Raw genomic sequence first — 54416 nt, forward strand, 5'->3', positions numbered from 1 at the left:
AATGAACTACCCCGCCGCAAGCGGACGGGGTATCAGAATCAAAAGAGAGATAATTGCTCATCTCGATGCAATTTGAGATAGTCATTCCCCTGTTTTTTCACATACCTGGCAATCATCCCTTCATCACCATGTTTTCCAACTGTACTCGCAAAATACCCATCACTCCAAAACTCGCCGCCCCACAGCTGTTGTTTCACTTGCGGACAGCGTTTAAATACTTCTCTGGCTGTGAGACTTTTGAGCATTGTTACCAGCTTGGTCACACTATAAGTTGGCACTGACTGTACTAAGAAATGCACATGGTCTTTGTCCACACCAATTTCGACAAACTTGATTTCATAGCGTTTCTCAATCTCTAAACACACCTCCCTCAAAACTGCATCTACCTGTTCGTCGAACACAGCTCGTCTATACTTTGCGGGAAACACCAAATGGTAAAGCAACACCGTAACGTTATGACTTTTATGAATATATTCGCTCATTCCTCACATTTTACGCCGCAGAGCGGCGGGGAATTTGACCCGCAGAGATTAAAAGATGGGGCGGCTGTAAAGGTTAACAGTTGACGGCTGACAGTTGACGGTTAGCGTTTCGATTGTCTATTGAAGGAGTTGAGACAGGCGTTTAGTTTTGGAGATAAGTCTTTCACTATCGGTGTAAGTTTACTTACCTGTTCGGAAGTCAGCAAATTTCTTCTATATGCCAATCTCAACCAATGTCTTGTTTCATTTAAAGATCCCCTGGCGATTTTGACAAAACGCTGATTGTCCTGCAAATTATAGCGACCATTTCCCTCAGCAATATTTGCGCCAATACTATCAGCCGAACGGACAATTTGCTTACCAATCGTATCTTTAGCAAACCAATCCCATCCAGTTACAACATGCCACACTTCATTCGCCAACTTTTCTGACAACTGATAAACCTGCAAATTCTCAAAATTTTCCACATTAATTTTCCATATTTATTGATAGATATCAGTTAGATAGTTGATAAATATTAACTAAAATTTAACGCTCGCCAATACATGAACTACCCGGCACATTTATTATTCCCAGTTCTATTCAAAGAACAACCAATATTCAGTCAACCGTCAACCGTCAACTGTCAACTGTCAACCGTCAACCGTCAACCATCAACCATCAACCATCAACCATGAATTTGATTGAAACAGCCGTCCGCTGGCGGCACGGTACTTTCGTGTTGTTTTGCCTGCTAGCTGTATTTGGGATCTTCTCATTGTTGAGTTTGCCTTTGGAACTGCAACCAGGAGGCGATCGCCCTGAAATTACTATCACTACCACATACCCTGGTGCGGCTCCTACAGAGGTAGAAGATCTCGTCACTCGTCCGATTGAAGAACGGATGGAGGAAGTCTTAGGAGTACAGGAGATTACCAGCAACTCCCGTCCTGGTATTAGTGCTATTACGCTTGAGTTTACTTGGAACAGCGATGTGAACGAGCGGATGGTGGATGTGTTGAATAAGTTACAGCAGGTGGAAGAACTCCCCGCAGAAGTTGAAGAGTCTGATGTGGAGATGGTTGGAGGGAACAACTCGCCGATGATGTGGGTTGTCCTGACTCCAAGACAAGGTTTCCAGAGCAATCCCGATCGCTACCGCGACTTAGCCGAAGAAGTTATCGTCCCGAGATTGCGCCGAGTTGAAGGCGTGGGACAGTTTCTCATTCCTGGGGGTAGGGAACGAGAAGTTGAGGTGAGGGTTGACCCCAAAGCTTTGTTTGACCGCAACCTGACCATAGGCGATGTCGTGCGCGTGTTACGGGAAAACAATCGCGACATTCGCGGCGGTCCCCTAACGTTAGGCAGGCGAGAATACCGCGTGCGTACCCTCAGCCGCTCGCAAGATATCGAGCAAATTGCTGGATTTGTGCTGCGGCGCGATTCGTCGGGTACAGTCTACATGCGGGATGTGGCAACCGTGCAAATGGGGCGCAAACCTCTAGAGAGTGCTTTAATTTTTAACAATACTCCTGCCGTGGCAATTGGGATTATCCGGCGGGTTGGGGCAAACGTACCGGAGACATCTAGGGGAGTGAGGGCAACTCTGGCAGAGTTGGAAGCTCAATTCGATCGCCAAGGAGAAGGTATTCGCTTCGTCTACAACTACGATGAAAACGACTACATCGGACAATCAATTGCCTTGGTACAAGGCAACTTAGTCAGTGGGGCGCTGCTAGCAACAGCCGTATTAATTCTGTTTTTGGGTTCGATGCGGACAGTGGCAGTCGTTGCCTTGACGATTCCTACCACCTTAATAACAGTATTCATCGTCATGGCATTTTTGGGGCGATCGCTCAACATCATCAGTTTGGCGGGATTAGCGTTTGCCGTGGGAATGGTGGTAGACAACGCGATCGTCGTGATTGAAAATGTCTTTACCCACATGCAGCAGGGAAAAGGAGCAGTTCGCGCCGCGATCGATGGAACTCAAGAAGTTTGGGGCGCAATGTTAGGTTCTACCCTGACTAACGTTGTGGTGTTCGTTCCCTTAATTATGGTGCAGGGGGAAGCAGGACAGTTATTTGCAGATATGGCGATCGCTCTTTCTTGTGCTTCCCTATTTTCTCTATTTGCTGCATTAACTTTAGTACCGATGCTCTCTGGTTTGTTTCTCAAACAGCATGAAGCAATGCAAATGCTAGAAGTCGAGAGCCGGGAGTCGGGAGTCAGGAGTCGGGGGCAAGGGGGACAAGGAGGACAAGGGGAACAAGGAAGAAAAATTACTGTCAACTGTCAACCGTCAACCGTCAACCGTCAACCGTCAGCCATTCTACAAAAAATAGAACGAGCTATTTTTCGCACTTCCGCCGTCTTTCGCCTGTTTCAGGGCAAATTAGAATCATTTCTAGCATCTACCGTACTTTGGTCGCTGGGTGCGGGTCGTGTTGGACGTAGGCTAATTCTTGTTGCTATTCCCGTCATTCTGCTATTTACAAGTATCTTTCTACTACCTCCTGCTGATTATCTGCCTGAAGGCAACCGCAACTTAGTCTTTTGGGTGGCAGAACCATTACCAGGAACCAGCATTCCCGAAGCTATTCGCCTATCTCAACCTGCGAGAGATTTCTTGAGCCAGCAACCGGAAGTCGAGCGCGTCATGTTTATCGAACGTCCTGGTAGGCGCGGGATTGCAGCAATCCTCAAACCTGAATTTGCCACTACCAACGGACTAGCGAATATGGTCGAGCGAATGCGACAGCAGAGCAATAACTTTCCTGGCTATCGCTTCCTGATTCCGACACGCTTCTCGATTTTTCAAGACCCAGGTAAGGAGTTTGAAATTCAAATCGTGGGTGCAGATTTGCAGCAATTGAGCCAGTTAGAAACGCAGATAACCGATCGCCTGCGGTCATTTCCTGGCGTGCGCAACGTCCGGTCAGATTATGTCTTTGGTGCTGGGGAATTGCAGGTGATTCCCAACCGCGAACGTTTAGCTGAAGTTGGGTTATCGGAGGCGGAAGTCGGGGCGATGGTGGAAGCAGCGTTAGGTGGTCGGATCGCTTCTGATTTTATCGATGGCAAAGAAGAACTGGATGTTTCGGTGGAGTTACAAAATCTCTTTGTCGAAACTCCAGAACAATTGCGCCAACTGCCTTTGTATACTAGTCGCGGACAGCAAGTACAGCTAGCGGATGTTGCTGAGGTGCGGGAGACGACTGGACCCGATGTCATCAACCACGTTAACCTAGAGCGATCGATTACTCTGACAACTTCCCTCGAACCTACAGCACCTTTAGGATCGTTAGTCAATAGCGCAGAAACTCAAGTCTTAGCTCCACTCAGAGCCAATCTTCCCGCCGGATATCGGTTGGATTTATCTGGCTCTGCCGATCGCTTGGCTGAAACCTTATCGCAATTATCCTCCGCTTTTATCCTGTCTGTTCTGATTATTTACTTGCTACTAGTAGCACTGTATCGCTCCTTTCTCTACCCAGTTGTCATCATGGCAACAGTACCGATGGGGATGAGTGGCGGATTGTTGAGTCTGGCGATCGCCAACCGAATTCCCGGTGTTATCATCCCCTTGGATATGATTACGGCACTAGGATTTATCATCTTGACTGGGGTAGTGGTAAACAACGCGATCTTATTGGTAGACCGCGCTTTACAACTCCAAGCAGAAGGTGAAGACTACGATAAGTCTCTTTACAATGCCACCCGCGATCGCCTCCGTGCTATTTTCATGTCAGCTGGGACGAGCGTATTGGGGATGTTACCTTTAGCAGTTGTTCCAGGGCAAGGAGCGGAATTGTATCAAGGTTTAGGCATCGTCCTCACCGGTGGCTTAGCTTTCTCAACCATCCTCACCCCTACAGTCGTTCCCGCCATTATGGGGTTGCTACGTGATTTGTCTGGACGCAAACAGTTATCAGTTGTCAGTTATCAGTTGTTAGGGAGCAGGGAGTAGGGAGCAGGGAGCAGTTATCAGTGACCAGCGACCAGTTATCCGCAACCAATGAGCAGAGGAGCAGGGGAGCTGAGGGAGAATTACTTCTGACTCCTGACTCCTAATTTTTGACTTTTGACTTTTAACTTTTGACTTGTTTGTCACCCTGACTTAGCATCGGGAATCGTAATATCAATCGGAATGACTTCTGAAGCGCTCGCGCTCAGTGGTGGTTGAATCGCGTTAGCATTACCAACAACTAGGGTGACGAGTTTTTCTGGCTGGAGATATTTTTTGGCAACTCGTTGGACATCAGCCGCAGTCGTGACTTGTACGCCGCGCTGGTAGCGAAACAAGAAATCAGATGGATAACCGAAATATTCGTACCGCATTAAACGAGACAGAGTTTGGCTGGGGTTTTCAAAATTGAAGACAAACGAATTCAACACCGATTCTTTAGCGCGTTGTAACTCGTCTGGTTGAACTCTGTCGGTTTGCAGTTTTTCAATTTCAGTCCGAATAGCACGCAGAAAAGGGACAGTCGCAGCCGAACGAGTTTGTCCCCCCGCCACAAATAACCCAGGATAATCAAAGCGGGGACTCCAGACACCATAGACAGAATAAGCCAAACCCTGACGCGATCGCACGGAATTAAACAACCGTCCGCCAAATCCGTTTAAGACTTGATTCATCACGTCTAAAGCGGGATAATCAGGACTGTTGAGCTGTCCGCCTAAATGTCCAACTTGAATGTAGCTTTGAGTTAGCTGGGGGCGATCGACAAAAAACAATCCCCCCAACTTAGACTGAGAGGCTGTGGGAATTTGGGGTTGGGATAGATTTGGTTGAGATTTCCAATTGCCGAAATATTTTTGAATCAGCGATCGCATTTTCTGCGAGTCGAAATCTCCAACAATGCCCAAAATCAGATTATTGGGATGAAAATATTGACGATAAAATTTCACTAAATCCTGGCGGGAAATATTATCTAACGTGGCATATTCCACCGTTCGCGCATAAGGGCTATCACTGCCATAAACTAATTTTTGAAACTCCCGCCCGACGATTCCATTCGGATCGTCATTACGGCGAGCGATTCCGCCTCTAACTTGAGTTTTTGCCAAATCTAACTTTTCTTGAGCAAATATTGGTTGTTGTAAAACTTCTGCGAATAGCCCAAACACCATTTCTAAATCTTCACTCAAGGCGCTAAAACTAGTAGAACCAGAAGCATCATTAATTCCAACTTCTACCGCTGCTGCTCGTTGTTCCAATAACAGATTTAACTCATCTGCGGAATGTTTCTGCGTCCCACCAGTTCGTAATACAACTCCAGTTAAATTTGCCAATCCTACTTTATCTGCTGGTTCCCAGCGATCGCCCGTCCGAATTATTGCCGTTCCTCCCACTAAAGGTAAATCCCGATCCGGCATCAAATACACCACCATACCATTTGGCATTTCGTAGCGATCGTATTTGGGAATTTGTACTGGTTTGAGGGGGGGGAATTCTAATTCTGTATAATGCTTGGCTGTAGCTGCGGTGGCTGGTGGATGGTAGACAAGTATTAATAAAAGCGTTGTGACAATTAAACTAATTCTGTAAAAATTACGGATAAGGTGTTTGTCCCGCGTCATAGTGATTTTGGATCTGGGCAATTTGAATTATTGTGTCATGTAGACTGTAGGGGCGCACAGCTGTGCGCCCCTACGATGATGCTTTCACGCAGCAAAATTAAATTACACCAAAGAGCGATCGGTGAGGATTTCGTAACCGCTTTCTGTAACTAACACGGTATGCTCGAACTGGGCAGAAAGACCATTATCTACCGTTACAGCCGTCCAGCGATCGGCAAGAATGCGCGTAAATCTCGATCCGGCATTCAAAATTGGCTCAATTGCTAGCGTCATTCCCGCACGGAGTTTAACGTTAGGCATTTCCCGGGTACGGAAGTTGAAAACCGAGGGTTCTTCGTGTAAATTGCGACCAACACCATGTCCGGTAAAGTCTTCGACAATTGTAAAACCGTTTGCCTCTACGTGGTCTTGGATTGCCCCTGCAATATCCATGAGATAATTTCCAGCCTTAACTTGCTCGATCCCTTTATACAGAGATTCTTCGGCAACGCGGATCAGTTTAGCTGCTGTTGGACTAACTTCACCAATAGCGATCGTAATGCAAGAATCACCGTGAAAACCTTGATGGAAAGCTCCTGTATCAACTTTTAAGACATCTCCTGTCTTCAAAACTTTTTTTGGATTGGGAATTCCATGTACGACTTCATTGTTAACACTGGCACAAATTGAAGCGGGAAAACCGTGATAACCCTTAAAACTAGGAGTTGCATCCATTTCGCGAATGCGCTTTTCAGCATAGGCATCGAGATCGGCAGTCGTCATCCCAGGCTGCACCATCTCAGAAATCTCTTTTAATACCGTTGCCACAATCTTAGCTGACTGCCGCATAATTTCGATTTCACGGGGAGATTTAATTTCAATACCCCGCCGTTGCTTTTTTTGGCGCTGAGATTGAGCAGGTTGTTGAGGAAGAAGATTACTGAGAATATTCATGGAGTTTTATGGGAACAGATGGGGTGACTGTGGAAAAACCAAGTTGGCTCTGAATTTGTTATCCAGGCTAACGATTCAAACACCTTTTCTATTTTAATTTACACTCCTTCACTTTGAGTCGATTGTGGTTTGACTTATGCGGCGATCGCGATATTCCCCTTCATTCCTGCTTCTGTATGCCCGGGAATCGGACAGCGCAAAGCGTACTTGCCTGATTTCAAAGGTACAAATACCCATTCTGCCTTGGCTCCTGGTTTGAGTTCTAATTCGTGGATCGCCCCTTTAATCTCTACATTGCCAGCTTCTACTTTTTGCGTCCAAATACCATCAGCAAAGTCTTTTGCCGTAAAATAGTGTTTTTGCGGACTGGGATTGGTCAGTATGAGTTTGTAACGTTTAAAGGCAGATAAATCTAAAGAGTCTGGCACAAACTTCAGCTCGTTACTAGCAGTTCCCAAGCTGACGGAAATTTCCGTTGCTGGCTGACGCAACAAATCTACAGATGGGGTTGTACTCGTCGCCGCTTGAGCTAAATTTGGCATAGCGATCGCCGTACAGATTATCAACCCTGCCACAAAAAAGAATTTTTTTAAATAGCGCATCATAAAATCTACCTGTGATGGTAAATATCTAACTCGTTAAGGGCGGGAGTCGGTAGGGGCGCATAGCTGTGCGCCCGTACAAGGGAGCCGGGAGTTGGGAAAGTGGCTAAAATTGCTACCTCTGCTCCCCTGCTCCTCACTCCTCACTCCTCACTTCCCTTGTGCCGTAGCACTACCAGGACCAGCGGTCACGATCGCCAGCTTATCTGGTTGCAACAATTCTTTTGCTGTCAGATTGACTTTTTCTAAAGTGACAGCTTGAATTTTTTGTGGGAAGTCACGTAATTCCTCTTCACCCAGCCCGAAAACAGCATTCATTAAGATCGTACTAGCAAGAGCGTCAGGACTAGCAAGGGAAACAGTATAACTACTGGTAAGAGAGCGCTTAGCTGCCTCTACTTCCTCTGCTTTTACGCCTTGAGTTTGAATTTGTTGCATTAATTTGCGGGCGCTGGCGATCGCTTTTTGGGCATCAGTTGGGTCGGTTTGCATTCTAATTGCAAATGGTCCGGCGTGTCTGCCAGCTTGGAATGCACTATAGATGCCATATGTCAACCCTTGGCGATCGCGAATTTCCGTGCCTAAACGACTAGAAAGCGTATCGCCACCCAAAATTTGATTCAACACTAAAGAGCTATAGTAGCGCGGGTCTTGGCGATCGATTCCCCGATATCCCAAAATCGTGACCGATTGCGTTTTTCCCGGCATAATCGGGTTAAACTGCTCGACTTTCGGTGGAAGAGATACGGTTGGGTAGGCGATCGTTGGTGGTTTACCCGTCCCTTGCCACTTTGCTAATTGTTGCGTCAACAGCGATCGCACTGCTTTTGGATCGAAGTCTCCTAATAAAGTCAAAATCGTTTGGTCGGGACGGTAATGAGTTCGATAAAACTCCAACACCTGCTGACGGTCAAGACTCTGTAAGCTTTCCTTGGTCGGGAAGGTATGGAAAGGATGATTCGCAGGATAAATTGTCTGTTGAAACTTCCGTTGCGCTACCCGTGCGGGGTTATCCAAGTCTAGCTTGAGTTGAGTCAAGGCGCGTTGGCGCGATAGCTCTAATTCGCGATCGGGGAATGTGGCATTTTGTACCACATCTGCCATCGTTTGAATGACTACAGGCAGATCTGTTTTTAAACTATAACCAGCAATTTCTACGCCTTCGCGATTCGCAGAAAAACCCAAACTCGCTCCTCTATCTTCTAGCGTCTTGGCAAGTTGTAAAGCATTCTGACTCTTCGTCCCATTCATCAGGTTGTCTGCGGTCATGCTTGCCAAACCACCCGACCGATCTGGATCGAATTCCGTCCCTGCTTGGATGTATCCGCTAAGAGTTACAGTTGGCGTACTGGAATCGGGTAAGAGCAATACTTGTAAACCATTGTCCAGAATAAATTCTTCCGGTAGCCGCCGCGCTTTCGGTGTAGCCGCAACATTTACAGGTGGTAGGTATTTAGCTACCTCTGCCGGATCGACAGGTGAACCCAAGTTAAAGCTTTCTGTCGTTTGACCAGTACCCGCTCCCCCAGCACCACCGGGTTGTCCGGCGATTTGGGTGGGTTCAAACTTCCCTACAGTGCGTTTCTCGCTAGCTAAGTAAGTATTTGCTACTCGCTTCACATCGTCTACCGTTACCTTATCCAAAGCGGCTAGGTAGCGATCGATATAGCGATAATCGCCAGCCGTAGTTTGGCTATAACCTAACTGCGTTGCCTGGGAACTGATATCGCGATTGCTCAGAATTATCGTTGCTTTGAGTTGGGCTTTGGCGCGGTTGAGTTCTTCCGGCGTGACTCCTTTCGTCCGCAAATTCGCGATCGCCTGCTCCTGCGCTGCTTCAATTTTATCTAACTGTTGCCCTGGAGCTGCTGTCGCTGAAAGTTCGTACCAACCCCCTGCCATCATATTCGCCGTGCCACCACCCGCCGCACTCGCTAAACCCGATTCCACCAAAGTTTGATACAGCCGAGAACTTCGCCCTTCTGTCAAAATATAATCCATTGCATCCAGTGCGGGAACATCAGGGTGATTCGCATCCGGCAAGGGATACACGACTTGCAACGTCGCCGCCGCCCCTGGCTCTTTGAGAACGATCGGCTTATTGTTAGGACGAGTTGAGGGAGCTGAGGAAGCTGAGAAGGCAGGGGAAGAGTTTATTCTTCCTTGTCCTCCTTGTCTCCCTTGTCCTCCTTGTCCCCCGACTCCCGACTCCCGTACGGACGGGTTTAGAAACCCGCCCCTACGGTCTCCCGCTCCCTTCACCCGATCCGGTACTTTGCCAAAAACCTCTTTCACTGCTTTTAGCGTCGGTGCAGTATCAAAATCACCTACCACAATCAGCGTGGCGTTGTCGGGGCTGTAAAACCTGTTGTAATAATCTCTGACTTTTTCAGCAGTAAACTTTTCTACGTCAGCTTTAGTACCACCTACAGGCAATCCATAAGGAGAGTCAGGAAACGCAGCACGCCTCACGGCGCGATCGAGGCGATAAGTAGGACTGTTCTCATAACCCTGTAGCTCAGAAATGACAACTCGCTTTTCACTCGCTAGTTGTTCGTCATTGATTAGTGCATTCTGCATCCGGTCTGCTTCAAGTTCCAGCAGCGCCTTCAATTTATTTCGTTCTACCGTGCCAAAATATGCTGTTTGGTCGAAGCTAGTAAAAGCATTGGACTCACTGCCTAAAGCACTAAACAGGCGACCAAATTGAATTGGACGGGTCGTTGTACCTTTGAATAGCATATGCTCCAATTGGTGGGCAATACCGTTTACCCCTGGAGCTTCATTGCGCGATCCAACTTTGTACCATACCTGGACGCTAACGACTGGTGCAGTATGGACTTCTTTAGTTAAAACCGTTAGACCGTTTTCCAGTATTGTTTTACGGACATCTTCCGTGACGGATAGAGGCGATCGCGTGACTGTAGCAGCAGGACGCTGAGAGTCAGCAGCAGCCGGAAAACTCAGCGTTATTCCATTAGCCAAGAACAGCACTCCACTCAGACAAAGAGTGAATGGAATCACAAATAGCCGATGACGGCGTAAATAAGTAAAAATCCGCATGAATTGTTTTAATTAACAGTCAGTGGTTGCTAAGTTAAGTAGTCTTATTGACTCTACTGTAGTCCGCCGATCGCGACTTGGCGATTAGCATTTATTTACTTAGGCATTGACTTTTGTTTAAATTTTTTATCTCAATCTATCTGCGATCGCCTTGCATTCAAAACCTACTTATTCGATCTCGGCTCAAATCAGACTTAAATAAGTGAGTTGAGAACCATAAATATTCATCAACTCATCTATTTATGTACGTAGTCTGCGTACTACTGACGAGATCGCCTATATTCATGAATCAATTTGCAATTCAATGCTCGCACCATGATTTATATATTCTTGAAATAAGTTGAGGTCATTTTTCATCATTAATTTACAATTCACCCTAGTCATTCTCTGTAGTTTTACGCAATAATTTTTATTTAGTTAAAAAGTTGGATAGTCTATTTTGCTTAAAACACAAGACTTAATTTTTATAGATTATAATAGCTTTATCTTAACTATGAATATAAAAAGAGTGCAATGAATTGAGTTAAATAATTTTGTCTAAATAATATAGATATAGAGCGTAAGTTTCGTCTTATTGCTGCATCTATAAACCCGATCTTTTGCAGCATTAATGGACACAGATTAAACCCTCAACTCTGTGATGAATAAATGGACATAATTGCTGCACAGTCTTTAATTATTCAAAAGTTGTTTTTCAAATTCACTTGTATTGCATGAAAACTGACTACTCAAGCCCGTATGATTTAATACTTTATTCGCTAGTGCTAGCTAGACATCAGTGATTACACTTACTAAATTTTAAGTATAAAAAATAACATAAAGCAATTTTATTTCTTACGGGAAACACTAGTTGACAATCTTAAGAAATAATGAAATTATCGAATCATAACGAGTTTAAATCTTTGCGATAAGAAATTCTAAACTCAGTCAACTCAAACAACATAAATAGATCGAAAAAAGCGCTCCTTAGTTGCTTGAATATCTATATTATGCATTGAGGAAAAATCTCATCAATGTATGTAAAAATCATCTGCTATCCTTCATCTTTTATCGATATATATTCAGTGAGGCTGAAAAGCTACATGCATATTTTTTCATCTAAATTCTACCTATGTTGATAGCAGTGCATGTGTCATCTTCAGTTTGAAGTTTTGCCAAACATAGGGAAAAGGTATGATGAAAAAAATTTATCTTTGACAGCTAAGAGCTGTAGAAATAGTTTCTTTTACTCAACTCAGTAGTTTTCAAAATGTTCAGGTCACTTCTTTAGCTCTGGTATAGCCCTCATGCCCCAGCTATCTCAGGCTAGTCCTGTGCATTGCAAACTATGTTATTTCTCTTGACTTAACTCATTCACAAATTACTCAGGACTATTCATGGTAACTATTATCAAGCGATCGACTCCCATTTTAGAAAGGCAAGCTCGCCGCGAATCGAATGCGCGAACATACGCTCGAAACTTGGGTTTAGCACTATCAGAAGCTAAGGGCATTTACGTTAAAGACGTAGATGGCAAAACATATATCGACTGCTTAGCCTGTGCAGGTGCATTACCATTAGGACACAACCACCCAGCCGTCAAGCAAGCAATCTACGACGCGCTCAATAGCGATCTGCCCATGCAGACATTGGATCTGATCACGCCAATTAAGGATGAATTTGTGTCCGAGTTGTTCGAGTCCTTGCCAGCAGAATTTAGCAAAAATGCCAAAATTCAATTCTGCGGTCCTTCCGGTTCCGATGCTGTTGAAGCTGCACTCAAGCTAGTCAAAACTGCTACAGGTAGACGGGCAGTTGGTGCTTTTCGCGGTGGCTACCACGGTATGACGCACGGTTCATTGGCGCTGATGGGAAGTTTAGGTCCCAAAATGCAAGTCCCAGGGTTAATGCCAGACGTTCATTTCTTCCCCTACCCTTATCATCATCGCTACCCCATTGGTGCGGGTGACTTCGAGCAAGATTATCAACAGTGCAGCCAATACCTAGAGACAACCTTGGGCGACCCAGAGGGTGGAATTTTACCCTTAGCTGGTTTAGTCATGGAAATCGTTCAAGGTGAAGGAGGTGTAATTCCAGCACCGGACGCTTGGGTGCGCGAGGTACGTAAAATTACGCGAGAACGAAACATTCCTCTAATTGTGGATGAAGTCCAAACTGGTTTGGGTAGAACAGGGACGCTCTACGCCTTTGAACGTGCTGGAATCATACCTGATGTCATCCTTTTATCTAAGGCAGTTGGGGGTAGTTTACCGCTAGCAGTCATTCTTTACAAAGATGAATTAGATACCTGGCAACCAGGCGCACACGCAGGTACTTTCCGAGGAAATCAACTAGCAATGGCGACTGGACTCGCCACCATTCGCTACATCCGCGAAAATCAACTCGCCACCTATGTCGAGCAAATGGGGATGCATTTTCAGATGCAACTGTGGCAAATTCAAGCCGAATTCTCCCAAATCATTGCTGACGTGCGGGGGCGGGGACTGATGGTGGGAGTAGAACTATCCGCACAAGTCAGACATCTCGCCCGCCAACTTCAAGCTGAGTGCCTCGATCGCGGTTTAATTATCGAACTGGGCGGTCGTAATTCCAGCGTCGTGCGCTTTCTACCACCTTTGATTATTGAAGCGTCACAGATTGATGATGTCTGTCAAATTTTCCGAGATGCAGTAGCAGCTGTTGCCCAGGAGAACATCTAATCAAAAATGGACTTACAGCATTTTCTCAACCACAATCCTGAAAGCTTAGCCCAATACGCTCAGACCGTACAGCAAACTCAGAAGCTAATTCAGGACTGCCTGAGCCAGCAAGAAAGCGTCTTCAGTGGTTTATCTCCCGCAACTCTCAGCGAGTTTCTCACTCAAAAGATTCTGCCAGAGCAAGGAATCCCGACTCAGCAAGTTCTACAAGAAGCAGTAGAGGCGATCTTCAGCCATTCGATCGCCGTGCATCATCCCGATTGCGTGGCTCACTTGCACTGCCCCGTATTAATTCCCTCTCTGGCAGCAGAAATGCTGATCTCGGCATTCAACCAATCGATGGACTCTTGGGATCAGAGTGGCGCAGCGACGTTACTAGAGCAGAATTTGATTAACTTCATGTGTCAGTTGTATGGTTACGATGCCAAGGCTGATGGCACTCTTACCAGTGGTGGTACGCAGTCTAATTTTATGGGACTGATGTTAGCCCGAGATTATGCCTTGCAGCAGCATGGGTTTCAGAGTCAACTGCACGGATTGCCAAACTTAGCAGGGCGATTTCGGATTCTCTGTTCGGAAGTAGCACACTTTAGCGTGCAACAATCGGCAGCAATTTTAGGCTTGGGTATGGATGCAGTCGTGCGCGTCAAAGTCGATCGGAACTATCGCCTCTGTTCGCAACATTTGGTGCAGTGCTTGGAAGATATCGATCGGCAAAATTTGATTCCGATTTGCATTGTCGCGACAGCTGGGACGACAGATTTCGGTAGCGTCGATCCGATCGCCGAAATGAGTGCGATCGCCCGCGAACACAACACCTGGTTGCACGTCGATGCTGCCTATGGTGGAGCGTTAATGCTCAGCGATCGCCATCGCCAGAAACTAGCTGGCATTCACCAAGCTGATTCGATTACGATCGATTTTCACAAACTCTTCTATCAACCGATTCCCTGTAGTCTGTTCTTGCTCAAAGATAAATCTCGCTTTGAATTGATGCGGCTAAATGTTGCTTACCTAAATCCAGAGCATAACGAAGACGAAGGCATACCCGATTTAGTCACAAAATCAATTCAAACCACTCGTCGATTTGATGCGGTCAAACCATATATTGCCTTTCGCTCCCTCGGGCGAGAATTCTTTGCTGGCGTTGTCGATCGCGGCATCGATCTAACCCAGCAAATCGCAGCACACATCGAGCAAGATCCGCAGCTAGAACTAGCAGTCAGCCCTGAGATGAGTACTGTTGTCTTTCGATATCGGTCCACCAACGCTGTAAATTTGGGCATCAAACAAGCCTTATTACAAACAGGTAAAGCCGTCATCGGTCAGACCGAAATCCAAGGCAAGGCATATTTAAAATTTACCCTGATCAATCCCCTAGTCACCTTCGATCGCACTGTTGCCCTCGTCGAAAAAATCAAACGGCTAGGAACCATGCTCAGCGAATCGCCCAACTTTCTCCAACCTGCAATAGAAGCGGGAGTTGGGAGTCGCTAGGGGCGCTTTCTCTGCGCGCCCGTACAGAAGTCGGAAGTGATGACTCCCTGTTCCCTGATAGCTGTCAACCATCAACTGTCAACCGTCAACTAATAACTGAACTATGTTAAAACCAACACCCGTATATCCTAGAATCGCAGCACTATGTAAGTCTCGGAAATGGCAGTCCTGGGAAGGTTACATCATGGCAGACACTTACAACTTCTCGGTCATGCCTGAGTATTTAGCAATCCGCAATACGGCTGCTTTGTTTGATTTCTTTCCACTGTACGTCTATCTCATTCGCGGTGCAGATGCGGCTTTGTTACTAGACCGACTAATTACGCGCAATATTAATAAGTGCAAAATCGGGCAAGTCATGTATACAGCTCTGTGCGATGCTGAGGGTAAGTTACTCGACGATGGCACAGTTTATCGTTTTGACGAAACAACGTTTCAATTGACGACCAATACACCAACCTTAGATTGGGTGCAGGCAAATGCCGCAGGCTTGCAAGTCGAGATTCAAGATAAAACTCTGACAACTAACACCCTTCCCTTACAAGGACCGAAATCCCGCACTATCTTGAATCAAGTTGCTGCTACTAACTTAGATGGGCTAAAGTATTTCAATTTCGTCGAGACAAAAATTCGCGATATCCCCGTGGTGATTTCCCGTACTGGATATACAGGCGATCTCGGTTACGAAGTTTGGTCGGAAGCGAAAGATGCGATCGCCCTGTGGGATATTTTGATGGCAGCAGGAAGCTCGGAAGGTATTCAGCCTGCTGGTTTCTACGCGCTGGACTTGGCAAGAATTGAAGCTGGTCTAATTTGGTACGAGTACGATTACATTCCCTCTCGGCAAGCTCAAACCGACGCAGAAAAAGTGTCTCCCCTGGAAGTCAGCTTGGCTTGGACTGTAGACTTTAGCAAGGCAAGTTTCATCGGTCGGGAAGCATTGCTGAAGGAAAAAGAACAAGGAGTACAGCGACAGTTGGTAGGATTGGAGTTAGATCGCCAGTTTTTACATCAAACTTACGGCGAACAATCTTTATTTCTACAAGATTTACGGACTCCTTGGCGGACGAAGTTCCCCGTTCGTGTGGGAGAACAAATAATCGGTCAGGTAACGAGCGGCTGTTGGTCGCCCGCAGGTCAAAACTATATTGCGATCGCTTGTGTATCATCCAACTACGCCCAAGCGACAACTTCCCTCACCCCCAAAATGGCTGTGGAAATTCACGGGCAAAGCATCCCCGCCAGCATCAAATCTCTTCCCTTCTACGATCCAGACCACAAGCGCAGTACTGTAACTAGCGCTCCTACTTTGGCATTAGCTTGAAGTTTAGACTGATTGCAGTTTGGGTAAAGTCCGAATAAATTCTAAGGGTAAACCATCAGTATCGGCGATAAATGCGACTTCATAAACGCGATCGCCGATTTGCTGTTGCGTGGGTTCTAATAAGACTTTTAAAGGTTGATACTGTTCTGGTTGGGTTTCAGCAGCTTGGGCAAATCTATCCTTTACAGAAGTTAACCAACTTGGTAAATCGGTAGCAGTCTCAGTCAAATCGAAAGATAGGTGATAGTATCCCACGTAATGCTCGTCACCAAACGCATCTGGGGCGGGGCGCGGCTGGGGAATTTGAATTAATTCAATCCGCCCCCCTAATCCTTCCATCCAGCAAGCCAGAGTGTAGCCCGTGGTAAAGCGATCGCACACAGTAAATCCTAACTGCTCGTAAAAGGCGATCGCTTTGTGAATATTTGCAGTCCGAATTGAGGCGTGGTGCATGACTAGGGGCAAGGGGTGAGGGGCGCGGGGCGAGGGAAAGAGGACAAGGGGGACAAGGGGGAATGTACAACTACTTTCTTCCCCGACTCCTTACTTCCTACTCCCGACTCCCTATTCACTCAAATAACCGAAAGTAGGGATAGCGGACGGGGACTCCTGGTTCTTTCTCCAGATCGAAGTTAATCACTTCCCAGCAGGGTTCATCTTCGGGAGCAGGGCTAAATTCTACGGGTAAGCCGTAAAGCCTGGGTTTGGTTTGGTCGGATTGCCCCTTCCAGGGGGTACTGCGCTCCAAGTAACCACTGATTAAGTCTTGATAGCGACGAGCGATAATCACCCGCGTGGCGCGATAACCCTGTGTATACAGCCTGTCCAGTGCTTCGTGAATTTCAAACCTAATCCCATCTGGGTGAGTATGTTGTCTGTACCACTCGTTATTCCAACGCCGCCAGTGGCGACCCGACTGGAGATGAATTAATTCACCTGTTTTAGGATCGGCTTCAAAAGCCCCGTGACGCGGACATAGATAAGTATCCGTCAATGTTAGCGCCGGGATCGGTTGGCGACAGTGGGGACACGGAATTTCTGGACCAAATATTGGGTACTGCAAGCCTGGATTGATCATGAGGCGTAAACCAGAATACTGACTTGTCTACCACTGCCGTTGGTTCGATTCTGTTTTTGCGACCAACTAGAGCTTTTTAGACCCACCACCGCCTCCTAAAGACTATCACATTGCGATTATTTGTATAGAATAGCTACACCCTTATAGATTTGAAATCTTAAGGTTTTAAGCTAAACGATGATTCTTAATCATCATATAGAACATTCTATCGTGTCTGCCCAATCCTACTGGTCAATTCCCGATCTTTCCCCGGCTGCCTTTGTTGCAGCTAATGCTGTCGTCATGGGTGCTGTCAAGCTGGCAAAAGGTGCGAGTATTTGGTACGGAGCCGTGGTGCGCGGTGATGTCGAGAGGATTGAAATTGGTGAATGCACTAATATTCAAGATGGTGCTATCTTACACGGCGATCCTGGGAAACCGACTGTTTTAGAAGATTATGTTACGGTAGGACATCGTGCGGTCGTACATTCAGCTTACGTCGAGCGGGGCAGTTTAATCGGTATTGGAGCAGTCATTTTAGATGGTGTCAGAGTCGGAGCGGGAAGCATTGTGGGAGCGGGAGCAGTTGTCAGTAAAGATGTCCCACCGCGATCGCTTGTTGTCGGAGTCCCCGCTAAAATTTTACGGGAAGTCTCCTCAACCGAAGCCGCAGAATTGATCGAACACGCTCGTCGCTACGAAAAACTCGCCCTCGTCCATGCAGGAAAGGGAACCGATCTCGGGTTTTATCGAGAATAGGGACAAGGGAGAACTCGTAAGTCGTAAGTCGAGGACAAGGGAGACGAGGGAGCAGTTTGTTTTGACTTTTGACTTTTAGCTTTTGACTTTTGAAAAGGACTAGTCAATTTGTCGTTTTCGGCTAACAATTAAAGATGAGAAAATTTCAAAAATCTTTAAACTCTATTTAAGAGAGGAAGACATATGGACATCGATCTGCGCGTTGCTTTTGTTCTGCTACCAGTAATTGCTGCTGCTAGCTGGGCGCTATTCAACATCGCTCCCGCTGCAATCAGGCAAATTCAAGGCTTTTTCAACAAAGAAGCTTAATTTGAGGAACTGGGGGTTAGAAAGCGTAGGGTGCGTTCAATAACGCACCCTACATGAAGCTTCCAGTTACGTTGCAACCCGCTTGCGAAGAGACTCAGCCCGTCGTTTTGCCGTACTGTTTTTTGGCTCTGACTCTAATACTTGCTCGTAAGCTTGTAGTGCTTGGGTAGTCAAGTTCTTTCGTTCGTAGGCGTGACCGACGTTATTAAGCGCTGTAGTATAGCTTGGATATAATCTCAAGGCTTCTTTGTAGTTGCGAATTGCCAAGTCGTATTGCTCTTGAGCAAAATAAGCATAACCCAAGCCATTGTAGATGAGAGCTAGATTTTCTGGGTTTTGCTCTTCTTGCTCTACTGCTTTGAGCGCTTTTTGAAAATTGACGATCGCCTGGGTGTAAAGTTTTTTATCTAAATAAATCCCACCCAACTCGTAATATTCTTCGGCTGTGCCTTGGGCTTGAGACAACTTTTTTTGCAGTTGTGCCAGAGTACCTTCAACGCGGCGTGTTTTAAAGACTTGGCGAAAGATAGCAAGTGCCGTTCCGCCCAGCAGGACTAACAAGATTAGCAGATAGACAGCTGCTAGATTTTTATCCATTGGCTGTAAAAACTCAAATGAAAATAGTGTTTCTATCTTCATTATCCTGCGACTGCGGTGGAGTTATTGCAATTTTGGTGGAATTAAACTTGTTTGAAGTCAATGCGATCGCCTCAGACTCAACTTCAGTGAATAGAATTCCTAGCTGCACGGACTCTCAGACAGATAGGAGTTCAGCGAATCAGTGAGGGAAGAAAACTAACAATTCCAGGAAAGACGATAATCGCCAATAAAACGAGCAGTTGCAGAATGATAAACGGAACCACACCGCGATAAATATCTCCGGTGGTGACTTCGCGGGGAGCAACACCTCGTAGATAAAACAGAGCAAAGCCAAAAGGCGGGGTGAGAAAGGATGTTTGTAAGTTAGCTCCCAATACCACGCCATACCAAATGAGATTCAAGCCTAATTTCTGCGCTACAGGGACAAACAGAGGTACAACAATAAAGGCAATCTCAAAGAAATCGATAAAAAAGCCGAGGATAAACACCACCAGCATACTGACGAACAAAAAGCCAATTTCGCCACCAGGAAGGTTGGTCAGAACGTCAAACATGAAGCGATCGCCATTTAAGCCGCGAAATACCAAACTAAAAGCGGTCGAGCCAATTAAAATGAAAATTACCATGCTGGTAATTCGCAAGGTGACATCGCAAACTTGCCAAAGCGATCGCCAACTCAATTGACGATTAAAACCAGCTAGTATCATTGCACCCAAGCATCCCACTGCACCTGCTTCTGTGGGTGTGGCAATGCCAAAGAAGATACTGCCCAACACTAATAAAATCAACAGCAAGGGCGGAATCATCACCTGTACGACTCGTTTACCCAAATTTTTTCCTGCTGCTGCCCTGACATCTTCTGGTAAAGCTGGGGCTATTTCTGGCTTGAGGAACGCTACCACGACAACGTGGATGGCAAATGCTCCTGCCATCATCAAACCAGGAATGACGGAACCGATGAATAGATCTCCAACGGAAACGCCCAACTGATCGCCTAATACGACTAACACTACGCTAGGAGGAATAATCTGTCCTAATGTCCCAGAGGCAGCAATCACGCCAGTTGCTAATCGTTTGTCGTAACCGTATCGCAGCATGATTGGGAGGGAAATTAGACCCATTGCTACCACGGTTGCAGCGACTACACCCGTTGTTGCCGCTAGTAGCGCTCCAACCGCTACAACTGCTAAAGCTAAACCTCCACGCAATCGCCCCAAGAGAATTCCCATTGTTTCCAGCAGATTCTCAGCGATACCGGACTTTTCCAGCATCGAACCCAGAAAGATGAAATAGGGAATTGCCAACAGCGTGTAATTAGCCATGATGCCAAAAATTCGCTGGGGCATTGCCGTGAGAAAAATTGGGTCGAATACACCCAAACTAATGCCTAGCAAACCAAATAAAATCGCTACTCCACCTAAAGCAAATGCAACTGGGTAGCCGAAAGAAAGCAGTACCAGCGCCCCTGCAAACATCAAGGGACCCAACCACTCATAGTCCAGTTCCAGGGTTATCACTTTGTTCCTCCTGCTGCATTTGATTGGTGATAATTGCTAAGTTTTTGATGGCTTCAGAAATCCCTTGAAAAATCAGTAACACCAAACTAACGAGAATCATCGTTTTGATTGGGTAGCGGAGTAATCCACCAGGATCGGGAGACGTTTCGCCAATTCTCCAAGAGATAAGAATGGTGTCCCAAGAAACAACCAGCACGATGATGCAAAAAGGAATCAGAAATAATATTGTTCCCAAGAGATCGGTAAAGGCTCTGAGTTTGGGCGACCAGTTACGATGGAAAATGTCTACTCGAACGTGGTCGTTATATTTGAGGGTGTAGGCAGCACCCAAAAGAAATACCAGGTCGAATAAATACCATTGAGCTTCAATCAAAGCGTTAGAACTTAAGTTTTGTCCCACTGCTCGTCCTATGTAGCGACCGACGACGTTCCAGACTCCGACGAGTACCATGAGTAGGACGAAGCCAGCAGTGAAGCGTCCGATCCATTCGTTAATCGTGTCGATAATTTTTGATATGCGTAGTAGGCTTTGCAAGGTGTTTTCCCTCTCCAAAGCGATAGATGTAGCATTCTATCAAAAAAGGGAGTAGGGAGCAGGGAACAGGGAAAATAAAGGAGACAAGGGGGACAAGGAGGCAAAATGTATATTTTGCGATTGCCTACTTATTTTTGTTAAGAATTTACGTATCCTTGGTAAAGAATATTACTTATATAGCAAGAGAAAATTTTGTCAATAAATCAGCCGCGATCGCGCGGATAAGTAACATAAATTGTAGAGACGTTACATGTAGCGTCTCTACATCAATCGGAATTATCGCACTTATTTATTGGGCTGAGGAGTTACCCGTAAATATGGCTTAACTTCCTGAACTCCTTTGGGGAATTTTTGCTTCGCCTCTTCAGTTGACATAGAAGGTACGACAATTACATCATCTCCATCTTTCCAGTTCACTGGCGTAGCAACGCTATAGTTATCAGTTAGTTGCAGAGAATCGATGACGCGCAAGATTTCTTCAAAGTTACGACCAGTGCTAGGTGGGTAAGTTATAGTCAAGCGCAATTTTTTGGCGGGGTCAATCACAAAAACCGAGCGAACCGTAACTTTAGCGTTCGCGTTCGGGTGGATCATGCCATACAAGTCGGAAACTTTCTTATCGGGATCTGCCAAAATAGGATAGTCAACCGTTGTAGATTGAGTTTCGTTGATATCGCCAATCCAACCTTTGTGAGATTCGGCATCGTCAACGCTCAAAGCAATCACTTTGGCATTACGCTTGTCAAATTCCGGTTTGAGTTTTGCGACTTCGCCTAATTCTGTCGTGCAAACAGGGGTATAGTCAGCAGGGTGAGAGAAAAGCACTACCCAGCTATCACCAGCCCATTCGTAAAAGTCGATATCCCCAAATGAAGAGGACTGGGTAAAGTTAGGTACTGTATCACCAAGTTGAAGCGCCATTTTTGTCTTCCTGTCGTCAAAATGTCATAATTCGCCTACTATACAGATCCTGCCATAAAACCCCTGTTTTCCGATAGGGGTTTGCCTGTTTTAAAGAAAAATTTATGATGAGGGGTGAGGGGTGAGAGAGCTGAGGGAGCGCAAGGTTGCGCTCGGGAGCAATCGGGAGCTAGAGGAGAAGAATTACTTCTGGCTCCTGACTCCTGTTTGCTGATAACTGACAACTGATAACTGACAACTGATTAGTAAGCAAAGCTTAGTTTACGACAGCGCGATCGCTTCGGAGAAGCTTTTCTATATTACAAGATGTGTAGAGATGCGATAAATAGTCATGCCTGCAATTGAAACTGCTCGACTGCGACTGAGGTGTTTTACTGAGAGAGATTTAGAGGATTACGTGCGAATTTTTGCCATCCAGAATATACCCGTTACGCTTCCCAAGGGAAGCGTACCTCTGGAGCAAGTAAGGGAAGCAGCTCAAGCAGCTTATAACTACTTTACCTGCCATTGGCAGCAACACGGGTTTGGCGTTTGGGCAGTTTGCGATCGCGTCAACCATAAATTAATCGGACAGTGCGGACTCAACTGCTTGCCAGACAGCTATGAGGTAGAAGTTCTTTATCGCCTCGAGCGGGCATACTGGAATCAAGGGCTGGCAACTGAAGCAACAAAAGCTAGCTTGAGATATGGCTTTGAGCAGGTGCAGTTAGACAAGATTGTCGCGCTGACACTACCACACCATTTAGCCTCCCGCCGCGTGATGGAAAAAGCGGGATTGCATTACAAGAAAGATGCCCATATTTACGGTTTAGATGTAGTGTATTATACATTACACCGAGTAGAATATCAGCCAGATGATTCTATGTATGTTTTGTTAGTTTAAGTATCTTAGAGATTGCCAGGAGATTATCAGTTACAGCTACAGAAGCGATACCGATCGCGACTCGCTAAGATTAAATGAGTGAAAATGTAATAAAAATTAACGACAACGAAATTTTTTGTTAGAGTACAAAAAAAAGCATTAGCGCTGCAAAGCAAAACATTTCAAGGGAACGCTCTATGTCACACACAATTGTTACTGAAGTTTGCGAAGGTGTTGCGGATTGCGTTGATGCCTGTCCTGTAGCGTGTATTCATCCAGGTCCAGGGAAAAATATCAAGGGGACAGAATGGTACTGGATCGATTTTACGACATGTATAGACTGCGGCATCTGCATTCAAGTTTGTCCTGTAGAAGGGGCGATTGTCCCAGAAGAAAGACCAGACTTGCAGAAAACTCCTTAGCCAGCAGAGGGCAGATGTAAATGGTAGCGATCGCACTTGCTGAGTCATAATCTGGGATAAGCTAAATGCTAATTGCTGAGAGCCAACCTTGAGGTATGTACAGTTCTGCTCCTCTATTAGAAGTTGAAGATGTTTGGGCTGGGTACGTCAAAGACCTAGACATTCTCCAGGGTATAAATTTTCGGATTTTCCCTGGAGAAATCGTAGCGGTGATTGGTCCGAATGGTGCGGGAAAATCGACTCTAGCTAAGACGATTTTTGGATTACTCAACCCGCATCGAGGCAAAATTACGTTTAAAAATCGGAGTATTGCTGGTTTGAAGTCAAATCAAATCGTGCAGAGGGGAATGTGTTATGTACCGCAAATTTCTAATGTCTTCGCCTCTTTAAGCGTAGAAGAAAATTTAGAAATGGGAGCATACATTCGCAAAACTGCACTAGCTCCTTTAAAAGATCGAATTTATGGGACTTTTCCGGTTCTAGCCACTCGCAGACGGCAAAAGGCTGGAACTCTCTCTGGGGGAGAACGTCAAATGCTGGCGATGGGTAAAGCTTTGATGCTAGAACCGAGTTTATTATTACTTGACGAACCGAGTGCTGCCTTATCTCCTGTATTGGTATCGAGCGTTTTTGAACAAATTCAACAAATCAACCAAGGTGGAACGGCGATTGTCTTGGTGGAACAGAATGCTCGTAGAGCCTTGGCAATGGCACACCGGGGTTATGTATTAGATACGGGACGCGATCGCTTTTCCGGTCCTGGGAACGAATTGCTCAACGATCCCAAAGTCGCAGAATTATATCTCGGTGCGGGTAGGGTTCATTGAAAAACAAAGGTCAGCGACAGATTAATTGAGTTTACAAATTGAAATGAAGCGAGTTTTTCTAATTGTGGCTGGCTTAATGCTTGCTTTCGACTCGCAATTTGCTATGGCTGGTTCGCTTGACCGAAAACTCGGCATTGTTGTCGCGAAAGAAAATTTAGTTTGTCTCATTGCATCTGTGGCAAGTCTCAATATTGGCAGTCAAGTCAATCTCGTACTTCTGTCTGTGCCACAGAAAGTAGTTACTGGAACAGTTATGTCAGTTAGCGATCGCAAATGTACTGAGATATCAAAGCCACACAATATCCCTGGAAAATATTATCGGCTATCAGTACCAAATAATCATACCCAACTGAGCGTACCTGCAATTGGTATTTTAAACTCAAGCAACCAACTGCGTAGAGTTGGGTTAAGAGTAGTAGGCGATTTAGATGGTGATGGTATCGAAGAATCGTTTCGTTCTTGTACGAGTTCTGAAGGATTTCATCTCACCGTCTGGTCTGGTCGAGCGTTGACTGGAACTAGAAAATGGCACAGTTATTATTACCTTGGCTATGATGTTGAGCCGACCTGTACAACGATAGAAGTTAAAGACAATAATGATTTGAAATAATTCAACAGCAGCAGTATGCCAGATATGTGTCTCATACCAACGCCACCCTATAGCGCCTTAATTTTTGACTGTGACGGCACTCTAGCGCATACTATCCCCACTCATATTCAAGCGTGGTTAGCAACGCTACGTCCTCTAGGTGTCGATCTCAGCCAGGAATGGCTTTACGATCGCCGAGGTATGTCATCGCTGGAATTAATCGAAACTGTAAATCATACTTTTGGATTCGCCTTAGACGCTAACGTGGTTAATCCCGCACGGAAAAAATATTTTTTAGACTTACTACATCAAGTGGTAGAAATTGAAGCAGTGGCAGATGTTGCCCGCAGTCATTATGGCAAAGTTCCCCTCGCAGTAGCTTCAGGCGGCGATATTCGCGTGGTAGAACCTACCCTAAAGGCGATCGGGTTATATTCTTTATTTGATGCGATCGTGACTGTTAACGATGTAGAAAGGGGTAAGCCTGCACCTGATATTTTCTTATTAGCTGCCGATCGCATGGGCGTTACGCCTACAGATTGCATCGTTTACGAAGATAGCGATGCAGGTCTAGAAGCTGCCCACCGTGCGGGAATGCGGGCGATCGACGTGCGGGAATTGTGGCTAGCAGCAGCAGCGGAGATCGGAGTCACAGATAGTTAAGAGACGAGAATGTAAAGATTTGTCACAATAAAAGTAGCATCGATTGTGCTTCTATCATCACCAGCTATTCAAATTCATGACTGCCTCACCTCTAACTGCATCCAGCTCATTTCCACCCGTAAAAACGTGGACTTGGCAGGGATTTTCGATTTGCTATCAACAACAAGGCGATACCGGTATTCCCGTCATCCTGGTACATGGCTTTGGAGCTTCTTGGTGGCACTGGCGCAAGAATATCCCTGATTTGGCGCAGACTTGTAGGGTGTACGCTATCGATCTAATTGGCTTTGGTGGTTCCGCTAAACCGACTCCAGGTGAATTACAGCCAGGGAAACAAATCCCATATTCGTTTGAAACTTGGGGACGACAAATTGCTGATTTTTGCCGCGAAGTCGTGGGAACGCCAGCAGTTTTCATTGGGAATTCTGTCGGTTGTATTGCCGCAATGCAAGCAGCAGTGTACGCCCCCGATCTAACTATGGGTGTGGCAATGCTCAATTGTTCCTTACGTTTACTTCACGATCGCAAGCGCAGCGGCTTACCTTGGTATCGACGCTTCGGCGCGCCGCTGATTCAGAAATTATTAGCAGTTCAACCAGTTGGTAAATTGTTCTTTCAACAACTTGCCAAACCGAAAACAGTCAAAAAAATCTTGCTTCAAGCCTACGCTCATCCTGAAGCAGTCACAGATGAGTTAGTAGACCTGTTGATGGCTCCAGCGAAAGATGCTGGGGCTGTAGCAGTCTTTGTTGCCTTCACAGCCTATTCTCAAGGACCGCTACCTGAAGACTTGTTGCCCCAGCTATCTTGTCCGGCAATTTTCTTGTGGGGAACAGCAGACCCTTGGGAACCAGTAGATTTGGGGCGAGAACTAGCTAACTATCCGCAAGTACAGAAGTTTATTCCCTTACAAGGAGTTGGGCATTGTCCCCAAGACGAAGCGCCAGAATTGGTGAATCCGATATTGCAAGAGTGGATTGAAGAGATAGGAGTGAGGAGTGAGGAGTGAGGGAAAAATGGCTGGTGGCTGGTGACTAGTTACTAGAAATGCTTCCTCTGTCTCTTCAGCTCCCGATCGCTCCCTTGTCCTCCTTGTCCCCTCTTACTCGCTCCTCGCTCCTCGCTCCTCGCCCCTCATTTCTTGTTCCAACCAATCTTTGCCAACTTGAATGGTAATGTCAGAGCCAAGGTTGCCCGTGCTTTCAACGCGGACTTCACCTACGTTTAAGAGGTCGCGGATTGTTGTAGCACTTTCAGTATCGCCTTGCTGGGCAACAACATGAGTTGTGTCTAATGGCTCAGACCACGATTTTGTGATGTATACATTGCGATAGCCTGCACCAGCAAGAGATTTGACCAAAGAGCGGACAGCGCGATCGCTACCCGTGCTGTTAGAAATTGCAATTCTCAATCGCGCCGGATCGAAGTCCACTGGCTCGGATTCAGACAGAGGGGCATCGAAATGCTGCGTTGCCATTTTGGCAATGCGATCGCTGTCTGGCAACCAGTAGCTAGCTTTATACTCTCCTACATTACTAAATCGTCCAGGCAACATCAACATTTGCATGTTGGATCGATTAGTTTGTACGCCAAAATTCGCCAGTGCTACCAATTCATCCATCGATAAGTTCGTATCGAGGTGCGATTGAATCACAGAGAGAATCTGCGGCATCCGGGTAAGGGTATTCGGCGACAAGGTTTGTTCCGTTAGCGCCCGCATCACGAGTTGCTGGCGTTGAATCCGTCCGATATCACCGTTTTCGTCGTGACGATAGCGCAGTAGCTGGAGAGTCTTGTTCCCGTCAAGATGCTGCTTGCCAGCTTTGAGATTAATGTATAAATGCTGGCTATCATCTTGATATTTCATATCTTTGGGAACGTAAACAGTTACGCCACCCAAAGCATCGATTAACTTTTCCACCCCTTGGACGTTGATCCGAATGTAGCGATCGATCGGCACTCCATCGAGTAATTCGCTAATAGCTTTGGCACTACCTGCTGGACCACCAACGAGGTTAGCTTCATTGATTTTCGCTATGCCTCGACCTTCGATCTTGGTGCGGGTATCTCTGGGAATAGAAAGGGCAGCAATTTTTTTGGTCGCTGGGTCAAATCGCAGCAAAAGGATAGTGTCTGTCAAGCCGTCGAAGGAGTTGACTAACGCATGATATCCTTGCTTTTTGATTTCGGCAGCAGGTGTATTAACGTCTGTAGTGAGAACTTTTACACCTAGAACTAAAATATTAACTGGTCGGGTCAGCTCCGAAAGTTTGAAACCAGCCCGCGTTAAGCGATCGCCATGAGTCCCGAAAATTGCTTGTTCCTCAGGACTGAGCTGACTTTGCATCAGCGGCTTGGTTGACATAGTATAGGCTAAGAGCGCCCCTGCTGTGGCTGACAACACAGCGACACCACTCATGATTACCCAGAACCACAGCCAACGCCCAGTCCTACTCATAGCACTACTGCGCTTAAAATTTTTGGAATTACTTGTAGAATTGGATTTTGAGCCTGATATTCTTTGCACTGATACAACTTCCTCACACTTAACACTAGTCAGCAAAAATAGTTAATAAGTTTTTAACATGATAATGGACAAAGGCACAGCTATATGCTGCGCTTTCTCAATTGGCATATTCTCTGCACGGGTAACGCTGGCTACTGAAACAGTACATTTCATGACTTTGCGATCGAATTAGAGAATATTGCCTGGAGTCTACTGCAAATCACGCAGTGTCGCCATCTGGCTTATTACGGAATTCCAGCTAGAGAGTCGTACTTTTTACCGCTGCTGTCATACTATAAACCTCAGCGTTTGTCGAGCGCCCGCTCTGCAAGTGCCGAAAATCCTGGTAGACGTACTGACTTCCCAGCAGTCAATCGCAGCATTAACCACACACTGACTAAAAAATACCCAGATGTTAGTAAACTATTTAACATTAATAGACGAAAATTTAACAACTCTGAAGCTTCTGCTCCAGCACCCAACAAGAAATATGCCAGCAACCAGCTCAGTGCTAAGGTGACAGATAAACGGCTGACGGCGAGTTTTTCTTTTTGGTTGACAGTTGACAGTTGACAGTTGACAGTTGACGCTGGCGCTACACTGCGTGAAGACAGTTTTTGCTCCTCTGCTCCCTTGTCTCCCTTGTCTTCCCGATCTTCCCAACTCCCAACTCCCGACTCCCGACTCCCGCTTCTTTCATAACGATACAAAGTCCACAGTGAAGGAAAAAAGCCAATAATAGGAATCAGGTAAAAAAATAAATCCAGGCGATCGCGATTTAAATGCTCTGAGACTGTAAGCTTTTTCATATGATGTAATCGAATCCGAGCTTGGGGGGATGAGTTATGACAGCGGAGTTAGGGATAATAGGCTGCAAGGGACATTTGATTTAGTTCGCTCCCGCACTGAGAAAATGCAGAAACGCATTATTATAGGTTGGTGGCAAGCAATGTCACCTTTGACGCGATTTCTGGCGATCGCGCTATTGGCTCCACTACTCGTACTCAATGCTTGGGCAATCTCCTCCATCGTTGATTACTTCCACTCGCTGATTGTTATTTTAGTCGGTGCTTCTTTACTAGCATTTTTGTTGAACTATCCGGTAGGCTGGATGGAGCAGCAAGGGGCAAGGCGAGAACAAGTTGCTATTTTAGTCTTTTTGTTGGCTTTGTCGATTTTACTGGCGCTAGGTGTCACCCTCGTGCCTCTAGTGATTAGCCAGGCGCAGCAGCTCGTAACTCGCTTGCCAGAATGGATAGATTCGGGACGCTATCAGTTGGTGTTGTTAAATGATTGGGCTGAGGCTCAGGGTTATCCAATTAATCTCGATGCCTTAGTGGTACAAATAAACGATCGCGTGAAGGGACAATTACAAGCGATCGCCGTCCAAGCATTAAACCTAGCTGTGGTGACAGTGACAAGCCTGCTAGATTTTTTGCTGGGCATGGTTTTGACATTTTATTTGTTACAGCATGGGGACGAACTCTGGCAAAGCTTAATCGCTTGGCTACCAACACCCATTCGCCAGCCTTTTTCCCAAACTATCCGGTTGAGCTTTCAAAATTACTTCATCGGACAGTTAATTTTCGGTATTTGTATGGGTTCTGCCCTAACTGCCATTTTCTTGTGGCTGAAAGTGCCGTTTGGTTTGCTGTTTGGAATCACCATCGGGTTTATGGCTTTAGTTCCCTTCGGCGGTACGGTGGGAATTATTTTGACCACTTTATTAGTAGCGCTGCAAGATTTCTGGCTAGGTACTAGAGTTTTGGCAGCATCTGTGATCGTTCAGCAAATCTTAGATAACATTGTTGCTCCCCGTATTCTTGGTAGCGTCACTGGTTTAAATCCCGTATGGGTACTGATTTCCGTCTTAACAGGCGCTAGAGTTGGCGGTTTGCTGGGCGTAATCGTTGCCGTACCTACAGCAGTCGTGATCAAGACAGCCTTAAGTGCCGTGCGATCGCCCCAACTAACTGAAACGAGTTCTACTATGGCACCAACTGAGGCAGAAAAAACTAGTCTTACAGGGAGCAGGGACGAGCTGGGAGCAGGGAGCAGGGACGAGCCGCGTAGCAGAGAACAAGTAGCGAGTAGCGAGTAGTGAGTAGTGACCGCATAATTCCGAATTCCGAATTCCGAATTCTGAATTCAATCGCTCCTTGGCGATCGCCTTTAGCAAGGGCGCTGCACCTCAATCGCAGTCTACCTTATGCCCGCTACCTTCAACTGGCAACTGTCCGACTTGATGGTCGTCCTGCGAATCGAACAGTTGTATTTCGGGGTTTTTTAGATCGTAGCGATCGCCTCAAGTTTGTCAGCGATACTCGCAGTGAAAAATTCGCTCAGATTGAAGCTCAACCTTGGGCAGAGGCTTGCTGGTATTTTCCCAAAACCCGCGAACAATTTCGGATTACTGGTACGCTAAAGGCGATCGCCTCTGACGATCCCGATCCAGAATTACAACAAGTCCGTACCTCAAGCTGGCGAGAGTTGAGCGACTCCGCACGGCTGCAATTTGCTTGGGCGCATCCCGGTAAGCCAAGAGCTGCTGATGACACCTTCAATCCTCCAGCACCAAGCGCAGAAGTGCCATTACCGCACTTTTGTCTGTTGCTTTTAGAACCAATGCAGGTAGATCGCTTAGAATTGCGTGGCGACCCTCAAAACCGTACTATGTACACTTGGTTAGAAGGCGATCGTACTTGGTCTACTCAAGCCGTCAATCCTTAAACTAAGCCATTTTAAAAAACCAGACTCCTGTACGGGCGCACGGCTGTGCGCTCCTACTTACTACTCGCTCTGCGATCAAATCCCCGCACCATCGAGGAATTGTTGAATCACTTTATCTCTCATCTGACAGCTAGCAGCAGCGGGAAGAGACATGACTACAGAATCCTGGTGTGCTTGCTGCTGTTGTACTTTTTCTAGCTGTTGTTCTAACGCTTCAATTCTGTCAACGAGAGCGCGAATGACCTCTGCTTCTGAGTCAGGTAAGCTACCGTGTTCCAACGGATCGACTCTAGCCCCAGAACGGTAGATAATTCGACCTGGCACGCCAACAACAGTGCAATTAGAAGGTACATCGCGTAAAACAACAGAACCCGCTCCAATTCTGACGTTACTGCCAAGTTCGATGTTACCGAGGACTTTTGCCCCCGCACCCACCACGACATTATTTCCCACAGTCGGGTGACGCTTGCCGCTTTCTTTACCCGTACCACCCAGAGTCACGCCTTGGTAGAGCAGAACGTCATCACCCACGATCGCGGTTTCGCCAATCACGACCCCCATACCGTGGTCGATAAAAAAACCCTTGCCAATTGTCGCGCCAGGGTGAATCTCAATCCCAGTTAAAAATCGGGCGATCGCGGAAATAAAGCGTGGAATGAAGGGAAGACGCAGTTTGTAGAGTTGATGCGCCACTCGATGGAAGACAATTGCCTGTAAACCAGGGTAACATAACAGTACCTCTAGCCAGTTACGGGCAGCAGGGTCGCGGTCAAAAATAATCTTGAAGTCAGCAGCTATGGTAGATAGCACGGGTCAATGCCTAGCTAGGACAAAATTTTTACTTCTTTTATCTTATCTCTCACCGTGCGATCGATAAAGTTTATTTGCGTTCTTCTCAGTGTAGATATCTCGACCTCTTTTTTCCTAACTTCTCTACCTGGTTCCCAATCGTGCCTCCACTCCTATTAATTACCTTGCTACTATTTACAGCATCGATGGTGACTAATATATTCGTCCTAACTCCTATAGAGTTAATCAGGCACGTGAATATACCAAATTGGTTGATTTTGGGTGGGCTATTGTTAGTTTTTCTGTGGTGTTTTGGAGAAGAGTGAAACGAAAGTTCTTTAAAGTTCTTTATGGCTTGATAGTCTTCGATCTCTTCCCCTGCACTGACTGAGCCATTGCGCGTAAATCTTGCTCCCAGTCTGGCTGAGTCATGAGTAAAGCTTCCACCGCCTCGCTATCTGTAGGCTTCGAGAAGAAATAACCTTGTCCGTACTCGGATTTGAGCGCTTGTAGTTGATACATTTGAGTCTTTGTTTCTACACCTTCGGCAACAACATTCATGCCCAAATTCCACGCCAAAGCAACTATAGTCCGAATAATTTCTATTTTCTCCGGTTCGCAATCGACGTTATTCACAAACGAGCGATCGATCTTCAGAGTGTCGATTGGTAAGCGATGCAGATAGCTTAACGAAGAATAACCCGTACCGAAATCGTCAATAGAAAATTGAATGCCCATCGCTCTGAGCTGACAAATAACGGCAGCAGCAGCTTCGGCATTTTCTACCAGCACGCTTTCTGTAATTTCCAACTTCAAACTCGTGGGAGCTAAGCCAGTTTCCTGTAGAATCCGATCTACCTGCTCAATCAGATTTGACTGAGTAAATTGTTTGCCAGAAACATTAACACTGATAGTTAAAGGTGGTTCGCTAGGAAAGCGCTCTTGCCAATACCGCGTTTGCTGGCAAGCTTGTTGTAAAACCCACCAACCGATCGCGCAAATCAATCCCGTTTCTTCTGCTACCGGAATAAACTTAATGGGTGGAATCATACCACTTGTCGGATGTTGCCAGCGGACTAAAGCCTCAAAACCTGTAATCTTGCCAGTTTTGAGCGAGACAATCGGCTGATAGAAGACTCGTAATTCTTGCCGTTCTAGTGCCTTGCGCAGATCGATTTCAATTTGCAATCTTGCCATAGCATGACCGTGCATCGATGGATCGAAAGTTTCCGTCCGCGCTTTCCCAAGAGTTTTGGCGCGATGCATTGCTGTGTCGGCATCTCTGAGTAAATCTTCTGGATATTCGTAGTCCAGCGTACTCAAAGCAATCCCAATGCTAGCAGAAGCAAATACTTCGTGTTCTCCTAAGTAAAAAGGCAAAGCCAGCCGTTGTTGAATGCGTTCGGCAATTTGAAGCGCTTCTTGCTCGTCTCCTATAGCTTCTAGCAGTAGAGTAAACTCGTCTCCCCCCAAACGAGCAATTGTATCCCCAGGACGCACGCAGGTTTGTAACCGACTAGCGATCGCTTTTAACATCCGATCGCCGCAGCTATGACCTAAACTATCGTTAATCACCTTAAACCGATCTATATCTAGAAATAGCACCGCAAACAAATAATCTTCTTGGTATTTTTGTTTGTCAATTGCTCGTCGCAAGCGCTCCATTAGTAAAATTCGATTTGGTAGCCCCGTCTGCTCGTCGTGATAAGCTTGATATCGCAATTGCACTTCTGCTTGCTTGCGCTCGGTGATATCAGTTTGAGAGCCTGCTATGCGGTAGGGTTTACCCTCAGCATCGCGCAAGGCTAATCCTTGACACAATAGCCAGCGATCGCTACCATCTGCTAACGTAATCCGATACTCGCTCTCAAACTGGGGCGTTCGTTCTGCTAAATGCTCGCCCAGGGCTATTTGTACGGCATTAAGATCGGCGGGGTGGATGCGTTGAAAAAATTCTGTGGCACTCGTTTGGGAGTTTTCCACTGCTAAATCCATCAACATTTGCGATCGCTTAGATAAATAGATGCGATCGGTATTTAAATTCCAGTCCCATAAACCATCTCGCGCCGCTTGCGCTGCTAAAGCATATCTTTGTTCGTCTTGCAAGGATTTTTGAGTAGCTCGCCGTTCTTCTTCAATACCAATAGCTGCGGCAATAATATCGATTATTTGGCGATCGATTTCGCTGGCAATATATGTAGTTGTGTACCAGGCAGACAAACAACCAACAACTTGTTGCTGGCATTTGACAACTTTACCAATATATGTATTAATGTTATGCGCCTGAATGCTAGGCTCAGTCTGAGCGTATTTTGTTGTGAGTAGGTCTGATAATACCCAAACTTCATCACTGTTTTGTTGGATGAGATCGTGACAAATTCGTCCCTCGGTTCGATTTACTCGCTCGAATTCGGATGGCGTTTGCCACTGTCCTACTGCACAAAGCTCCCCATGATCTAGAGAACTGTATAATGTGCAACTTGCTCCCAATAATTCCCCTAGCAATGCTGTTAATAGGTTAATATTTCCGCTTGGATCGGTACAAAAACTTAATAAACATCGATTAATTTTCGTTAATTTTGCTTCTATCTCCTTTTCCTTATTTATAGTAATCTCAGCTTGACGAACGCTATCATCTCGATCGCTCTGTTCATCTGTTTGCGATCGCTCTAACGATTTCAAACTCGAACGATAAAAGAGACTAACTGCGATAATTGCAGTTGCGATACTAGCGATAGTGGAAACTGCAATCTGGCGATCGGCTGCTGCAATGGCTGCTACAAGACTTTGAGCATGTTTAGCTAGCTGCTGCTCCATAGAACTGCTATGCGCCTCTACTGCAATGTTGCGATCGACTCTTAAAACCAAAGATTGAGTTTCTGAATTCATGGCGATCGCAATGCATCCAAGTAATCCTCCCCAGATGAACGTACAAATAAATATAAAATATAATTTTTGAGGAATATTCATCAAACACCCTAAGAACAGTTTTCAATACTAAAGCAGCTCAAAAAATAAATCGTAAATAACGTATATTAATTTCTCCGCTTGCATCGGTCAGAAAAAACCTCAAAAAAATACTGAAAAACTCCTTTCATCGTGACAACAATATTATCTATCTTCAAGGAAGATCGTAATGATTTTCGGAGAGAGATCGCGACAATGGTAGTCTAGTATGACCAAATTTTACCTAAGTAAATTCAACGAATTTCCAGTCAAAACTATAGATGTAAAGAGAAAAATTACCGATTTTTACATAGTGTAGTGCGTGAGAATAAGTCACAAGTCGCGCCTTCGCAAGTAATTCCCCCTGCTCGTGCGCTCATGCGCTCCCTATTCACTGACAACTGACAACTGACAACTGACAACTGACAACTGACAACTGACAACCAGTCCCTTTTCTGACTTCTACTTGGTAAAATTGGAATAATGTCACAATTTGCAAATTAGCCGACCGTAGCGAGTATATTCACATGGCTTCTGAAATCGCAGTTGAAAAGAAAAAGTTAAAAAACCCTCCCTTAGATATCCGCTATTTGGGCGATCGCGCTCTGCGTCAACCTGCAAAACGCATCAGCAAAGTCGATGTAGAAGTTCGCCAGTTGGCGCGAGAAATGCTACAGAGTATGTATAGCGCAGACGGCATCGGCTTGGCTGCACCACAAGTAGCTGTATCCAAGCAAATCATCGTTATTGACTGCGAACCAGACAATGCCGCTAACCCACCCTTGATCCTGATCAATCCTACGATCAAACGTACCAGCAGCGATATCTGCGTGGCGGAAGAGGGCTGCTTGAGTATCCCAGGCATTTATCTGAACGTGACGCGCCCCCAAGCCGTAGAAATTGCTTACAAGGACGAATACGGGCATCCGCGATCGCTACAAGCTACAGACTTACTGGCTCGCTGTATTCAGCACGAAATCGACCATCTCAACGGAATTGTCTTCGTCGATCGCGTCGAAAACAGGCTAGCTTTAACCCAAGAACTGGCAAAGCATGGCTTTTCCATGAGTGCAGTCAAACCTGTTGCTTAAGGAGATTTACCATGAATGCAATGACACCCAAAAGCGGCTTATTTCTTGGCGGATGTTGTATTACGGCGATCGCAGCAGTTGGTTCGGTGTTCGAGCTAGCTTCCGGTCAACCCGATTTAGGTAACTTGAATACAGCGGTGATTCTTGCCATTAGTATCCCAGCCACAGTCCTCTTGTTTGTTGCTGCCGTGCGGAATGCAAACAGCGAGTGAATTCAGAGGAGATAGAAGCAGATAGGAAGAGACAGGTAGTGCTGGGATTCGATTGACAGAGGCAATTGGTACAAGTCCTTAAATTTATCTAGCAATTACCGGACTAAAGTATAAAATGATTTTCTTGAGCACAAGAGCGCAAGTGCAAACAGCCTTGATTCTAAACCCATAAATATTTAGTTGTTAGATTCTCTCCTGTCTCTTGTCTCTTGCTTTCTGTCTCCTCTTATTACCGATACTATATGACCGAACAACATCTTGCTGAAGGATGGTTGCGGCTATTACCTAATGCAGGAGAAGCTGGACTGACATGCAGTTACAGCCTTTCACCCGAGCGAGAAATGACAATCGGGCGCGATCCTGCCTGCGATATCGTACTGGAATCGGAGCAGTATGGTATGGTTTCTCGCCATCATGCCACTTTCTACCCCCTACCTCAAAATCGGTGGCAGGTGTGTGACATGAACAGTAGTAACGGTACTTTTATCAACGGACAGCGCTTGCAAGGCTGTCGGGAACTTGTTCCAGGCGATCGCATCACGTTGGGCGAAGGTCGCGAAGCGTTTGCGAAGCATGGTCGAAGAGCATACCGCCTTCGGCATCGCGGTGCAGAATTCATTTTTGAATCTCATTCTCCTCACCCATCCAGCCTCATTCCGCCACCTGCATCACCGCTGACTGAAGCAGAAGTCAATTTTTCCCACTTATTTCCGATTATCTCTACTGCTAAAGACTTAACCCACAAAGCTTATTTAATTCCAGGTATTTTCACAGTTATATTTGTCGTCTTAATGTTTGCTACTGTCGGTCAACCAAAAGCGATTCGTTTCAATCAACTATTGGTTGCCACCTACTTGAGTAGCGCCGCCTATTATTTTGTCTATCGGCTTTGTGGAAAAATTAAACCTTGGTGGCTTCCAATTCTTGCTGCCACAGCTACAGCGCTCATTCTATTTAGCCCTATCTTACCCCTATTTATCTTTATCTTCCGTCGCATCTTACCAGGAGATTTACCTAATTCTCTTATAGCGCTGAGCTTTCCCGAATTATTCTTGCGGATGTTCGTCGGGGCTGGCTTAATGGAAGAGTTTCTGAAAGCTTTACCCGTCTTGGGGGCATATGCTTTAGGACGACGACTTGCTTCTCCTTGGCGTGAATGGATTGGGGTCTGGGAACCTTTAGACGGCATTCTACTGGGAACTGCCTCAGCTGTGGGCTTTACCTTGGTCGAAACGTTATGGCAATACGTGCCAGAAATTGCTCAAAACGTGGCGATGTCAGCCGGACAAGCTGCTGGTCAAATTGTGGGATTGCAATTACTGATTCCGCGTATCATCGGTGCAGTTGCTGGACATATGGCAGATAGCGGATATTTTGGTTATTTCATTGGTTTAAGCGTACTCAAACCGCGTCAACGTTGGCAGATCTTGAGTGTGGGATATGTCAGTGCAGCCGCACTTCATGCTTTATGGAACTCCACCGCTGCTTTTAGCGGCTTGCTCCTAGTCGTGGTAGGTGTTCTATCGTATGCGTTTTTAACGGCAGCGATTCTCAAAGCTAGAATGCTCTCACCAACGCGATCGCAAAACTTTGCCACTCGCTTTTTGGAAAAGACACCTAAAAGACCAGATTAAGTGAATTTCAGATTTTAGATTTCGGATTTTGGATTTGGGACTTTAGATTCTGAGACGACTCATCCCTAACTCCTCGCTCCTCATTCCTCGCCCCGCTCAGCTTGCAATTGAGATATGGCGTAGCGAGCGATCGCCAAACTGATTTGAGCGCGTTCGATGTCAGATCGCACTTCCCAGTCTTGACCGTAACGATTGAGCGTGGATTCGATCGCGGTAGTCGATGGCTCAATATTACTGCGCATACTGTAGGCATATGGACGAGCGAGAATTAATAGATCGTCTTCCGAACAATTCGGTAATAATTCTTGTACGCACTGTACCAATTGTTGCGCCATAGATTTTTGTGTCGCTAACATGTCAGTTGCTTTATGAGCGATCGCTTGTAACCAAGCTGTCGGCATGTAAGCTGCAAATCGCTGTTGCAAAGTTGTCTGAAGAGACTGCTCGTCTGTCGCACTAGCAGACACAGTTTTTGGCTTAGTGTTCTCCCATAACTGTTCCACGCTAGCGAGGAAATCTGGCGCATGGGCAGAGAGTTCCTCTTCCCACCAGTCTTCTTGCTGTAATTGCTGTTCTTGTTCGAGAAAGAATGCTTCTGCTGCTTCTTCAGCAGGGTTCCAGGGATAAGTTGCTGTTTCAGAGGCAAGTAGTGTTTCTAATAACTCTAATTCAGTCAGCAACCGATGCCGTTCGTTAATTTCAGAAGACTTGAATTCGTTTGTCATTGTACAATTCATCATGGGTGTCTGCAAAAACGCTGTATGAGTAGCTACACCACCTGAACAGCCATTTCCGCAACTACATAAATTATGCAAATTAAGATTGGGATCGCAGTATCTCTGCTGCAATTTTGCAGTATTTCATTGCAGTTTTTGCATAAAGCATCTTGCTGTTTTCCTCTCTTTACTGCATGAAGTGCGGATTAATTCCAGCTTGAGAAGACAAAGGGTATTCTCATAAATCGGCGAGCAGGCAACCCGTTGCTACGCAAAGCTGCTTCACTTGCAGAAATTCAACAATTAGCTGGTACATTTACTTTTCTCCATAAAAAATTTACTTTGGTCTTAGTTGTATGGCAGCAGTTCTCAAGACAGAGCTTTACGCAAAAATATATCAATTTTTTCTTCTTTCTGCCCTCTGCCTTCTGTCTTCCTTCGCTCAACTTCAGTCTTCAACAATAAATTCGTAGGTTTGACCCTTATGGCTGCCGAATTTTAACTTCATTCCCGATTTTAGCGGGACTTCCTCACGATATACATTTTGCCAGCGATCGCTACTGGGTATATTTGACAGCAAAGTCCCGAAACGAGAATTATCTCGTAAGAAAAAAGTCGTATCGCCGCGGTCTTGACGGCAATAGATTTCTGCGTGTCTTTGACTGACCCAGCCTTCTTGAACTACAATATCATTCTCTGCCAGACGACCTACCCTTACTAATCTCGTACCTAAATGCCAGACTTGCTCTGGAGCAGAAGTAGAGCGCAGTTGCGCCCTTACTGGTGGGTATACTGTTGTACCCGCGACCGTATCTTCTGGTAGCTGAGTAATTTCGTCGCGAGCGGGTGCGCCGAGCAACTCCCCATCAAACTCTGGATGCATGTAGAGGATGGGTAGCGTCCAAGCATGAGAAATATATTTATAAACAGCTAGTAGTTGCTGTCTGGCGATCGCCGCCGCGCGATCGATCGGCGAACCTGCTGCTAACGCCTGGGTAAAAACTTGAATAAAACTTAAAGCTTCTTCATCGGCAATTTCATCTCGCATTCCCAGTACTGCTGGTACGCCGTGATGAATCAAGACTTCTGCTAAACTGCTACGCGGTAAAGGTTGTCCGTTATCAAACGCGGGTTGCGCTCCCCAACAGGCATTAATCGCGCATAATTTGACTTGAGAACGTGCTAGTACATGGGCTAACTCCGTACCGTCAATCGCCACCCCAGGACGTAAAAACAACAATCCTCCATTTGGAGCGCTCAAACCATGACCGGAATAAAAGAAAATATTGTAAGCTTGAGTTTCTAGCTGCGAGATTAATTCTTTAGGAGTAGGTTGCAGCAAAGTGTCTACCCGACAGGGAACCGTTGCTAAATTTCTCCTTTCAATTGGTTTGAGTTGTTGAAAGCTTCTCAGAGTTTGTTCGAGAATTTTTGCTTCTGTTTCCAACTGCAAGCTTCCAGCTTCGGTGTCTTGTCCCAAAACCAGCAAAACATTCAAACCCTGACTGGGTGGTAGCGAAATCAGGGAACCAACATCGTTAGTCGTGCGACTGAAAAAGACTTGTGGTGCTTGTAGTGGTGAAGGTAGGGAGATAGCTGGTTTTCCAGCCTGAGGCTGCATAATTTCCCAAGGCAAGGCGATCAGATCCGGCTCTCGAATATCTATTCTTAGCCGTAACGGTTTTCCTTGTCCGATCGCAATCCCTTGGCTCTTCTCCAGACTCATTTGTACTTGTCCCTGAAAAATCCACTGCCAAAGGTTGATGCATAAATGTTGCATCAAACGACCCCCTTGTCCGTTGGTTTTTCCGCCAGGATAGGCAACGATTTCTGGAACTAAATCCAAGGTCTGAGAAATTATCTCTGGAGAAATTGGTGGCGATGAACGAGGCGCAAACATTGCCTGCCAAGCTTGCCAAGCCTGCATCAATCTAGGAGACAAAACACAATCATGCTTAACATATCCCCCAGGATAAGGGGCTTGCACTACCCAAATGGCAAAGTTATCTTTACCAGCATTGGCAAGACGTTCGATTGCTAAACTCAAGCAGGGAATGTCAGACTGGGACATCAATAACCACGATCGCTATCAAAACTCGCAAATATGCAACTGTCTTAGTTTAATAGTTTATTTAACTGGGAGCTAGAGGCTAAGGTTATGAGAAACAAGTCACAAGTCACTCCTCATAAGTCACAATTAAAAACATGCACTACTCTTTGCCGATCGCTTCGTACAGGCATTACATGTAACGTCTCTACACTGACAACTGACAACTAAAACTGATAACTGGTCGCCGTTTCTCTGCTCTCTTACTTATCATCTTGTCCTCCTGACTCTCGATTTCCACCTCCTGTCTCTGTTGGCAACACCTGAGATGTAGAACACGGATTGTTTTCTCCTGAAAATTCCTTGAATCGTCGATCTAGTTCAGTATTTGCAATCCAAGCATTGTCTCCTCGTTTTAATAGCTGGCGATCGCCAGTTGAAGATGGGTTAGAGGAGGTGAGTGCAGGGGTTGAGCAAACTTGGAGTTGCGTCCAAGCAGTACCTTGTTGCTGAGAAAGCGGTTTTTGATTGCTCAGGACTTTCACTATGCTCCTCGGTGGCAAAATCAACTCAGGCGAATTGGGTTGGTGTAAATCGGTAGAAGAGTTTGCCGATTCTGCTTGGCGCTTGAGGCGAGTTGCTTGCTGAGCCTCATAGATTCTTTCAGGCGATCGCGGGACATTGGTAGTATTGATACTGCTACCAGAAGTCACTGGTGATTCCTGTGGAGCAATCTGTTCCGTACCGTTACTACCTGCTGCTGTTGGGTTTCGCTCTCGCCAATTTTGGCTGTAAGCCAGCCACAGTCCTCCTGCCGCACTCAAGAGTAAACCAATTCCCAAGACTAGCGGGAGCAACCACTGCCGCGATTGTTGCGGTGGTGGTAGTGGTGAGAGTAACTGCGTATTGGCGATCGGGACGTAGTTCTCGATCGCATCTTCCGTTGGTGGTTCTAAGAGAGTTACGGCAGATGAAGATGAGCTGACTGCGCCATGACTCGTTTTGTCTAGTGACTGACTGTAACCAAGCGGAGTTTCTGGCTCCTGCACCTTCACCTGACAATGTACTAAAGCAACAGTAATATTATCGTGTCCGTTGAGGTTGTTACCAAGTTCTACAAGGTGCTTAGTTGCTGTAGCGACATCGATATCCCCATCTAAAATTGGCAAGATTTCTGTTTGCCAGCAGCGATCGACTAAATCGTAATCGCTCAAGCCATCAGAACACAAGAGGAATACGCAGTCTTCATCCAACACAAACCGCTGTACCGTGGGATGTACCGATGCACTCATGCCGATCGCTTGGACGAGAGAACCAGCCGAGGGTTGTTGTAGTGCTTCCCGATAGACAGCATAACCCAACCGTACTTCACGGGCAGCTACGTCATCATCTAGGGTGATTTGATGGCAACCCGTGCGCGTCACCCAGTAGGCACGGCTATCACCAACGTGAGCAATATATATTTCATGTTGATGCCCTACTGCCATCACCAAGGTTGTCCCCATTCGCTGTCTTCCTTGACGATGCTCTTTGTCGTTACGGCTACTGATACATTCGTTTGTCTTGCGCGTAAACTGTTCTAGAGCATGACTGAGGGTATTCGGGTCTAAACTTGCTTCATCTAGCGGCAGCTGTTGTACCTGATGCTGTAGCGTTTCGATCGCTAGACTGGAAGCAACGTTACCTCCTTCGTGTCCGCCAATCCCATCGCAGACAATTGCGATCGCTTTTGCTTCTGGTGGTTTAGCAAGCGTCGTACCGCTGGCTGGGTAGCAGGCATCTTCATTTCGCTGACGGCTAGGACCAGTATCGGTGCAAGTACTAATCTTGAAGCTCCGACTGGGGACAATGTCTCTATGCGTAATGCTTTGCCCTAATTCCAACAATCCTCGATCCAGACACGCTAGCAATTGCTCCGAGTTGACGATTTCTCCTTGTTGCAAATCTTGGCTCAACTGTTCTATAAATCCAGTCACGCTCGGTTGAGCCTCTTTAGCGAGCTGCAACCAAGATTGACCGAGTTGCGCTAGCGTGGGACGTTCGGCATCATCCAATTGCAATTGCAACAGCCTTAATAACGATCCTTCTACTCGTAGAAACTGGGGGACGAGCAAGCTAGAGGCTACGCCTTCACTAGATAAGGGTTGCCACAGTTGAGCAATTTGCCATAACCAATTGAGTTGGCGCAAGCTAGAAACGGACTGCCAAACAGCGGTCATCTGCGGCATCAGTTGTCCTGCTGTTGACACACCGTCGGGATAAATCGGCGCTTGTTCCAACAGCAAAATTTCTTTTTCGGGTGTTTCGCGATCGAGCGAGATTAATCCGTATACCTGCGGAACTTGGAGACGATACGCTACCAGTCTCAAATAAGGTCTAATTTCATTAGAAATATCTAAATAAGGAGAGTCTAGCAGTAAACCAGGTTGAGTATCTAAAACAATTCGCTCGGCTTTGAGGTAAAAGCGCTCCGCGATCGATGTTCCGATCTCGTGGAGTTCTGCACCTTGCCCGACCACCCACAAGTAACGTTTAATTAAGGATGTACCGCAGCGCTGACAAAACTTGTCGCCTTCAGAGTTGGCAGCCTTACACAGATCGTTTGGACATTGGATCGTTACCTCATTATTTTGCATAGCTGGCGCACCGATTAGCCATATTAAATCAATTTAAAACAGCAGACGTAAGAGACGATTAAACTGCTCATTCATGTTTATATCTCTATATTTAGCTTCCCGCACGGCAATTGCGCTTCTGTTGTTATATTTTTGCAAGATCTGGATGCAGTTGTTACCTCACTTCCACCCAGATGATTTGAGCATTAACTTTAACAAGCTTTGACTATCGATTGCAAACATGAATTTTGAATAAATTGTGATTTAATCGCTTGGCGCAAGCAGCTAAATCTGCTACAGTCCTACCCACTAGTGTAGTCTCTCGGATTCAGCCGAGTCTGATTCGCGATCTATCTACTACTTTAGCGATTTCAGTCCGATTGTTTAGCTTAGTACGCCCTGTGTTTAGAGCCGAGGCGAGCAACTTGCAGACCTAGCGTTTTGTAGGTAAGTATTTCCTACTTACGAAGGAGGCGATCGCGAACCGATATTCTTAAATTTTAAATAGTGAATTGGTCATTACGTTTTTAAGAGATTACAACAATTATGGATAACAACCAAGAAAAAGAAACGCATCGTGCAGTTAATCCTGGTGATGTTATCGCTGATGAAGAGCAATCAGTTGAAGAGAAAAAGCAACAACTTGCTGTAGATTCCCCAGATATCACTGGCGACCATATTCAAGTTCCTACCTATTTTGCTGTAGAAGAACCAGATGGCGAAGAAAAAGCTTTACACCATGTCAAAGACGCAGAAGAAATTTCTGATGTCATTCGCCAGTCAAGAGTTGACGAAAACGGCGAACGCACTTGGTGGTAACTCCCGTACTCGCTGTATTTCGCTTCAGAAAGAAGGTCTCTGTGAGATGAAAAGCAGTCACACTTGAGCGTGAAATAGTTATTTAAAAAAGGGGCGCATTGTGATGCGTCCTTTTAATTATCTGTTCCTTAACTCCTCTATCGATTATCTTCCACAGCAACTTGTGGTAGTCCCATACTGTAGTTGATCGCCCGACTATTCAAGTTGTAACTAATCCGACCGCTTTGTAGCAGCGATCGAATCAAGTGTTCCAAATCCGAGCCAATGCGGCGTAGATTGTAATCGGTCAAATCCGCGCCACTGTGAGACTCCACCAGTTCGTCAAATTTGCCGTATACCGTTTGTAACGCATCTTCATTCCAAGTTAATTCATTATCGGGGTCAACATCTAGCGTCAACACCTGATTGCTAGGAACGAGTTCGCCATCTTCATTAACTTCCGCAGAGAAAATCCGAACGTGGCGGGTTGTGGACTTAAGTAGCTGCTCTTCCATAAGTAGGGATTCTAACTTGACTTTATGGTATTGAGTTTATTCTATAGGAGTTGGTTAACACTTGACAGTTAACATCTGGCAGTAAACGCTCCGCTACACTCCGTGAAGACAGTTGTTGGTCAACTAGTCACTGATAACTGATAACTGATAACTGACAACTGACTACCGAGCAGCAATCATTCCAGTCTGACGAGCATAAGCAAAAATACCACCTGCATCAATTACAGGTTTAATCTCTCCTAGAGACTTTAGAGAATAGGTGTGGTCTAGCGTATGATTGATGATTTGATTTTTGTCAAAGTCAACCGTGACTTCTTGTCCAGTCACGAAGCGATCGCACAGTCGTTCGCCAGACTCCCAAGGATATAATTCGCCTGTAGAAACACAATTACGGAAAAATATTCGCGCATAAGATTGAGCGATGACTGCTTTCACTCCAGCAGCGCCAAGAGCGATTGGTGCATGTTCGCGAGACGAACCGCACCCAAAGTTTTCTCCAGCAATAATAATTGGATAGCGTGTTTTCATTTCATCGGTAGCAATAAACTTGCCGTAGCGATCCGGTAAGCCAATCATGGCGTAACTACCAAGCTTCTCATACTCATCCGGCTTGGAAGGAACTAGCGTTAAATATTCTGCGGGAATGATCTGATCGGTATCGATATTATCATCAACTACAAAAATTAAACCGCGAACGCAAGTACTCATTAACAGCAGTCTCCAAAGGCTCATACCATGATATTTTACTTATCCTATCGCTGGAAGAGACGAGAGAAAGCCATCGAGAGTTACGGAGAATTTACCATGACTCACGGCTCGCTTCGCGGGAAGACAAATTTTTAACCAGTTATCCTGCCCTAAGCTACTGAGACAAGCTTAAACTACCGAAACAACTTAGTGTAATTATTTATACTGAATTGATTGAGTGACAGATAAAGTCCAGAATTGGCACGGGAAGGGTTTCAGCTCAAGAGCTTTTCCGGAAAGCATCAGCAATATCACCAATACTGCTGTATGCAAATTTGTAAAAATTAAAACCAAATCTTATCCGTAGTGAAGGCAAAATACAAAAAACTATTGAAAGCCTTACAAATTCCTTACACAAACTTTACTGTAATTAATCTTAAAGGTTGAATAATAGTAGTTGTCTCTTAAATCGACTCCTAAATTTTCATCATATAACCTGGGCTGGCACGCGCCGTTTACTGTATCTATGAACGTATAACGAGATCGGTAAATGCAAATACGACATTCTTTACAAAACTACTATCTGCTACTAGCTGGAGCGCGATGCAAGCACTTTTTGCCTAGCAGGAGGTTTGGTAAAAAATACCACAGGAGGGAGACAAGAGCCAAGCACCGAGCATTAGTGGATGGGGAAAGCTACTAGCAATAACTGCTTGAAGATGCTTTCATCAGCATCAGCTAGAGTCTCAACTAAATATTTGGTAAAGCTAGCAATGCTCAGAGCTATGTATTTCTAACCCACTCCACTAGCAACTGCAAACCCAACTAGAATTTGTTTAAAGTCATGAATCCTGACGCAGCATCACATCCAAATCGACAGCTAGAAGTCGGTGTTTTCGAGTGTGAAATTCATTTGAAATTTCGGCTGATTGAAGAAAATTGTGTTTTGAACGATCGCGAAAAATTATTAGAACTCTTGATTGACGCATTTACAGCGGGTGCAGATGAATACTTAGAGCCTTTGCACTCCTGCGTGAAAACCAAAGAGATCTCTGAGCTAGAAGCCTCTCCCCACATGCGTCGTCAACTGATGCGACTGCGCAATTCTTCTAACCTCACATAGGCTCGATCTGCTAGAGATCGAGTGGAGCGAATTTTTTCTGCTGAAAGCGTTGACAGAACTCGTTAGATTCGCTAACCTAGATAAGGTTGAACTCAGACGCGCCCCCATCGTCTAGAGGCCTAGGACACCTCCCTTTCACGGAGGCGACGGGGATTCGAATTCCCCTGGGGGTATATGAAAGACAAGAGTGGTAGGAAAAACTACCACTCTTGTTTATTTGTGCTAAATACCCGGCGAGGATAAGTTAATCGACTACAAGCTAGCACTTGTGCCAAGACTTATTTCATCTGCTCCCTGCTCCCTACTCCCTACTACATATAACTCCTCAACGCGGCGGCGAATTGCTAGCAGGTTCGATCGCAAATCCTGCCGCAGGCGGCGCTCGACAATTGCTACAGGCATAGTACGCTTGGGCAATACTCGCACTGTATAACAGAGATTTGTGCCTGGATTTTCACAAACAAAGTAAGGTTCTAGCAGCCACTTCCCAGAATAAGCTTTTAAATCTCCCTCAACCATGTCGAAATGAATTTCGTGGGGAAATTTTTCTTCTAAATCTAAAACGACTCTGGCAGAAAAGTTGAAACGCAGCAATCGTTGAGTTCCAACTTGCTCTAGGCGAATGCCACCATGAGGATGAGCTAGCCGCCGACTCACTGCTAAGTTGGGAATAAAATCGGCTAAGGTGTCGTAGGCTGTCAAAACTTGCCACACCTTTTCTACGGGGTGGGAGATCTGAATTTTAGCGGTAATCTGGCGTTGGCGGTGTGCTAGTTCTTCTGTGTGTACTTCCACATCCTCGGTTGAAGATGCAGCATCGATGTCGTCGCCATTAGTATCATCAAGCTCGAAATCGAGATCGGATTCGTCGTACTGTTGAGTCACTGTTCGATGATAATTAAACTTTAGATAGTTAAACTTTAACGAGCAAAGGTCTGTGGTAGGGTGAGAGTGAAGCAGGTTTCGTAGGCAGCAGAATCATCGGTCGGACTGCTAGTTACTTCAATATTGCCATTTAAATGCTGTACTAAGCATTTTACTAAAGCAAGTCCCAGTCCAGTACCCTGAATGGCTTGCTGTGTCACACCTTGACCGCGCCTAAATTTTTCAAATATATACTTTCTTTCTTCTTCAGAAATACCAGCACCAGTGTTGGTCAGTTGTAAAACAATTTGGTTGAGCTGAAGATCGACTTGATGCGTGACTTGCAAAACTACAGTTGTATCTGGGTGAGAATACTTCCCGGCATTGGTTAAAAGTTCTTGAAGAATGCGGTCGAACGCTTCCTCGTCTGTTTGCGCTAGTAGAGAAGATTTTGGGATATCTAACTGAATGCTTAATCCTTTATCTAGCCAAGTTTGTTTGAAAGACTGAGATAAGGCTTGCAGTTTAACTTTGAGATCTATAGTTTCTAATTTCAGCGGCGCTTGGTTTGATTCAAGTTGCTGAAGCTTGAGCAAGTTAGCAATCAAGTTGATTTCTCGATCGCACTGTTCTTCTAAAATATCCAAATACTTAGCCTGACGCTCTGGAGTAATTCCTTGTTGCCGTAACATCCGAATCGCCAAACTCATGCTAGTCAATGGCGTACGTAACTCGTGGCTCATCGTACTGAGGAACTCATCCTTTAACTGATTGAGTTGACGCAGTTGTTCGTTGTGCTTGCGGGTTTTCTCATAAAGTAGACTTTGAACTTCCAGACTGCGCTGAAGTTGTAAAGTCCGGTCGTCTACAAGAGATTGTACCTGACGTAGCGTTTGGTTTTGAATAATTGCCGTCCCAATTTGGGCGCAAACCAACTCTACCAGCGATAATTCTTCTGGATGCCAGTGGCGATCGCCACAGTGTTGCAAAACTAAAAAGCCTAATACTGTCCCTTGGCTTTCGATCGGCAAAATTAAGGCAGAGGGAAATTGCGAAAAATCAAAAATTGGAGCTAAACAGGAAGTTAGATCGCTCAACTGTAGATCGCTTTGACTGGCGATCGCTACTGGTTGCGGTGAATTCATGAGCGCTTGTTGGCACAACCCACACTCGGAAAGCCAAAAAGACTGTTCGGCGATCTTGTGATGATGCTCTCCACAAGTATATGCTTGTACATCCTGACTCCATTCACTAGCAATTGTCGCTTTAGCTCTAGGTAGTTTTTCTCTGACTCTATTTCTGAGTTGTGGCTCAACATACTTCAATAACAGAATCGAACCGCGACTGACTGCCAAAGCTTGAGCTGTACTCGCGATCGCCATTTGCAGCAACTGATTCAGCTCCATCGAGCTGCGGCTAGCAACTGTTAGTTGATTAAGTAAAGCTTTAGTACGAGCAGCGGTCTGGATTTGCCGTTGCAAAGTAGCTACAGATTGGGCTTGGGCGAGGTGAGCGATCGCGATTGATAGCGATGTCATTAGCTGTTGAGCTGCATTTGCAGCTAACTCTCCCCACTGATAGACATCGTAGCAAAGTAAGCTAACAACACCACTGAGCTTATTTTGCTCCCAAATCGGGATTTGTAATACTGCTTTAATTGTAGGTAGTAGGTCTTTATCTTCTGTCAGCACTTCATGGGTGAGAGCATGAAGATTGTCAATTGCCAGCAAGCTAGCTTGAGCAGGAATTGTCGCTGCTAACTTTTGGAGTGGCTGAAGGAGCTTTTGCTGCGAAACGGGGACAGCAGCATTAAAATACCACGAACCAACTACCGATGTTTCCGTGACTCCTGGGGCGAACGTGATTATACAGCCATCGACTTGAAATGCTTCTCCAAGTAATTTGGCAATTTGCGTGAGTGCTGTTTCTGAGTCGTCAGAGTGACTCAATGCGACTTGAAGGATTTGTTGTCCCAGTTGAGCTAAGTCTTCTGCTGGCTGCATTCGTGTGAGGGAGAATTTGGGCGATCGCTCTGGTAAGGATGAGTTTGATGAAATGGAAACATTTTTCATCAGTGAGGTTTTTGTAGATGATAACCGGACAACTTCCGTTGATAGCGATTTGATTGTATCCCTACTCCAGCGGTTGATAGCAGATTTTTTATAAACAGTCCAGTCTTGGCTAACACGCTTTCTCACCTTAGATTACTCCTTCCTACTTAGGATGCCCAAATTAGCCAGAGCGCGACCAAGCAGGTACTAAATTTAAAAAAACTTAGAGCGACTTCTACTGCAACAGCAAAATTTGTATTTTCGATTATCTAGATTATCTTGCTTCAAAAATCGCTGGATCGGTATTTTCCCTGATTATAAAAGCTGTGAGTCGGAGGTACTCCGCAGATTCCGTTAGGTAATTTCCCTCCATATCTTAAGTATACATTTCGTACCATTCAGGAGACAGAATATACGGCTTATGGGGGGTAGGGGGATGTAAGAGAGCTGAAGGGGATAAGGGAGACAAGGGGGACAAGGAGGACAAGGGAGACAAGGAGGCTGAGGGAGAAAATACTGCTCCCTACTCCCTGCTCCCTGCTCCCTTTTATCCTGCCAAACTTTCCATACTTAAGGGTACTAAGTCGCCGTTGCTGGTAAATCCTAACATCATAGCCTCTTGTGGTTGGATTGTTTGTCCCGTTAAAACGCAGCGTTCCTCTGTTTGTGCTGTCGCTGGAATACTAGCGCGGATATCAGCGCGGGAAAATTTCGGTTTCCAATCACCTGATTTTTGCTGTACGTAATTCCACAGAATATCTCGGATCAAAGCTTGATATCCCTGATTGCCGGATATCTCTTTCAATTTCTCTTTTAATTCCCTCTCTAGACGGATGCTAGTAACTTCCATTTCTGTGGTAGGAATGCGAGTGAGTGTATGCATCATGAATTCTCCTTAAAAGATCTAGACAACTCAGTAATACAAGTGTAGTATCTTTAAAGTAATGATTAAATAACTCTCTGCATTAGGTGTAACTTCAGTGAAATCTTTAGGCTTCATCTCTCCTCTACTGGCTTGCGCCAACTGTCTCGGCAGTTGGGAATCAGTAGCGATGGCGGTGGAGTCTTTATTTGTAGGTGGTGCAGCCAGATTTTGGCGGCTAGGCGATCGCCTCAGTCAAGCACAATCCGCAAGAATTAACGATAATTTTGGCTATGGAAGCATCGGGCTGCATTCGTCAGAACCACTAACACAACTAGATAGCGGGAGGTACAGGTATAAAACTGTACCGTCATCAGGATAAAACCACTTACAGGAATTTCAGCCCCCGCTTCTGAATTAAGCAGAAACGGGGGTTTTTATTTGGTGTTTTCTACCTAGAAATTTCTCAATACAACATTTTTTATAGGAGGAGTACGGCTGTGATTAGCGCCAGTCAAGTGTTAGAGCAACCTGTGGTCGTGTTTTCGCAAAATTACCTACCCATTAGCCGCATCAACGTCAAGCGTGCGATCGCGCTGTTGATGCTGGGTAAAGCTGAAGCACTTGATTTTGGGCAAGAGACAGAATTATTTGTGCGATCGCCCAATTTAGTCATGGCTGTTCCCTCCTATATTCGTCTAACGTTTACCAGTACAGAACGAATTTGGAAGATTCCCCCTGTGAATCGCAGGGAAGTGTTACGAAGAGACAATTACGCTTGTCAATATTGCGGTAATAGCAAGCGCTTGACAATCGATCACGTCGTTCCTCTATCTAAGGGTGGATTACATACGTGGAATAACGTTGTGGCAGCTTGCGAACAATGCAACCAGTATAAAAGCGATCGCACTCCCCAGCAAGCAGGGATGTTACTGCACTCTAAACCTAAAGCACCGATTCATCCAACAGTTGCTTTTGCCGAAAAATTCTGGCGCTCGGAGCATCTCCCGCCAGACATAGGAGGAAACTCTATCTCATGCTGAAATTGAATTACACCGAAACTGGTTTTCACTTAGAGCATTTGACTCAATCCTTAGAAGAGTGGGTTGCAATGCGAGCCATCTTCGCCCTGCGCGTAGGCGAATCCATTTGTATAGAACCCAGTACGGCTTCATTTTTATTACCTGTCGATTTACCACAGTTAAATTCACTCGCAACCGCGATCGCCCGGTACGGCACAGATGAAGTTGCGCTAGAAAAATGCGATGCAGAATATGTGGAAATCTGCTTGCAAGGGTTTTGGTTAGCATCCGATGCTGAGAATGCCGCAGGCGTGTTTGTCACATCTTTGTCTTACGCGATCGAGTTGTTGTTATTTCATTTGTGGCAAGAATCTCAAATGAGCGCTGCAATGAGCGATCGCTAAGCAAGTCAAAAGTCAAAAGTTAAAAGTCAAAAAGAAGATCGATTCATGATGGATAGCTTTTTGGCTTAACTGTTCTTGCAAGTTGAACACAGCTAATTAGGGCGCATGGATTTATTTATGCGTCCTACTTACTGGTAATTGGTAATTGGTAGTTGGTAGTTGGCGTTCTTCTTTGCGTGTATTCTGTGAGAAACTACTTTGCGTCTTTGCGTCTTTGCGTGACACAGAATCATATCTATTGTTGATGCACGCATACCTAGTTCGATCTGTGATGCGATCGTGCCTGGATAAATAAACTACCAGTACCATCCATCTATAATACAATTCTGTAACACGTTGAAACCTAGTTTTTGCAATGATTACAGCCAATTTCCAAAAAAGTTTCTCCAACCCCTTGACAATTTTGTAGCATAGTTTGTAGTATAAACGTAGTAAATCAAAAGACAAATCTAATCCCGAAACGATAATGTTTTACATTCAGATAATAAAACGAGGTGAAAATTCATCTAATTTTCCCTGCGATCGATTTGATTCTGATTGCGATCGCACAGCATTAGAATCGGCACAAAAGAGAAATTCCCGCCGTGCAAAAGCCAAAGCCATTGAAACTATCCGTAATATTCAACAGATTTATTACTTAGAAAATCAGTGGTGTTTGTAATAGTTAAAAGCTTATTTTCCGAACCTTGAAAACTAAATATTGTCACCCATTTATCGGGGTGTAGCTCAATTGGCTAGAGCGTTCCGTTGTCTGCGGAAAGGTTGCGGGTACTCTTCGAGAAGGCTTCGCCTACAAGTCCCGTCACCCTGGTTTGATGTAGAGACGTTACATATGGCGTTTCTACAATCATCACGGCTGAGTACCCAAGTGGTTTAAGGGAGAAGTCTGCAAAACTTCTATGCGTGAGTTCAAATCTCACCTCAGCCTTGGGTAACGTCGCAGCGTAACTTAAAGGTAAAGTCCCAAGCTCATAACTTGGTATATGCGGGTTCAAATCCCGCCGCTGCTACCTCATGCAGGGATGGTGTAACTGGCTAACACGTCGGTCTCCAAAACCGAAGAATCTGGGTTCAAATCCCAGTCTCTGCGTTCCCTTTTATTAACAAGCATGGCTCCATCGTCTAGCGGTCAAGGACATCCGACTTTCTATCGGAGAACACGGGTTCGAGTCCCGTTGGAGCTTTTCTAAGGAGAGGTGGCTGAGCGGCTCAAAGCGTCCTCCTGCTAAGAGGAAACGGGCGATTAACGTCCGTCGCAGGTTCAAATCCTGCCCTCTCCGCCTTAAATCAGTTACCAGTTTTACAGTGACCAGTGACCAGTTTTTCAAGAGGGATGCGCGACCCTACTTGAAACTTGCTACCTGTAATACGTGGTTGACTCTGACTTCCACAGGAAAATTATTGTTTTCACTGGTCGCTGATAAATGGTTACTGGTCACTGTTCTCGTCATCCCCTGGTAGCTCAGTTGGTAGTAGCGCCTGTGTGAAGAACAGGAGGGCGTTGGTTCGATTCCAACCTGGGGGGCTGTCGTTGCCTTATAGCTCAATGGTAGAGCGACGCGCTGTTAACGCGGGGGTTGTAGGTTCGAGTCCTACTGAGGCAGTAAAGCCCTGTGGTGTAATTGGCAACACATCTGAATTTGGCTCAGATGACTCCAGGTTCGAGTCCTGGCGGGGCTGTCAAATTATGCTTGCCAACGTCTGCGTGCGATTTCAAATCTCGCCGTCCGCTTGGCTATTTATGGGAGTGTCGCCTAAAGGATCGGGCATCGGTCTTCTAAACCGATTTGTGTAGGTTCGAGTCCTGCCACTCCTGCTGATGGGTCTGTAGCTTAACTGGGAAAGCGTCTACCTTGCAAGTAGAAAGATGTGGGTTCAAGTCCCACCAGTATCCACTTTGGTGTCTGAAGTCGAAGCGGTCGAGACACTGGTTTGTGAAACTAGCCATTAGCGAGTTCGAGTCTCGTCGGACACCCCTTGGAAACTGCTGCTGAATGGTCGGTAACCTGTCTCGAAGGCAGGAATATAGCAGAGATGCTGTAGGGGTACTCTTCGAGAAGCCGCTCCGCGTCTACGATCCCTCCAGTTTCCGTGTGGAAGATGCTGCCTAGTGGAGGGCAACTTGTCCTGAAAACAAGAGCAGGGTAATACCTGGGGGTTCGATTCCTCCATCTTCCTTTACCCACTGGAAGCCAAAAAGTGCGGCGCTGTGCCGATAACGCAGAGTAGGAGGGGCAGTACCTCCCCAGTGGATGACTAATAGTAAAGGGGATATAGCTCAATCGGCAGAGCAGGAAACTCTTAATTTCAAGGTTGTAGGTTCAATCCCTACTATCCCCATTTTATAAAAGTCAAAAGTCAAAAGTTAAAAGTCAAGAGTTAAAAGTCAAAAAAAGATATGATATATGGCGACAAAATTTATGCTTTTAGTAAGAAATAGTGTAGTAAAAAAGCAATTAAATTCATTCTTCAGCAACTACCTAGCTTGGAAAACAAGATTAAACTGGATGAACTAGGCTTAAAAAGTTCTGATTAATAATGACACAAAAATATGTACAAAAAACAAAAAGAACCTAACTTATTAGGTGCTGGCTGGCAACCCCTAAATCGAGATATTGACCTAAATTATCTTTGGGAAACTTGGTTGAATAATCCGTGGGAAGTCTCTCATAAAGCTTTGAATGTAGTTAGCTATATGGCTGATGCACTGGGGAGAGAAAACTATGCTTGGTGGGCAAATTTTTTAAACTTATTCTACGAAACTACGCGAGAAGAAATTGATGAGTTCTGGAACTTCATCACGCCAGAACCACTTACGCCAGATTATCGGTATCGAGAGAGTTTATCGATTGAAGTACCTGTTGCTAAATCGGTGACACGCGATTTAATTCCGATCGAACAAGTTCTGTTAAAACTACAAGAGATTACGATTTTTAGACTCTTAAATTTTTTAGGTCGTCCAGATCTAATTACGCAGTACAGTACTGGAAAATATTTCTATTACCCACCAGAAAAATTTGTTGACTGGAATAAACTTAAAAGTATTGGTAGTATTTTCGCGTATTGGTCGGAACATGAAATTTGGCTGAGGATCGATCCGTTGTATAGTGTGGAGCGCGATCGCCGTTATACGATAATGGCAAAGAAACTCGCACCATTGGTAAATAAAGTCACTTACGATCTTGCCGTGATGTTAAGTGGCTACCAAAGCCGGATCGGACAAATTCACAGCCAATTTACTATTAATTCTTTTCCATCTGACGTACAAAGTTTTACTGATGCCGTTCAAGATAAAATTTTTACCCAAAATCAATTGGCTGTATTAGTCTATGGCAATCCTGGTACGGGCAAAACGGTTTGGGCGCAAGCGGTAGCAAAAGAAATTCTTGCACCATTGGGATATATTATCTTTATCCTCGACCACGCAGCTGTAGAGAATTTCGTTCCACCTAGCTATTTAGAACGAGTTTGCATCATTATTAGAGGATGTTTGAAAAGTTTTGAAGGGTGAGATTTTATGCCAGCCGCCTAACCATGATACGGATCATGGCAAGGTAGATAAAAGTCTCGGAGGTTTG

General features: G+C 45.5%; 50 protein-coding genes and 15 tRNA genes. 40 read left to right on the top strand and 25 right to left on the bottom strand.

Translation table 11 applies throughout. The annotated features are described in order from the left end of the window. Positions 1–38 precede the first annotated feature (38 nt). Positions 39–482 carry an IS200/IS605 family transposase gene (gene tnpA, locus QH73_RS24970; RefSeq protein ID WP_039711384.1) on the bottom strand — a complete coding sequence of 148 codons (444 nt, stop codon included), beginning with the start codon at positions 480–482 and terminating at the stop codon, positions 39–41. 101 nt (positions 483–583) lie between these two features. Continuing rightward, positions 584–955, bottom strand: coding sequence for a four helix bundle protein (locus tag QH73_RS24975; protein ID WP_039713881.1), 372 nt, complete (start codon positions 953–955; stop codon positions 584–586). Between the two features lie 72 nt (positions 956–1027). Here QH73_RS24975 and QH73_RS29020 point away from each other — a divergent pair, with 72 nt between their 5' ends. Further along, the gene (locus QH73_RS29020; RefSeq protein ID WP_286194190.1) at positions 1028–1159 is read left to right on the top strand and encodes a hypothetical protein; all 132 of its coding nucleotides are present in this window, start codon (positions 1028–1030) and stop codon (positions 1157–1159) included. Beyond that, positions 1156–4431 (top strand): efflux RND transporter permease subunit, encoded by a 3276-nt coding sequence (locus tag QH73_RS24980; protein WP_039713880.1) that lies wholly within the window; start codon positions 1156–1158, stop codon positions 4429–4431. Before QH73_RS29020 ends, QH73_RS24980 begins: the two co-directional genes overlap by 4 nt. Positions 4432–4571: 140 nt before the next feature. On the opposite strand, the gene QH73_RS24985 is transcribed toward QH73_RS24980, so the two are convergent. The 5 genes from QH73_RS24985 to QH73_RS25000 form a co-directional block, all read right to left on the bottom strand. Next, a complete protein-coding gene (locus QH73_RS24985; RefSeq protein WP_039713879.1) occupies positions 4572–6047 on the bottom strand; it encodes a M16 family metallopeptidase in 1476 nt (491 codons plus the stop codon). 102 nt (positions 6048–6149) lie between these two features. Then, positions 6150–6980, bottom strand: a complete 831-nt coding sequence (map, locus tag QH73_RS24990; RefSeq protein ID WP_039713878.1) for a type I methionyl aminopeptidase — start codon at positions 6978–6980, stop codon at positions 6150–6152. Between the two features lie 134 nt (positions 6981–7114). Further along, on the bottom strand, positions 7115–7522 hold the full coding sequence (locus QH73_RS24995; RefSeq protein WP_374189070.1) for a plastocyanin/azurin family copper-binding protein: 408 nt from the start codon (positions 7520–7522) through the stop codon (positions 7115–7117). 68 nt (positions 7523–7590) lie between these two features. After that, positions 7591–7722 (bottom strand): hypothetical protein, encoded by a 132-nt coding sequence (locus tag QH73_RS29025; protein WP_286194191.1) that lies wholly within the window; start codon positions 7720–7722, stop codon positions 7591–7593. Positions 7723–7732: 10 nt separating this feature from the next. Then, positions 7733–10645: a M16 family metallopeptidase gene (locus QH73_RS25000; protein ID WP_039713877.1), complete on the bottom strand. Its 2913-nt coding sequence runs from the start codon at positions 10643–10645 to the stop codon at positions 7733–7735. Between the two features lie 1376 nt (positions 10646–12021). Between QH73_RS25000 and QH73_RS25005 the strand changes: the two genes are divergently transcribed. From QH73_RS25005 to QH73_RS25015, 3 genes are all read left to right on the top strand, one after another. Further along, a complete protein-coding gene (locus QH73_RS25005) occupies positions 12022–13344 on the top strand; it encodes a diaminobutyrate--2-oxoglutarate transaminase (RefSeq protein ID WP_039713876.1) in 1323 nt (440 codons plus the stop codon). Between the two features lie 6 nt (positions 13345–13350). Next, entirely contained in the window at positions 13351–14841 is a 1491-nt protein-coding gene (locus tag QH73_RS25010; RefSeq protein WP_039713875.1) for a pyridoxal phosphate-dependent decarboxylase family protein, read from the top strand. 103 nt (positions 14842–14944) lie between these two features. After that, the gene (locus QH73_RS25015) at positions 14945–16165 is read left to right on the top strand and encodes an aminomethyl transferase family protein (RefSeq protein WP_063777303.1); all 1221 of its coding nucleotides are present in this window, start codon (positions 14945–14947) and stop codon (positions 16163–16165) included. A gap of 3 nt (positions 16166–16168) precedes the next feature. Here the strand turns inward: QH73_RS25015 and QH73_RS25020 are convergent, their stop codons facing one another. Both QH73_RS25020 and QH73_RS25025 read right to left on the bottom strand, forming a co-directional pair. After that, positions 16169–16618: a VOC family protein gene (locus QH73_RS25020; RefSeq protein ID WP_039713874.1), complete on the bottom strand. Its 450-nt coding sequence runs from the start codon at positions 16616–16618 to the stop codon at positions 16169–16171. Between the two features lie 115 nt (positions 16619–16733). After that, positions 16734–17243, bottom strand: a complete 510-nt coding sequence (locus QH73_RS25025) for a TIGR02652 family protein (protein WP_039713873.1) — start codon at positions 17241–17243, stop codon at positions 16734–16736. A 210-nt stretch (positions 17244–17453) separates the two neighbouring features. On the opposite strand from QH73_RS25025, the gene QH73_RS25030 reads away from it, so the two are divergent. Then, the gene (locus QH73_RS25030; RefSeq protein ID WP_039714610.1) at positions 17454–17981 is read left to right on the top strand and encodes a gamma carbonic anhydrase family protein; all 528 of its coding nucleotides are present in this window, start codon (positions 17454–17456) and stop codon (positions 17979–17981) included. Positions 17982–18164: 183 nt separating this feature from the next. After that, positions 18165–18290 (top strand): photosystem II protein Y, encoded by a 126-nt coding sequence (locus QH73_RS25035; RefSeq protein ID WP_015156407.1) that lies wholly within the window; start codon positions 18165–18167, stop codon positions 18288–18290. A gap of 66 nt (positions 18291–18356) precedes the next feature. Here the strand turns inward: QH73_RS25035 and QH73_RS25040 are convergent, their stop codons facing one another. From QH73_RS25040 to QH73_RS25055, 4 genes are all read right to left on the bottom strand, one after another. Next, positions 18357–18887 carry a tetratricopeptide repeat protein gene (locus tag QH73_RS25040; RefSeq protein ID WP_039714609.1) on the bottom strand — a complete coding sequence of 177 codons (531 nt, stop codon included), beginning with the start codon at positions 18885–18887 and terminating at the stop codon, positions 18357–18359. A gap of 173 nt (positions 18888–19060) precedes the next feature. Next, a complete protein-coding gene (locus QH73_RS25045; protein ID WP_039714608.1) occupies positions 19061–20398 on the bottom strand; it encodes a TRAP transporter large permease in 1338 nt (445 codons plus the stop codon). Beyond that, positions 20382–20942 carry a TRAP transporter small permease subunit gene (locus QH73_RS25050; protein WP_039713872.1) on the bottom strand — a complete coding sequence of 187 codons (561 nt, stop codon included), beginning with the start codon at positions 20940–20942 and terminating at the stop codon, positions 20382–20384. The genes QH73_RS25045 and QH73_RS25050 overlap by 17 nt, the downstream gene beginning before the upstream one ends. A gap of 285 nt (positions 20943–21227) precedes the next feature. Continuing rightward, positions 21228–21863 carry a peroxiredoxin gene (locus QH73_RS25055; protein WP_039713871.1) on the bottom strand — a complete coding sequence of 212 codons (636 nt, stop codon included), beginning with the start codon at positions 21861–21863 and terminating at the stop codon, positions 21228–21230. 331 nt (positions 21864–22194) lie between these two features. Between QH73_RS25055 and QH73_RS25060 the strand changes: the two genes are divergently transcribed. From QH73_RS25060 to QH73_RS25085, 6 genes are all read left to right on the top strand, one after another. Continuing rightward, positions 22195–22746, top strand: coding sequence for a GNAT family N-acetyltransferase (locus tag QH73_RS25060; protein ID WP_039713870.1), 552 nt, complete (start codon positions 22195–22197; stop codon positions 22744–22746). A gap of 176 nt (positions 22747–22922) precedes the next feature. Continuing rightward, positions 22923–23147, top strand: coding sequence for a ferredoxin family protein (locus QH73_RS25065; RefSeq protein ID WP_132867535.1), 225 nt, complete (start codon positions 22923–22925; stop codon positions 23145–23147). 95 nt (positions 23148–23242) lie between these two features. Continuing rightward, on the top strand, positions 23243–23974 hold the full coding sequence (locus tag QH73_RS25070; RefSeq protein ID WP_039713869.1) for an ABC transporter ATP-binding protein: 732 nt from the start codon (positions 23243–23245) through the stop codon (positions 23972–23974). A 43-nt stretch (positions 23975–24017) separates the two neighbouring features. Next, a complete protein-coding gene (locus QH73_RS25075; protein WP_039713868.1) occupies positions 24018–24584 on the top strand; it encodes a hypothetical protein in 567 nt (188 codons plus the stop codon). Positions 24585–24599: 15 nt separating this feature from the next. Further along, positions 24600–25226: an HAD family hydrolase gene (locus tag QH73_RS25080; RefSeq protein ID WP_063777302.1), complete on the top strand. Its 627-nt coding sequence runs from the start codon at positions 24600–24602 to the stop codon at positions 25224–25226. A 76-nt stretch (positions 25227–25302) separates the two neighbouring features. Continuing rightward, entirely contained in the window at positions 25303–26235 is a 933-nt protein-coding gene (locus tag QH73_RS25085) for an alpha/beta fold hydrolase (protein WP_039713866.1), read from the top strand. 93 nt (positions 26236–26328) lie between these two features. Here QH73_RS25085 and QH73_RS25090 read toward each other — a convergent pair whose 3' ends face one another. Together QH73_RS25090 and QH73_RS25095 are read right to left on the bottom strand one after the other, a co-directional pair. Further along, the gene (locus tag QH73_RS25090; protein WP_132867536.1) at positions 26329–27684 is read right to left on the bottom strand and encodes an LCP family protein; all 1356 of its coding nucleotides are present in this window, start codon (positions 27682–27684) and stop codon (positions 26329–26331) included. A gap of 350 nt (positions 27685–28034) precedes the next feature. Further along, positions 28035–28541, bottom strand: a complete 507-nt coding sequence (locus QH73_RS25095; protein WP_039713864.1) for a hypothetical protein — start codon at positions 28539–28541, stop codon at positions 28035–28037. 104 nt (positions 28542–28645) lie between these two features. Between QH73_RS25095 and QH73_RS25100 the strand changes: the two genes are divergently transcribed. Both QH73_RS25100 and QH73_RS25105 read left to right on the top strand, forming a co-directional pair. Beyond that, on the top strand, positions 28646–29833 hold the full coding sequence (locus QH73_RS25100; RefSeq protein ID WP_039713863.1) for an AI-2E family transporter: 1188 nt from the start codon (positions 28646–28648) through the stop codon (positions 29831–29833). Next, a complete protein-coding gene (locus QH73_RS25105) occupies positions 29833–30462 on the top strand; it encodes an Npun_F5749 family FMN-dependent PPOX-type flavoprotein (RefSeq protein ID WP_309476533.1) in 630 nt (209 codons plus the stop codon). Before QH73_RS25100 ends, QH73_RS25105 begins: the two co-directional genes overlap by 1 nt. 75 nt (positions 30463–30537) lie before the next feature. On the opposite strand, the gene cysE is transcribed toward QH73_RS25105, so the two are convergent. Beyond that, complete coding sequence (gene cysE, locus QH73_RS25110; RefSeq protein ID WP_015156424.1) at positions 30538–31272, bottom strand: serine O-acetyltransferase; 735 nt, start codon at positions 31270–31272, stop codon at positions 30538–30540. A 327-nt stretch (positions 31273–31599) separates the two neighbouring features. Beyond that, positions 31600–34221 carry an EAL domain-containing protein gene (locus QH73_RS25115; RefSeq protein WP_052289811.1) on the bottom strand — a complete coding sequence of 874 codons (2622 nt, stop codon included), beginning with the start codon at positions 34219–34221 and terminating at the stop codon, positions 31600–31602. Positions 34222–34724: 503 nt separating this feature from the next. Between QH73_RS25115 and def the strand changes: the two genes are divergently transcribed. From def to QH73_RS25130, 3 genes are all read left to right on the top strand, one after another. Further along, entirely contained in the window at positions 34725–35288 is a 564-nt protein-coding gene (gene def, locus QH73_RS25120) for a peptide deformylase (RefSeq protein ID WP_039713862.1), read from the top strand. A 20-nt stretch (positions 35289–35308) separates the two neighbouring features. Then, positions 35309–35500: a hypothetical protein gene (locus QH73_RS25125; RefSeq protein ID WP_039714605.1), complete on the top strand. Its 192-nt coding sequence runs from the start codon at positions 35309–35311 to the stop codon at positions 35498–35500. 242 nt (positions 35501–35742) lie between these two features. After that, positions 35743–37134: a PrsW family glutamic-type intramembrane protease gene (locus QH73_RS25130; RefSeq protein ID WP_039713861.1), complete on the top strand. Its 1392-nt coding sequence runs from the start codon at positions 35743–35745 to the stop codon at positions 37132–37134. Between the two features lie 80 nt (positions 37135–37214). Here QH73_RS25130 and QH73_RS25135 read toward each other — a convergent pair whose 3' ends face one another. The 3 genes from QH73_RS25135 to QH73_RS25145 all read right to left on the bottom strand — a co-directional run bounded on the left by QH73_RS25135 (position 37215) and on the right by QH73_RS25145 (position 42533). Further along, positions 37215–37859 carry a hypothetical protein gene (locus tag QH73_RS25135; protein ID WP_063777316.1) on the bottom strand — a complete coding sequence of 215 codons (645 nt, stop codon included), beginning with the start codon at positions 37857–37859 and terminating at the stop codon, positions 37215–37217. Between the two features lie 439 nt (positions 37860–38298). Next, entirely contained in the window at positions 38299–39921 is a 1623-nt protein-coding gene (locus QH73_RS25140) for a CHAT domain-containing protein (RefSeq protein WP_039713860.1), read from the bottom strand. 239 nt (positions 39922–40160) lie between these two features. Continuing rightward, positions 40161–42533 (bottom strand): protein phosphatase 2C domain-containing protein, encoded by a 2373-nt coding sequence (locus QH73_RS25145; protein WP_052289809.1) that lies wholly within the window; start codon positions 42531–42533, stop codon positions 40161–40163. 525 nt (positions 42534–43058) lie between these two features. Here QH73_RS25145 and QH73_RS25150 point away from each other — a divergent pair. Continuing rightward, positions 43059–43331: a hypothetical protein gene (locus QH73_RS25150; RefSeq protein WP_015156432.1), complete on the top strand. Its 273-nt coding sequence runs from the start codon at positions 43059–43061 to the stop codon at positions 43329–43331. 137 nt (positions 43332–43468) lie between these two features. Here the strand turns inward: QH73_RS25150 and QH73_RS25155 are convergent, their stop codons facing one another. Next, positions 43469–43825 carry an NAD(P)H-quinone oxidoreductase subunit M gene (locus QH73_RS25155; protein ID WP_015156433.1) on the bottom strand — a complete coding sequence of 119 codons (357 nt, stop codon included), beginning with the start codon at positions 43823–43825 and terminating at the stop codon, positions 43469–43471. Between the two features lie 162 nt (positions 43826–43987). Then, complete coding sequence (locus tag QH73_RS25160) at positions 43988–44533, bottom strand: LeuD/DmdB family oxidoreductase small subunit (RefSeq protein ID WP_039713859.1); 546 nt, start codon at positions 44531–44533, stop codon at positions 43988–43990. 823 nt (positions 44534–45356) lie between these two features. On the opposite strand from QH73_RS25160, the gene QH73_RS25165 reads away from it, so the two are divergent. After that, the gene (locus tag QH73_RS25165; protein WP_039713858.1) at positions 45357–45635 is read left to right on the top strand and encodes an Npun_R1517 family heterocyst differentiation transcriptional regulator; all 279 of its coding nucleotides are present in this window, start codon (positions 45357–45359) and stop codon (positions 45633–45635) included. Between the two features lie 100 nt (positions 45636–45735). Continuing rightward, positions 45736–45808: transfer RNA gene (locus tag QH73_RS25170), tRNA-Glu, on the top strand. 79 nt (positions 45809–45887) lie between these two features. Here QH73_RS25170 and QH73_RS25175 read toward each other — a convergent pair. From QH73_RS25175 to QH73_RS25185, 3 genes are all read right to left on the bottom strand, one after another. After that, the gene (locus tag QH73_RS25175) at positions 45888–46520 is read right to left on the bottom strand and encodes an SRPBCC family protein (protein ID WP_309476534.1); all 633 of its coding nucleotides are present in this window, start codon (positions 46518–46520) and stop codon (positions 45888–45890) included. Between the two features lie 35 nt (positions 46521–46555). Next, complete coding sequence (locus tag QH73_RS29250; RefSeq protein ID WP_132867537.1) at positions 46556–48697, bottom strand: GAF domain-containing sensor histidine kinase; 2142 nt, start codon at positions 48695–48697, stop codon at positions 46556–46558. 400 nt (positions 48698–49097) lie between these two features. Further along, positions 49098–49433: a ribbon-helix-helix domain-containing protein gene (locus tag QH73_RS25185; protein WP_039714601.1), complete on the bottom strand. Its 336-nt coding sequence runs from the start codon at positions 49431–49433 to the stop codon at positions 49098–49100. Positions 49434–49530: 97 nt separating this feature from the next. Between QH73_RS25185 and QH73_RS25190 the strand changes: the two genes are divergently transcribed. The 19 genes from QH73_RS25190 (at position 49531) to QH73_RS25280 (ending at position 54349) form a co-directional block, all read left to right on the top strand. Beyond that, on the top strand, positions 49531–49794 hold the full coding sequence (locus QH73_RS25190; protein ID WP_132867538.1) for a hypothetical protein: 264 nt from the start codon (positions 49531–49533) through the stop codon (positions 49792–49794). Positions 49795–49912: 118 nt separating this feature from the next. Then, positions 49913–50455, top strand: a complete 543-nt coding sequence (locus QH73_RS25195; RefSeq protein ID WP_039713856.1) for an HNH endonuclease — start codon at positions 49913–49915, stop codon at positions 50453–50455. Continuing rightward, on the top strand, positions 50449–50838 hold the full coding sequence (locus QH73_RS25200) for an alr0857 family protein (RefSeq protein ID WP_039713855.1): 390 nt from the start codon (positions 50449–50451) through the stop codon (positions 50836–50838). Before QH73_RS25195 ends, QH73_RS25200 begins: the two co-directional genes overlap by 7 nt. Before the next feature lie 466 nt (positions 50839–51304). Continuing rightward, the gene (locus QH73_RS25205) at positions 51305–51499 is read left to right on the top strand and encodes a hypothetical protein (RefSeq protein WP_132867539.1); all 195 of its coding nucleotides are present in this window, start codon (positions 51305–51307) and stop codon (positions 51497–51499) included. Between the two features lie 54 nt (positions 51500–51553). Next, positions 51554–51649: transfer RNA gene (locus QH73_RS25210), tRNA-Asp, on the top strand. A 43-nt stretch (positions 51650–51692) separates the two neighbouring features. Next, positions 51693–51766: transfer RNA gene (locus tag QH73_RS25215), tRNA-Cys, on the top strand. 10 nt (positions 51767–51776) lie between these two features. Next, positions 51777–51848, top strand: a tRNA-Ile gene (locus QH73_RS25220). 6 nt (positions 51849–51854) lie between these two features. Continuing rightward, a tRNA-Trp gene (locus tag QH73_RS25225) sits at positions 51855–51928 on the top strand. Between the two features lie 21 nt (positions 51929–51949). Continuing rightward, positions 51950–52022: transfer RNA gene (locus tag QH73_RS25230), tRNA-Glu, on the top strand. 6 nt (positions 52023–52028) lie between these two features. Then, a tRNA-Ser gene (locus QH73_RS25235) sits at positions 52029–52118 on the top strand. Between the two features lie 171 nt (positions 52119–52289). After that, positions 52290–52363, top strand: a tRNA-Phe gene (locus tag QH73_RS25240). A 7-nt stretch (positions 52364–52370) separates the two neighbouring features. Further along, positions 52371–52442 (top strand) — tRNA-Asn (locus QH73_RS25245). 3 nt (positions 52443–52445) lie between these two features. Continuing rightward, a tRNA-Gln gene (locus QH73_RS25250) sits at positions 52446–52518 on the top strand. A gap of 63 nt (positions 52519–52581) precedes the next feature. Further along, positions 52582–52654: transfer RNA gene (locus QH73_RS25255), tRNA-Arg, on the top strand. Positions 52655–52659: 5 nt separating this feature from the next. Further along, positions 52660–52733 (top strand) — tRNA-Ala (locus QH73_RS25260). Between the two features lie 5 nt (positions 52734–52738). Then, positions 52739–52813, top strand: a tRNA-His gene (locus tag QH73_RS25265). Positions 52814–52933: 120 nt separating this feature from the next. Next, positions 52934–53016: transfer RNA gene (locus QH73_RS25270), tRNA-Ser, on the top strand. A gap of 89 nt (positions 53017–53105) precedes the next feature. Further along, positions 53106–53178 (top strand) — tRNA-Lys (locus QH73_RS25275). A 211-nt stretch (positions 53179–53389) separates the two neighbouring features. Continuing rightward, complete coding sequence (locus tag QH73_RS25280) at positions 53390–54349, top strand: AAA family ATPase (protein ID WP_236147172.1); 960 nt, start codon at positions 53390–53392, stop codon at positions 54347–54349. Positions 54350–54416 lie beyond the last annotated feature (67 nt).

Source organism: Scytonema millei VB511283 (assembly GCF_000817735.3).
Taxonomy (GTDB): Bacteria; Cyanobacteriota; Cyanobacteriia; order Cyanobacteriales; family Chroococcidiopsidaceae; genus Chroococcidiopsis; species Chroococcidiopsis millei_B.

Coding starts and splice junctions, on each gene's coding strand:
- tnpA (WP_039711384.1), bottom strand. CDS start 482: ATGAGCGAATATATTCATAAAAGTCATAACGTTACGGTGTTGCTTTAC.
- QH73_RS29020 (WP_286194190.1), top strand. CDS start 1,028: ATGAACTACCCGGCACATTTATTATTCCCAGTTCTATTCAAAGAACAA.
- QH73_RS24980 (WP_039713880.1), top strand. CDS start 1,156: ATGAATTTGATTGAAACAGCCGTCCGCTGGCGGCACGGTACTTTCGTG.
- QH73_RS24985 (WP_039713879.1), bottom strand. CDS start 6,047: ATGACGCGGGACAAACACCTTATCCGTAATTTTTACAGAATTAGTTTA.
- map (WP_039713878.1), bottom strand. CDS start 6,980: ATGAATATTCTCAGTAATCTTCTTCCTCAACAACCTGCTCAATCTCAG.
- QH73_RS24995 (WP_374189070.1), bottom strand. CDS start 7,522: ATGCCAAATTTAGCTCAAGCGGCGACGAGTACAACCCCATCTGTAGAT.
- QH73_RS25000 (WP_039713877.1), bottom strand. CDS start 10,645: ATGCGGATTTTTACTTATTTACGCCGTCATCGGCTATTTGTGATTCCA.
- QH73_RS25005 (WP_039713876.1), top strand. CDS start 12,022: ATGGTAACTATTATCAAGCGATCGACTCCCATTTTAGAAAGGCAAGCT.
- QH73_RS25010 (WP_039713875.1), top strand. CDS start 13,351: ATGGACTTACAGCATTTTCTCAACCACAATCCTGAAAGCTTAGCCCAA.
- QH73_RS25015 (WP_063777303.1), top strand. CDS start 14,945: ATGTTAAAACCAACACCCGTATATCCTAGAATCGCAGCACTATGTAAG.
- QH73_RS25020 (WP_039713874.1), bottom strand. CDS start 16,618: ATGCACCACGCCTCAATTCGGACTGCAAATATTCACAAAGCGATCGCC.
- QH73_RS25025 (WP_039713873.1), bottom strand. CDS start 17,243: ATGATCAATCCAGGCTTGCAGTACCCAATATTTGGTCCAGAAATTCCG.
- QH73_RS25035 (WP_015156407.1), top strand. CDS start 18,165: ATGGACATCGATCTGCGCGTTGCTTTTGTTCTGCTACCAGTAATTGCT.
- QH73_RS25040 (WP_039714609.1), bottom strand. CDS start 18,887: ATGGATAAAAATCTAGCAGCTGTCTATCTGCTAATCTTGTTAGTCCTG.
- QH73_RS25055 (WP_039713871.1), bottom strand. CDS start 21,863: ATGGCGCTTCAACTTGGTGATACAGTACCTAACTTTACCCAGTCCTCT.
- QH73_RS25060 (WP_039713870.1), top strand. CDS start 22,195: ATGCCTGCAATTGAAACTGCTCGACTGCGACTGAGGTGTTTTACTGAG.
- QH73_RS25065 (WP_132867535.1), top strand. CDS start 22,923: ATGTCACACACAATTGTTACTGAAGTTTGCGAAGGTGTTGCGGATTGC.
- QH73_RS25070 (WP_039713869.1), top strand. CDS start 23,243: ATGTACAGTTCTGCTCCTCTATTAGAAGTTGAAGATGTTTGGGCTGGG.
- QH73_RS25075 (WP_039713868.1), top strand. CDS start 24,018: ATGAAGCGAGTTTTTCTAATTGTGGCTGGCTTAATGCTTGCTTTCGAC.
- QH73_RS25080 (WP_063777302.1), top strand. CDS start 24,600: ATGCCAGATATGTGTCTCATACCAACGCCACCCTATAGCGCCTTAATT.
- QH73_RS25085 (WP_039713866.1), top strand. CDS start 25,303: ATGACTGCCTCACCTCTAACTGCATCCAGCTCATTTCCACCCGTAAAA.
- QH73_RS25090 (WP_132867536.1), bottom strand. CDS start 27,684: ATGAGTAGGACTGGGCGTTGGCTGTGGTTCTGGGTAATCATGAGTGGT.
- QH73_RS25095 (WP_039713864.1), bottom strand. CDS start 28,541: ATGAAAAAGCTTACAGTCTCAGAGCATTTAAATCGCGATCGCCTGGAT.
- QH73_RS25100 (WP_039713863.1), top strand. CDS start 28,646: ATGCAGAAACGCATTATTATAGGTTGGTGGCAAGCAATGTCACCTTTG.
- QH73_RS25115 (WP_052289811.1), bottom strand. CDS start 34,221: ATGAATATTCCTCAAAAATTATATTTTATATTTATTTGTACGTTCATC.
- def (WP_039713862.1), top strand. CDS start 34,725: ATGGCTTCTGAAATCGCAGTTGAAAAGAAAAAGTTAAAAAACCCTCCC.
- QH73_RS25125 (WP_039714605.1), top strand. CDS start 35,309: ATGACACCCAAAAGCGGCTTATTTCTTGGCGGATGTTGTATTACGGCG.
- QH73_RS25130 (WP_039713861.1), top strand. CDS start 35,743: ATGACCGAACAACATCTTGCTGAAGGATGGTTGCGGCTATTACCTAAT.
- QH73_RS25135 (WP_063777316.1), bottom strand. CDS start 37,859: ATGACAAACGAATTCAAGTCTTCTGAAATTAACGAACGGCATCGGTTG.
- QH73_RS25140 (WP_039713860.1), bottom strand. CDS start 39,921: ATGTCCCAGTCTGACATTCCCTGCTTGAGTTTAGCAATCGAACGTCTT.
- QH73_RS25145 (WP_052289809.1), bottom strand. CDS start 42,533: ATGCAAAATAATGAGGTAACGATCCAATGTCCAAACGATCTGTGTAAG.
- QH73_RS25150 (WP_015156432.1), top strand. CDS start 43,059: ATGGATAACAACCAAGAAAAAGAAACGCATCGTGCAGTTAATCCTGGT.
- QH73_RS25155 (WP_015156433.1), bottom strand. CDS start 43,825: ATGGAAGAGCAGCTACTTAAGTCCACAACCCGCCACGTTCGGATTTTC.
- QH73_RS25160 (WP_039713859.1), bottom strand. CDS start 44,533: ATGAGTACTTGCGTTCGCGGTTTAATTTTTGTAGTTGATGATAATATC.
- QH73_RS25165 (WP_039713858.1), top strand. CDS start 45,357: ATGAATCCTGACGCAGCATCACATCCAAATCGACAGCTAGAAGTCGGT.
- QH73_RS25185 (WP_039714601.1), bottom strand. CDS start 49,433: ATGCATACACTCACTCGCATTCCTACCACAGAAATGGAAGTTACTAGC.
- QH73_RS25200 (WP_039713855.1), top strand. CDS start 50,449: ATGCTGAAATTGAATTACACCGAAACTGGTTTTCACTTAGAGCATTTG.
- QH73_RS25205 (WP_132867539.1), top strand. CDS start 51,305: ATGTTTTACATTCAGATAATAAAACGAGGTGAAAATTCATCTAATTTT.
- QH73_RS25280 (WP_236147172.1), top strand. CDS start 53,390: ATGTACAAAAAACAAAAAGAACCTAACTTATTAGGTGCTGGCTGGCAA.